This is a genomic window from Lutimaribacter saemankumensis (assembly GCF_900100005.1).
GTDB lineage: Bacteria > Pseudomonadota > Alphaproteobacteria > Rhodobacterales > Rhodobacteraceae > Lutimaribacter > Lutimaribacter saemankumensis.
Genome location: NZ_FNEB01000008.1, coordinates 1 through 55,571, shown reverse-complemented (window position 1 = coordinate 55,571; position 55,571 = coordinate 1). Strand labels below are relative to the sequence as shown.

Below are 55,571 nucleotides of genomic sequence, written 5' to 3'. Positions count from 1 at the left end.
TCGCCAAGGAATTCGGCGCCACCCACGGTGTTCTGGGGGATGGCAAACCCTGGGCCGAAGTGAAAAAGATCCTGGGCCGCGGCGCAGATGCCGTGCTGGTGACCGTGGGCGTGGCGGCCGTCTATGACAAGGCGCCGCGCTATCTGGCCAATGGCGGCAACGTGGTGATGGTCGGGATGCCGCATCTCGACCAGACGGCCAACTATTCGCCCATCATCATGGCCGATGCGGGACAGGGCATGATCGGCTCCAAGATGGGCGACATGGTGATCAAGCGCGACATCCCGTGGATTGTCGACCTTTACCAGCAGGGCCGGATCAAGCTGGACGAGCTGATCTCGGGGCGCTGGACGCTGGATCAGATCAACGAGGCGATCGCCGACACGCTCACCGGTGCGGCGCGGCGCAACGTGATCGTGTTCGACCGCTAGGCGCCCACCGAGGAACCCGGACGGATCAACCGTCTGTCCGGGGCCACAAGACAGCCGGAGACCGACAGATGAAACTGACCGATCTCGACATCATCGTAACCGCGCCGCCCGCGCCGGGTTGGGGCGGGCGATACTGGATCCTGGTAAAACTCACCACCGACACCGGGATAACCGGCTGGGGCGAGGTCTATGCCGCCTCGATAGGCCCCGAAGCGATGAAGCACGTCATCCGCGATGTGTTCGACCGCCACATGGCCGGCGAAAACCCCGAGAATGTGGAACTCATGTTCCGCCGCGCCTATTCCAGCGGTTTCACCCAGCGGCCCGACCTGACCGTTATGGGCGCGTTTTCGGGCCTGGAGATCGCCTGCTGGGACATACTCGGCAAGGATCGCGGGCGGCCGGTCTGGGCCCTTCTGGGTGGGCGGATGAACGAAAAGATCCGCGCCTACACCTATCTCTACCCCCTGCCCCAGCACGACATGAACGCGTTCTGGGTATCGCCCGAAATGGCGGCCGAGGCCGCGGCGGATTGCGTCGCGCGGGGCTGGACCGCCGTCAAGTTCGACCCGGCGGGCCCTTACACGATGCGCGGCGGGCACATGCCGGCGATGTCCGACATCACCCGCTCGGTCGCCTTCTGCAAGGCGATCCGCGAAGCCGTGGGCGACCGCGCCGACCTGCTTTTCGGCACGCATGGGCAATTCACGCCCGCCGGCGCGATACGCCTTGGCCAGGCGCTGGAACCCTACAGCCCGCTCTGGTTCGAAGAGCCCATTCCCCCGGACAACCTTCTCGATTTCCAGCGCGTTGCGCAGGCCGTGCGCATCCCCGTCGCCACCGGCGAACGCATGACCACCAAGGCAGAATTCGCGACGCTGCTGCGCACGGGCGGCGCCGAAATCCTGCAACCGGCACTGGGTCGCGCGGGCGGCATCTGGGAGATGAAGAAACTCGCCGGCATGGCCGAAGCGTTCGGCGCACAGATGGCCCCTCACCTGTATGCGGGGCCGGTCGAATGGGCGGCGAACCTGCATCTTGCCACCTCGATCCCCAACATTCTGATCGCGGAATGCATCGAAACCGATTTTCACGACAGCCTGATAAAGGGCGCAATCCGCGTCGAGGAAGGGTTCGTCAGACTGTCGGACGCTCCAGGCCTCGGCATCGAAATAGACGAAGATCTGGCCCGCGCTCACCCCTATACCGGCACCGGTTTGCACCTTGAAATGCAACAAGAGCCTTGCGATTACGCGAACGGGAACCATTTTGAAGGCGGAGCGCCCGCGGGCAAACGGTAACCTCGCTATTCAGGATGGGTCATGGTATGCAGATACAAAAGAACCGGATTGAAGACTTGACCACAATGGCTCCACCGGCACCGCCCTCGGAAATGGCGCGCAGCGCCCAGGCGGCGGCCGCTTACCTAAAGACGCTGGCCCATGAAGGGCGCTTGATGATCCTCTGCCATCTCGGCTCGGGCGAGAAATCCGTGGGCGAGCTGGAAGACCTGCTTGAAATCCGGCAGGCCGCCGTCAGCCAGATGCTGGCGCGTCTGCGCGAAGAAGGGCTGGTCGCCACACGCCGCGACGGCAAGACCATCTACTACAGTCTCGCCGATCAGAACACCTACGAGGTGATCGGCCTGCTCTATCGGCTGTTCTGCGGCCCCGCCGAGCAGGACGGCGGAAAGACCGCCTGCTAGCCGCCACCCATCGCCGGTTTGGTGGCCGTTTGCCACCATTCCCGGATTTCATCGCTTGAGATGCGCCCTTCCAGCCCGATCGCGACAAGGGTCGTCGACGCGGCCTCGGCCGGTTTGATATCGACCGTGCGGCCGACCACATGCAGCTCATGCGCGCCTTCGGAGGCAAGAACCTTTCCCTTGATCCGGTAGAGCCCGTCCGGCGCGGCCGCCAACGCGGCTTCCAGCGCGGCCCGGTCCAGAACCTCGCCGCCCTCATGCGCCCAGCCCACATATCCCGGATGCGGCCGCGCGGGCGAGTGCGGATCGCCCGGTGTCATGCCCAGCAGCAAGGGCGTGACCGCATCCACCGCAGACAGATCGATCACCGGCGCAGGTGACAAGGCGGCCAGCCGCGCCTCTAGCCCCCCGGGCATACCGCCACCGGCCTTCGACACCAGCAACAGATCGGCCACCGCCACCTGCCCCTGTATCTGCGCGCCGATCCTTGCGTCATCGACCAGCGCCGGCCAGTTCTGCGCGTCCACCACCACCGCAATGCCGCCATAGGCCATCTCGGGTTCCGCCCGCGCCGCCATGGCGATCTTGGCCGGATCGGCAATGCCCGACGCCTCGATCACCAGGTGGTCGGGGCGCGGACGCCGGTCCAGCGCATCGCCAAGCGCCATGAACAGGTCCGCCCCCATCGTGCAGCACACGCACCCGTTCGTCAGGGAAATCGTGTCGCCTTCGGCCTTTTCGATCAGGCTGGCGTCGATGTTGATCGCACCGAAATCGTTGACCATCACCATCACGCGCAGCCCGTGCGGTTCGGCCAGCAACCGGTTCAGAAGGGTGGTCTTGCCCGCGCCCAGGTACCCCCCGATCACGGTCAGCGGCAGCCGCGGCAGCGTCATGCCAGGGCGACCCGCCCGCCCAGGACCGTGCCCAGCACCGGCACGTCCTTGAGAGCGGCCGGATCGACCGCCAACGGATCTTCGCCCAGGATCGCGAAATCGGCGCGTTTGCCGGTTTCGATGCTGCCGATCTCATCGTCCATCTTCAGCGTATAGGCCGCGCCCATCGTGACGGCATAAAGCGCCTCGGGGACGGTGATCTTTTGGGCCTCACCCAGGGTGCGGCCCGACATCGTCTGCCGGTTGACGGCGCACCACGCGGTGAAAAGCGGGCCCAGCGGGGTCACCGGCGCGTCGGAATGCAACGCCACATGCACCCCTGCATCCAGGGCCGCGCGCGCCGCATCCATGCGTAGGGCGCGGTCCTCGCCGATGGTCAGCGCGGCGTGCTGGTCGCCGAAATACCAGATGTGATTGGAAAAGATGTTGCAGGCCACACCCAGTTCGACACAGCGTTCGAACTGGTCACGGCCCATCATCTGGCAATGCTGCAGCACGTGACGCGCTCCGGCCCAGGGATGCGAACGGGCGGCGGCCTCGATCGCGTCGATCGCGACCTCGCTGGCCTCGTCGCCGTTGACGTGGATATGCATCTGCACGCCGGCCTTCTGCATCTCCAGCACCATCCGGTGAATTTCGTCGGGCGCCATGTTCCAAATGCCGTTGGGTTGGCCGCCCACGTAATGCGGCCACTTCACCCGCGCGGTCCAGCCCTGGATCGATCCGTCCGTCATCAGCTTGACCGCACCCAGCCGTAGTTTTTCGGTCGATTTCGCGCGAAGGTTCACGGCCCGCGCCGCCGATTGCGCCGGATCGGTGCCCGCCACCCCCAGCACGCTGACCAGCCGTGCGGTGAACGCCTCGTCCGAGGTCACGGACAGCAACCCGTCCAGATCCTCGTCTTCCATCTGCGCGTAAAGATCGGTCACCGTCGTGACGCCCGCACGCATGCACACCTGCCCATAGGTGCGGATCGACTCGGGCTTTTGCGTCAGCCCCCGGAAATCCATGCCCACCCGGCGCATGACGGGGAACATCGCGGCCATTTCCTGCAACTCGCCCGTGGGTTCGCCCGATGCGTCCTTGACGACACCTTCGACATTGCTCGACCGGTCATAGCCCGCCAGCTCCAGCGCCTTCGAATTCACGCACATCAGGTGGAAATTCGAGAACATGATCGCCACCGGGCGATCCGCGCTGATCCGGTCAAGATGCTTGCGGCTCAAACGTTCGCCATCGAAAAAGATCGGGTCCAGACCCCAGCCGATCAGCGGCTCCCCCTCGGCCAGACCCTTTTCGTATTCCGAAAGGTCGCGCACGACGGCGGCAAGGTCGGGCTTGCCCGTCCACCACTTGCCCGCCGGGTCCATCCGGTCGTGGAACCCCGCATAGGCGAAATTCCACATCGCTCCAGCCATCATGTGGGCGTGGCCCTCGACCATGCCGGGCATCAGCACGGCATCTGCCAGGCTGTCGTCATGCGTGACCGCGCCCCACTGATCGGCGCAGGAGGCATCGCCCACCGCAAGGATGTGGCCGTCACGCACCGCGACATGGGTCGCCTCGGGGCGGTTCGGGTCCATCGTGATGATCTTCTTTGCCTTGAAAACGGTTATGCCCGACATCCCGCGCGCCCTTTCGTCGTTTGACCTTTGATCCAACGGTAGCGGCAGACACCCTGCCCTTCAACGCATTGAATCATCCCGCGTCCCGACATGAAAAGGCCGCCGGCGGGATGCCGGCGGCCTTCGGTCTGCTTGGGCGGGCGATCAGCCGCCGTGTTTCTTGATCAGCGCCTTGGCCTGTTCGATCAGCGCGGCACCGTCGATGCCCTTGCTGTCCATGTCTGCCACCCAGCGTTCGATCACCGGCTGGGCCTTGGCCTTCCAGCGCGCCACCTCGGCTTCGTCCAGCTGCACGATGGTGTTGCCTGCGGCTTCGGCGATGTCGCGCCCCGGCTTGTCGTAGTCATACATGACCTGGGCCGCGAACTCGGCCAGCTTCATGCCCGACTCCGCGTCGATCGCCGCGCGGACATCGTCCGGCAGGCTGTCGTACTTGTCACGGTTCATCACCATGATGATGGTTGCGGTATAAAGCGCCTCGTTGCCGCCGAACTCGGTGTGGTTGGTCACCAGTTCGCTCAGCTTGATCGCGGGCGTCACTTCCCACGGGATCACCGTGCCGTCGACCACGCCCTTGGACAGCGCCTCGGGGATCGCGGGCAGCGGCATGCCGACAGGCGTTGCGCCCAGCTCGCCCAGCAGGTCCGAGATCACGCGGGTCGGGCCGCGCAGCTTCTTGCCTTCGAGGTCTTCCAGCTTGGTCACACCGTCCTTGGTATGCACCACGCCGGGTCCGTGAACCCAGGCGCCCAACACCTTGACCGAGCTGTATTCACCGTCCTGCAGATCGGTTTCGACCAGTTCCTGGAACGCCTTTGCCGTCGCGACCGGATCGGTCATCATGAAGGGCAGTTCGAACACTTCGGTCTTGGGGAATCGGCCCGGCGTATAGCCCACGACCGTCATGATGATATCGGCGACACCGTCGATCGCCTGATCCATCAGGTCCGGCGGACGCCCGCCCAGGGCCATCGCGTCGTAATGTTCGATCTTCAACTTGCCACCGGCGGCCTCTTCCACCCGGGCAGCCCAGGGCTTCAGGATATGCTTGGGCACGGTTGCGGGTGGCGGCAGGAACTGGTGCAGGCGCAGTGTCACTTCCTGCGCGGCAGCCAGCCCGGGCATCAGACCCAGCGATAGCGCCGCGGCGGTCACCGTTTTCATCAGATTGCGTCGTTTCATGTTTCCTCCCTGGAGTTCCGGCCGGTTGGTCCGGCCTGCGAAAAAAATGTTATCCTGTATAACCGCTTTATCCACAGATCAGTTCAGCACTACCGGCAGGCTGCGCGGCCCGCGAAAGCCGAAGCCGGTAAACCGCACGGCATCGGCATCCGCCAACGCCATGTCTGGGAACCGGTCGAACAGCATCGGCAGCATGATGTTCGCCAGCATCCGCCGCGCCACATGGGTGCCCTGGCAGAAATGCGGACCGTTGCCAAAGGCCTGGTGCGGCTGCTTGGGGCGGAAGATGTTGTAGAGATGGCCATCTTCGTACAGGTCTTCGTCATGGCAGGCCGAGGCCTGGATCGTCATGACCGTATCGCCCTTGGGAATGTGAAAGCCGCGTATCTCGGTGTCTTCCGTCACCAGGCGCGACGACACCTGGATCGGCGCGACCCAGCGCACGCCTTCTTCGAAGGCTTCCATCCACAGCCCGTCCCGCTTGGCCGCCTCGAACTGATCGGGGTTCGACAGCAGCCCGTAGACGATGGTCAGCAGCGCATCTCGCGGTTCGTTGATGCCGCCGCCGATGGCGATCTTGATATTCGAATGAATCTGGCTTTGCGGGATCGGATCTTCGGCGTTCACCATCACCGACAGCGCGCTCTGGTTCGGCTCGGCCCGGTGCCGTTCGGCCGCCGCGATGAACAGGGCGTCCATCTCGTCATTGGCCTTGTCGCATTCCGCGAACAGCGCGTCCGTCCAGCCGAAATTCCCGGCCCCGTCGATCAGGATCTGCGACCAGCGCTGCATGTCCTCGTCCGACGCTTCGGGAATACCCAGAAGATGCGTCAGGCAGCGCGCGGCGAATGGCCCCGCCAGCGCGGTGAACAGGTCCACGGTTTCGCCGCGCGGCAGGCGGGCGACATATTCCTCGGCCACCTTGGTATAGATCGGCTCCCAGCATTGCTTGATGTTGCGGCCAGTGAATGCCGGCGCCATTGCGCCGCGTTCACGCGCGTGTTCTTCGCCATCCTTGCGCATCAGCGTATGCGCCCGAAACGCGCGCTTCATCGGCGTGTTCGGATCGTCCGACGAAAACAGGCCGGGGTTGTCCTTGACGTATTTGGTATCCTCGGCCTTGGTCAGCAGGGTCCGCCCCACCGATTTGACCCGCAACACCGGGGCCTCGCGGCGCAGGCGCGCATAAATCGGGTACGGATCGTCCGTCAGTTGGCGGATCGTGATCTGCTCGTCCAGCGGCGCCAGCCGCGTATCGGTCGTGATGGCCAATGCTCCCTCCCTCGATCATTGGACACGCTAGGCTACGCAGCGGGCTTGCCATTTGGCAATCCGATGGATTTGATAAGCCGCATCGAATTTCTCGATGGAGAGTGGAATGGACGCCTATTCGGTCGACTTCGCGGCGCTGCGCGTGCTGCGGCTGGTTCATGCGCACGGCTCGTTCACCCGCGCCGCCGAAACGCTGGGCACGACGCAAAGCGCGGTCAGCTACACGATCGACAGGCTGCGCCGCGCCTTTGGTGACCCGCTTTTCGTGCGGCAGGGTGCCGGCATCGTCGCGACCGACCGCTGCAACGAGATCGTCGAGGAATCCGGCCGGATGCTCGACCGTTTCGCCGCTCTCAGCGCGCCGCGCGGGTTCGACCCGGCCCGCGCCGACGCGGCCGTCACGGTCAGTTGCAACCATTACGAACGTGTCACCGTGGTGCCCTGGCTGATGCGGCGGCTGCGACGCGACGCGCCGGGGCTGCGGCTGCATATCATTTCCTCTACCGTGCGGGGAAAGGAACAGCTGAGCCGTGGCGAAAGCGATCTGCTGATCGGTCCGATCCGCATAGAGGAAAGCGGCTTTTTCGGCCGGCGCCTGATGGACGATCACTATGTCTGCGTCATGGACCCGGATAACCCGCTGACGCGCGCGCCTCTCGATACCGGTCGCTTTGTGGCCGCACCGCAGGCGGTGGTGACCTATGGCGGCAACTGGCGCTCGGCCTATCTGCTGGAAATGGAACGTGCCGGCGTCGCCCCGAACATGGTGGCCGAGGTGCCCAGCCCCGCAAACCTGCCGCAACTGCTGGCCGGGACCGACCTGATCGCTACAGTGCCGGCCCGCGTTGCGCAGGCGTTCGGCCCCGGCCTGACGATCCGCGACTGCCCGTTTCCCGCGCCGTTCGGGATCGACCTTTATTGGACGGGGCGCACCCATCACGCACCGATGCACAAATGGCTGCGCGGCCTGATCGCGCAGGCCGCGGCCGAGCTTTAACGGCCCTCGACCTTCAATCCGCGCGCGCCCGAATAAAGCAGCTCGACCGCCTCCGGCCTGTGCCGGATCACCGCGCGCTGGTTGATCGACCCTTTGTCCGTGACCTCACCCCGGTCCAGATCGGGCGGGTCGCGCAACAGAACGGCCCGCGCGATGCGGGTCGAACTGCCCGTCGCGGTGGCGGCGAAATCGTCCAGCATTGCCGACAACGCGGCCGCATCGGGATCGGCCCCGTCGGCGGGGAAAAGCAGCGCGCCCAGCTCGTCACGCCCTTCGCCCACGATGACGGCATCGCGCAGAAGCCCACCGAAATGATCGACCAGCCGCGCGCGCAGCGCACCGACGGCAACCCATGTCCCGGTGCCCAGCTTGAAATTCTCGGCCACGCGGCCATCGAAGAAGAACCCTTTCGACAGGTCGCCCGGATCGGCGGGGCGCAGCGCATCGCCCAGGCAATAGAACCCCTCGTCATCCAGCATTGCGGCACTGGCCTCGGGCGCGCCCAGATATCCCGGCGTGATCGACGGCGATTTCAATCGCGCCTCGAGCTTGCCTTCGTTCGGCACCAACTTGAGCGTCACGCCCTTCGCCGGCACGCCGATATTGCCGGGGCTTTTCTGCGGTGTGGTGCACATCAACGCGAACGGGCCGGTTTCGGTGGCACCCAGCGCGGTCGTCAGAAGCACCTCGTGCCCCGTCACCTCGCGCGCAAGACCGGTCAGCCCGTCCCACAGGTGCTGCGCCATGCCGGCGCCCGCATACATCATCATGTCCAGGTTGCCGAAGAACCGTTCGGCAAGTGCCCGGTCGGCCCGGAAAGCGGCCAGCAGCATCTCCCACCCGGCGGGCACGTTGAAATACCAGGTCGGGGCGACCTCGCGCAGGTTGCGCAGGGTTTCGTCGATGGCGCCCGGCGCAGGCTTGCCCGCGTCGATATGGAAGGTGCCACCGTTGTAGAGCACCATGTGGAACACCTTGTTGCCGCTGGCGGTGTGGCTCCAAGGCGCCCAGTCGACCACGACGGGCGGGCGGCGGGCAAGGAAACGAAAGCAATCGGCCACCATGTCCTGGTTGCGCGCGATCATGTCATGGGTGTTGATCACCGCCTTGGGGCTGCCGGTCGATCCGCTGGTGAACAGGTATTTCGCCACCATGTCGCCGCGCAGCCCGGCAAAGGCGGTGTCGGCGGCTGAGGTGTCCTCCTGCGCGAGAGCCTCGAAAGGCTGCGCGCCATCGGTGGGGTTGCACGAGGTGACGACGATCACATCGCCCCCGATCGCCGCAAGCGCCCGCGCATAGCGCGCACCGTCCCCGGCATAGATCAGCCCGGGCTGCAACAGCCCGGCGACGCCGCTTAGCTTGTCGTGGGTCTGCGACACCAGCGAAAACGCCGTGGAAACCGCCGCTGTCGGCACGCCCGCATATTGCCCGGCAAGGGCAAGAAGCGCGTGGTCGATGCTGTTTTCCGACAGGATCAGCACAGGCCGCCCCTGCCCCAGACCCCGCGCAAGGAGCCCGGCGCCGATCCGCCGCATCTGCTGCCACAGCGCGCCGTAGCTGACCCGCCGCCAGCCCGCGCCATCGCGTTCGGCAAGGGCGATCCGGTCGGGGGCACGATCCGCCCAATACCCGATCCGCGCGGCAATGGTGTCGGCCAGGCGCGGCGCGGTGCCCTTGTGCGTCATGAAGGTGGTGCCGTCGGACCGACGAACGATGTCGAATTCCGGCGACCAGAAGCTTGCATTTTCCACGACGGCGTCCTCCCCTACGCGTCACCGGCAGGCTGGACGGCCGGTAGAAATTTAGTTATCTGGTATAACAAATATCTGACAGGAGCAATCCTGCAAGGGAGGGACCGTGACCGATCAGCCAAAACTGCCTGCGCCGGAACTGGCGCATGTGTGCGACCTCTATGTCGATCTGGACCCGATCCGCGAATTGGGCACGGGCCGCGCCGGGCAGCGACGGATCATTCCGATCGTCGGCGGCCGCGTTGTCGGGCCCCGTTTGAACGGGCGCATTCTGAACCTCGGCGCGGATTGGCAGACGATCTGGAACAACGGCGTGGCCGAACTGGACACGCGCTACGCGATCGAAACCGCGGACGGCGCGACGATAGAAATCCTGAACTACGGCTACAGGCACGGCCCCAGGGACGTGCTGGACGCCATCGCCCGCGGCGAGGACGTCGATCCCGGCAGCTATTACATGCGCACCCATGCGCGGCTGGAAACGGGCGATGCACGGTATGACTGGGTGAACCGCACCCTGTTCGTGGGCCGCGGCGCACGGTTGCAGCAACAGGTGGTCGTGTCGCTGTTCGCGCTGGAGTAAGCGGTTTCGGACCGGCTGCGCCGGTCCGACCGCGCGGGGGGCGCTGCCCCCCGTCGCCGCAGGCGGCGACTCCCCCCGGGATATTTCCAGAAAGAGAAAACAGCCAGGCGCGCTAGTGCTGACGCGTTTCGTACGACACCGCCCCTTCGAGCCCGGTCGACCCGTAGAGCCAGTCGATCTGGTCATACCATTCCTCGGGACCGCGGGCGCGCATGACGGCGTTGCGTAGTTCGGCGTGCGCACCGGCGGGGTGATAGACGTGCTGCCCGATCTCGCGCGATTGGAGCTGCACGCGGGCGGTGCGCAGGCGGCGCATGTCCTGGTAGCGGGTCAGCACATCGTTGCCCAGCCCGCCCTTTTCGACGCAATGGGCCAGGGCGACCGCGTCCTCCATCGCCATGCAGGCGCCTTGGGCGAAATACTGCAGCATCGGGTGCGCCGCGTCGCCCAGAAGCGCCACGCGCCCATCGACCCATGTCATCACCGGGTCACGGTCGCAGAGCACCCACAGCTTCCAGTCCTTGCCCTTGTCGATCACCTGGCGCGCGACCGGCGCGACATGTTCGAAGCCGCGGCGGACCTCGTCATGGGTGACGGGCTTGCCGGCCACGGGCTCGGGCGCGTCGTTGTGGTAGGTGACCACGAGATTGAAGCTTTTCCAGCCCTGAAGCGGGTAATGCACGATGTGGCATTTGGGCCCGGCCCAGAGCGTGGCGGCATTCCAGCGCAGATCTTCGGGCATGTCGTCGACCGAAATCACGCTGCGGTAGGTGGTATGGCCCGACACCCGGGGCGCGCCGTCGCCCAGCATCTGCTTGCGGATATTCGACCAAAGCCCATCCGCACCGATCAGGAGCGTGCCGTCGATCCGTTCGCCATCTGCGAGGATCGCCGTGACCTTGTCGCCCGCCTGGTCGTATTCGGCGACCGCCGCGCTGGTGCGAAGCTCGATCAGGTCGTGATCGCGGCAGGCCTGCAGAAAGACACCGTGCAGATCGCCTCGATGCACGACGGCATAGGGGTTGCCAAAACGCGCGCGGAACGCGTCATCGAGCGGAATACGGGTGATTTCCCGGCCTTCGATCGCATCCATCAGGCGCAGGCTGTCGACATAGACCGCCATCTTGCGCGCGGCATCGCCGACACCGAGGTAGTCGAAGGCGTGAAAGGCATTGGGCCCCAGCTGGATACCCGCCCCGATTTCGCCCAGCTGGGCCGCCTTTTCCAGCACGAGACTGCGCACACCCTTTTGCGCCAGACCCAAAGCCGTGGCCAGCCCGCCAATGCCGCCCCCCGCGATCAGAACCCGATCTGCCATTGCATCCTCCCCGTGATCAGATTTTGATACGTATACTTATTATTAGTATGCATGTAAACCCCTTCCGCGAAGCCGCCGGAGCGGCTATAGAAAAAGGATGAGCGAGATTTACCAGATGGCCGGACACCTGATCCGGCGGCTTCAACAGATTTCGGTTTCCATCTTCACCGAGCACATGCGCGATGCGGGATACGACCTGACGCCGGTGCAGTTCGCGGCGCTTTCCGCGATCGAGGCCAATCCCGAGGTCGACCAGGTGACGCTGGCAGGGCTGATCGCCTATGACCCCGTGACGCTGAGCGGCGTCATCGACCGGTTGCAGAAAAAGGGGCTGGTCAGCCGCGCGGTCAGCCCGCGCGACAGGCGCGCGCGGGTCATCGCGCTGACGCCGAGGGGGGAAAAGCTGCTTGCCGCCTGCAAGCCGGTCGTCTGGGCGCTGCAGGACGACATCCTGTCAGGGCTGGACGATGCCGAGCGCAGCACGTTCCTGTCGCTGCTGGACAAGGCGGCCAGCGCCGGGAACGCGCAAAGCCGCGCACCGCTGCGCCCGCGCGACGCGGGCTGATCCGGGCGATCAGCCCTTTTTTTCAAGCGCGTCGAGCCGCGCCTTGAGCGCCTCGTTTTCCTCGCGCGCCTTTTGGGCCATGGCGCGCACGGCGTCGAATTCTTCGCGGGTGACGAAATCGCGATCGGCCAGCCAGCGGTCGATCATGCTTTTCATCGCGGTTTCCGCCTCGGTCCGGGCGCCTTGCGCCACGCCCATGGCGTTGGTCATCAACTGCGACAGGTCGTCGAAAATCTTGTTGCGGGTTTGCATTGCGCTCTCCACCTTCTGCTTGATCCCTTATATGGGCCACGGGGGCTTCGGCCACAAGGTTGACTTGCGCCCGGCAACAGAGGCAGGAAGACGCACATGCAGGCCGCGATCCCTTTTCCCGATATATCACCCGAGCTGTTCACCATCACCGTTTTCGGGATGGAATTCGCGCTGCGCTGGTATGCGCTGGCCTATATCGTGGGCATCCTGGTGGCGTGGCGTATATCGCTGCATGCGCTGGCGCGGCCCGCGCTTTGGCATGGCGACGCGCCGCCGATGACGAAACAACAGGTCGAAGACCTGCTGACATGGATCATCATCGGCATTGTCCTGGGCGGGCGGCTGGGGTTCGTCCTGTTCTACCAGCCGGCCTATTACCTGCAGAACCCGGCCGACATCCTGAAGATCTGGCAGGGCGGGATGGCGTTTCATGGCGGGTTCCTGGGCGTTGTGGTGGCCGGCTGGCTTTACACCCGGTCGCAGGGCATCCCGAAACTGGCGGCCGGCGATGCGATTGCGCTGGGTGTGCCGGTGGGGCTGATGCTGGGCCGGATCGCCAATTTCATCAATGGCGAGCTGTGGGGGCGCCAGACCGACCTGCCCTGGGGGGTGATCTTTCCGCATCCGCTGGCGCAGGAATGTCCGGGCATCGAGGGGCTGTGCGCGCGCCATCCCTCGCAGCTTTACGAGGCATTTCTGGAGGGGGTGATCCTGCTGGGCCTGATGCTGTGGCTTGCCTATCGGCGCGGCGCGCTGAAGGTGCCAGGGCAGATCACCGGCGTGTTCATCGCGGGATATGGCGCGGCGCGTTTCGTGGTCGAGTATTTCCGGCAGGCGGATGCGCAGTTCATCACGGATGGCAACCCGCTGGGTTTCGTGATCGGGTCTGCCCAGTTCGGCCTAACAATGGGTCAGCTTTTGTCCCTGCCGATGCTGGCGGCCGGCATCGCACTGATCCTGATGGCACGGGCGCGGGTGCGGGCATGAGCCTGCGCGACCACCTGCTGGCCCGGATCGCGTCGGACGGCCCGATGAGCCTGGCCGATTTCATGGCCGAGGCGCTGCTGCACCCGACGATGGGGTATTACACCACCCGCGATCCGCTTGGCGCGGCGGGCGATTTCACCACGGCGCCCGAGATCAGCCAGATGTTCGGCGAATTGCTGGGCCTGTGCCTGGCGCAGGCCTGGCTGGACCAGGGGGCGCCCACGCCTTTCACACTGGCCGAACCCGGCCCTGGGCGGGGAACGCTGATGGCGGATGCGCTGCGGGCCACGCGGACCGTGCCGGGATTTCACGCCGCGATGCGCGTTCATCTGATCGAGGCATCGCCCGCCCTGCGTGCGCGGCAGATCGCGGCTTTGGATGGGATCGGGATCACCCATCACGACCGGATCGAAACCCTGCCCGAGGCCCCGCTGTTTCTGGTGGCGAACGAGTTTTTCGACGCCCTGCCGATCCGTCAGTACCAGCGCACCGCGACCGGCTGGGCAGAGCGGTTGATCGGCGCGCGGAACGGTGCGCTTGCCTTGGGCTTGGGCGCGGACGCAGAGCAACCGGCGCTGGCGCACCGGATGGCCGACACAAGGCCCGGCGATATCGTGGAACACTGTCCGGGCGCCGCCCCGGCCGCGCAGGAAATCGGGCGACGGATCGCCCAACACGGCGGCGCGGCGCTGATCGTGGACTATGGCGACTGGCGCAGCCTGGGCGACACGCTCCAGGCGTTGCGCGGCCATGAACGCGTCGATCCTCTGGACGCCCCCGGCACCGCCGACCTGACAGCCCATGTGGATTTCGAGGTGCTCGCCCAGGCCAGCGCGCCGGCCGCGCATACCCGACTTACGCCACAGGGCGTATTCCTCGAACGGCTGGGCATCACGCAACGAGCGCAGAGCCTGGCCAAGGGATTGACCGGCGCCGCGCTCGAGACGCATGTCGCAGCGCATCGCCGCTTGACGCACCCCGAGGAAATGGGTTCGCTGTTCAAGGTGCTGGGGCTTTACCCGGCAGGATCGACACCACCGCCCGGATTGGAGCCATGACGCTGGACATCATCACCTCGGACGCACTGCGCGGCGTGACGCACGGGTTCTTCACCCGGCGCGGCGGTGCGTCCTCGGGGGTGTTCGCCGGGCTGAATTGCGGGCAAGGCAGTTCGGACCAGACCGAGATCGTGGCGATCAACCGCGCGCGGGTGGCCGCGGCAATGGATGCCCCGCACGACCGGCTTGTCACCGTGCACCAGGTGCATTCGGCAACGGCCGTTGCTCTCGATGCCGCACCCGAGCCACGCCCCAAGGCCGATGCGATGGTGACGGCAACGCCGGGCCTTGTGCTGGGCGTTCTGACCGCCGATTGCCAGCCTGTGCTGTTTGCGGACCGCAAGGCCGGGGTCGTCGGCGCTGCACATGCGGGATGGCGTGGCGCGCTGGACGGCGTTCTGGAGGCGACGCTGGACACGATGGAAAACCTGGGCGCCGACCGCGCCGACACGGTGGCCGTGATCGGCCCCACGATCAGCCAGCGCGCCTACGAGGTCGGCCCGGAATTTCTGGAGGATTTTCTGGCCGAAGACCCCGGCAACCAAAGATTCTTCGCCAACGGAGAAGGCGACAGGTATCTTTTCGACCTGCCGGCATATGGGTTGCACCGCTTGCGCAACGCGGGAGTGGGCCAGGCGGATTGGACACGTCATTGCACCTATTCCGACCCCGAGCGATTCTTTTCCTACCGCCGGGCGACCCATGCGGGCGAGGTGGATTACGGACGCTTGATTTCAACGATCCGTTTATAATTTGGGCAAGAGTTGGGCCACAGACCGCCCAGAAATGGCCACAAACCCGGAAACAATCCGGTTCATTTTGCGGGATTGGATGGCGATCCTCATATAAATGCACTGTTTTCAGTCACTTGAACAATCATGCCGGCAACGCCCAGATTGGCCACAAGCCGCGCGGGCCAAAGTGCGTTTTTCTTTCGATCCGTCAAAACAATGCCCGAATGCGCAGGCACATTGTTTCACAACCAAGAAACAAGTCCCGAAACGGGGACGCGCGGCAGGAGACCCGAGCATGACAAAGAACAAACGCTGGATCAAAAGCGTGATCGAAACCGCCAAGTCGGAAGAGGCCCCGGCCCTTCCCTGGCAACGCGGCAGCCGCAGGGCCGAGATGATCGCCCGCCGCGACGAAAAGAAGGCAGTGACGCCCGCGCGGCGTCACGCCTGACGTTTCCTCCCAAGGGGGTTGTTCCTCCCCCTCCTCGTGTGTGCCGCTTTTGGGCACGAGTGAAAACCGCCCTCTCCCTCAGGGCGGTTTTCGCACGAATCGAATTGGGGCGCGGTTGTCGGCCCTGCGGAAACAGCGCCCGCCGTCGCCCGGAATTGGCCAAATCCATCCGACAGTCGTTGCCGATTTTTGACAGGTAACCGGGAAACGCGGCATATTTTGCGCGTATCTGCATCTGCGTGCTGCATTCGGTGGGGGCCGGCGGCACGCCACAAAACCGGTTCAGGCATCGCATGAGCACATATAGCCCCCAAAGCACGTCCTCCGTGCCCGCTGCACGGCACGACGCATATCAGCCACCACAAGCCGAAACACCGCGCCGCCGCGTCGAAATCGCCTGGCAGCGCCGCAACGGCGATGTCGAGATATCCGCCCACGCGATACCGGCCGAGCCCGTTTTCGAAGAGTGCTTTGCGGCCTTCGCGCATGGAACACCGATCCAGACCCCGAACGGCCCCGTCGCGATCGAGGACATTCTTCCGGGCGACGAGGTGTCGACGATGGAACACGGAACCCTTCCCGTGCTGTGGCGCGGCAGCCTGACCTGCTATGCCTCGCCGCAGGATCGGTGCCGGCGCCTGACCCGGATCATGGCCGACGGCTTTGGCATCGGCCGCCCGGTGCGCGACCTGCTGATCGGGCCGGCGGCACGGGTCATCCATCGGCCGCGCAACCATCCGACCGGCGGGCCCAGATCACAGGCCCTGGTGCCGGTTGCCGCACTGCAGGACGGCGCGACACTGATCCCGGTCACGCCGCCCAGCGCCGTGCAGCTTTATCACCTTGCGCTGCCGGTGCATTCGACGCTGCAGGTCGGCGGGCTGGAAATGGAAAGCTATCACCCGGGCATCAGTCTGCGCAGCACTCTGGCGCAGCGCCAGTTGGCTTTGTTCCTGTCGCTTTTCCCGCATATCGAACAGCCCGGCGATTTCGGACCGCTGACTTATGCGCGGCTGACCGCGCGGGACATCGACGAGGCCCCGGCCGCCTGACGCGGATCAGGCGTTGCGGGCCAGCCTGTCTTCGAGCACGTCGAAGGGAACGCCCGGTTCGTCCTTTGCGCCGCGGATCACAAGGCTGGTTTTAACGCTCGCCACGTTTTCGGCGGCGGTCAGCTCTTCGGTCAGGAAGTTCTGGAACGTGCTGAGATCGGGGGCCACGCATTTCAGGATGAAATCGACCTCGCCGTTCAGCATGTGGCATTCGCGCACAAGCGGCCAGTCGCGGCAGCGCTGTTCGAATTTCGACAGGTCGGCCTCGGCCTGGCTTTGCAGACCGACCATGGCGAAAACCTGCACCTCGAAGCCCAACTCGCGCGCGTCCACCTTGGCATGGTAGCCGCGGATATAACCCGCCTCTTCCAGCGTACGAACCCGGCGCAGACAGGGCGGCGCCGAGATCCCGACGCGCTTGGCCAGTTCGACATTGGTCATGCGGCCATCCGCCTGCAGTTCGGCAAGTATTTTGCGATCTATCTGGTCAAGACGGGTCGCTGCCATGATTCGCTCCATACAGAAAGGTTGGGAAAGTTATAACAAGCCCGCAGTCGCGCGCAATAATATTTCAATAAACGGTAATTTTGTTAGGTCGCTATGTGGACCTGCACCTTCCGGCACAACATGTAGTTGTCACTCAATTGTCGAAAGGTGTGGGTCACAACTTTGTTAACAAGAAGCCATACTTTTGCTATGATTTGTTTGTGCGCGGGAGAGTCGCGGACCGCGGAGTTAAGATTTTTTAATTCACCGAAGCGGTGTGCTTCTCACGCTGATCGAATAGTTAAGGAGAATGGAATGTTTATAAGAAACTCAATATTGGCATTTTCGCTGGCCACAGGAATAACTGCAGCAACTTCTGCACAAGCTGCAACTGTCGATACGCTTCTGTCTTTGGTGATTGATGTTTCCGGCAGCATCGACGCAAACGAATACAATCTTCAGATGCAGGGCTATATCAACGCATTCAAAGACACTGACATTCAGAATTCGATCGTTGATAAGTCGAATGGTCGAGAAGGCGCTATCGCAGTAAATGTGGTGCAATTCGGATCAACTGCAGCGGAGATGCTCGCATTTACGGTTTTGGACACCATTCAAGCCGTGAGTGACTTTGCCGACTCCATCGCTGGCATCACTCGAAAAGAAAGCGGGCTAACAAATATTGCCGATGGCGTAAACGTTGCCTCTAGCACAATAAGCACTTGGCTTAACGACCCGAACAATTCAGCCGGACGTGTTGTAATGGACGTCTCGGGTGACGGTACTGCGAATACTGGCGGCAGCGTGACAACTGCTCGCGATGCGGCATTGGCCGGTGACGTAGATGTGATTAATGCAATCGCAATTCAGAGCACTTCGTTGCAATCCTATTTCGATAACAACTTGGTAGGCGGGACTGGAAGCTTCAGTCTTTTCGCATCGGATTTCGATACCTTTGATGATGCAATCAAGAGAAAGCTGAAAACAGAAATCACCGGTGGTCAAATTCCTTTGCCCGCAGGTGCATGGCTGATGCTGACCGGCATTGCCGGCCTTGGGGTTGCACGTCGTCGCAAGACGAAGTCGTAACAAACCCGGCCTGAATGACAAAATTGGCCCGCGCCCACCGGCGCGGGCCTTTTTCTTGCGCACATGCCTGACGGCACCGCCGGGTCTTGCGGCCCTACCCTGCCCGCTATATCCGTGGCCTGACATCCAAGGAGAGTTTCGATCATGGCAGAGGCACGTCACACCAAGGTTCTCATCATCGGTTCGGGCCCCGCGGGCTATACCGCCGGCGTCTATGCAAGCCGCGCCATGCTGGAGCCGATCCTGGTGCAGGGGATCGAACCCGGCGGGCAGCTGACCACCACGACCGAGGTCGAGAACTGGCCCGGCGATACCGAGGTGCAGGGCCCCGACCTGATGGTGCGGATGGAGGCCCATGCCAAGGCGATGGGATGCGAGATCGTGGGCGACATCATCGCCTCGCTCGACCTGTCCAAGCGCCCGTTCACGGCCAAGGGCGACAGCGGCACGACCTATACCGCCGACGCGGTGATCCTGGCGACGGGCGCGCGCGCCAAGTGGCTGGGCCTGGACAGCGAAGAGGCATTCAAGGGCTTCGGCGTGTCGGCCTGCGCCACATGCGACGGGTTCTTCTATCGCGGGCAGGACATCGTCGTTGTCGGCGGCGGCAACACGGCCGTGGAAGAGGCGCTGTTCCTGACAAACTTCGCCTCGAAGGTGACGCTGATCCATCGCCGCGACGAGCTGCGCGCGGAAAAGATCCTGCAGGACCGCCTGCTTAAGCACCCCAAGATCGAACCGCTGTGGTTCCACACGCTGGAAGAAGTCGTCGGCACCGACAACCCTAAAGGGGTCGAGGCCGTGCGCGTCAAGAATGTGGACACCGGCGAAATCACCGAAATCCCCTGCAAGGGGGTGTTCATCGCAATCGGGCACGCACCGGCCAGCGAATTGGTCAAGGACCAGCTCGAGCTGCATCATGGCGGCTACGTCAAGGTCGAGCCGGGCAGCACACGCACATCTACCCCCGGTGTTTTCGCGGCGGGCGACCTGACCGACCATATTTACCGGCAGGCCGTCACCAGTGCGGGGATGGGGTGCATGGCCGCGCTGGACGCCGAACGCTGGCTGGCCGAACACGACGAGTGAGTGAAGACAGGTAAAGCCTGGGAAGCAGTGCGCTGCTTCCCGTTCGCAACAGAACTCCCCGAAAATGTCCTCGTTTTGACTTTTTGAAACCCGATCCCTTGCTAAAGACCTTTTGACAGGACTAAGCCCTGCCGCACCCGCAACCCGGTAGTGCCGTCCGAGTGCATATTGAGAGAGACACGATGAATATTCCCAACCTCGCCCCGATCCCCGAGCTTTACGTTTCCTACGAGAGCGCTCAAAAGCTCAAGACCGAGGCCGGCGACCTGACAAGCCTTGACCTGACTCCGCGCCAGATCTGCGACCTCGAACTGTTGATGAACGGCGGTTTCAACCCGCTCAAGGGCTTCCTGAGCGAAGAGGATTACAACGGCGTGGTCGAAAACATGCGGCTGGCCGACGGGCACCTGTGGCCGATCCCGATCACTCTGGACGTTTCCGAAGAGGTGGCAGCAGGCCTGGAGCTGGGGCAGGATATCGCGTTGCGTGACCAGGAAGGGGTGATCCTGGCGACCATGACCGTGACCGACCGCTGGACACCGGACAAGTCGCGCGAGGCCGAAAAGGTGTTCGGTGCGGATGACCTGGCGCATCCGGCCGTGAATTACCTGCACCACACCGCCGGCAAGGTTTATCTGGGCGGCCCGATCACCGGCATTCAGCAGCCCGTGCACTACGATTTCCGCGCGCGCCGCGACACGCCGAACGAACTGCGCGCCTATTTCCGCAAGCTGGGTTGGCGCAAGGTCGTGGCATTCCAGACACGCAACCCGCTGCACCGCGCGCACCAGGAACTTACCTTCCGCGCCGCGAAGGAATCCCAGGCCAACTTGCTGATCCACCCTGTCGTCGGCATGACCAAGCCGGGCGACGTCGATCACTTTACCCGCGTGCGCTGTTATGAGGCGGTTCTGGACAAGTACCCGCAAGCCACGACAACGATGAGCCTGCTGAACCTTGCCATGCGCATGGCCGGCCCGCGTGAGGCCGTCTGGCACGGGATCATCCGCCGCAACCACGGCTGCACACACATGATCGTCGGCCGCGACCACGCAGGCCCCGGCAAGAACAGCGCCGGCGAGGATTTCTACGGCCCGTATGACGCGCAAGACCTGTTCCGCGAGCACCAGGAAGAGATCGGCATCGAAATGGTCGATTTCAAACACATGGTCTATGTGCAGGAACGCGCGCAATACGAACCGGCCGACGAAATCGCGGACAAGGACAATGTGACGATCCTGAACATCTCGGGGACGGAACTGCGCCGCCGTCTGCGCGAGGGTCTGGAAATCCCCGAATGGTTCTCGTTCCCCGAAGTGGTCAAGGAACTGCGCCGCACGTCGCCGCCGCGTTCCAAGCAGGGCTTTACGGTCTTCTTCACCGGGCTATCCGGTTCGGGCAAGTCGACCATCGCCAACGCGCTTATGGTCAAGCTGATGGAAATGGGCGGGCGCCCCGTCACGCTGCTGGACGGCGATGTCGTGCGCAAGCATCTGAGTTCGGAGCTCGGGTTCTCGAAAGAGCACCGCGACCTGAACATCAAGCGGATCGGCTATGTCGCGTCCGAGATCACCAAGAACGGCGGCATCGCCATCTGTGCCCCGATCGCCCCCTACACCGCAACCCGCCGCGCCGTGCGCGAGATGATCGAGCAATACGGTGCCTTCGTCGAGGTGCATGTCGCGACCTCGCTCGAGGAATGCGAACGCCGCGACCGCAAGGGCCTGTACAAGCTGGCCCGCGAGGGAAAGATCAAGGAATTCACCGGTATCTCCGACCCCTACGAGGCACCGACCGAGCCTGAACTGCGGGTCGAGACTGAAAATGTGGACGTCGACAACTGCGCCCACCAGGTGATCCTGACGCTTGAATCGATGGGCCTGATCGCAGCCCACTGATCGCAGACAAGGCAAACGAAAAAGCCCGGTCTTTCGACCGGGCTTTCTTTTTTGGATACCTGTGTCAGCGGCGGGCCGGCCGGATCCTGTCCATCAACCCGTCTTTCAGAACGAAATGGTGATAGATCGCCGCGGCGGCATGTCCGACGATGACCAGAACGGCCAGGTTCACGAGCACTTCGTGCACTTCACCGGCGTCACGGATGCCCAGGCCCCACGCCGCGATCCCGGACAGGGGCACCGCGACAAGCAGCAGGTACAGCGCGAGATGGCCCAGCTTTGCCACCTGGTTCATGAGCGGCTTGGCTGGCGGCAACTCAGGCGCCCCCTGGCGTAGGCGCACGAAGATACGGATCACGGCAAGGGCCAGGATCGCCAACCCGACAGGGGGATGGATCAAGGCGGCGAACTGGTCCGGCTCACCACCTTCAAGCTTGGTGCGCAACGCGCGCCCCATCCCGTCGGAAACCACATAGTTTACTGCGAATAGCAGGAAGATTCCCCAGTGAAGAGCGATCTGGAGGGATGAGTAACGTACGGAGTCCTGTGACATGGCGATCTCATATGCTGACGTCTATATTGATTTTTACGTTGAACGGCGGCGCTTCCGTCGCCTGATTTCACACTGGTGGCACCTGCCCCTGCAGAACGGTCGAGAACCACGCGGTGTCGATGTTGCCGCCGGAAAGGATCACGCCGACTTTCAGACCGGCATTTTGCTCCTTTTCCTTCATTGCAAGGGCCAGGGGCGCGGCCCCTGCCCCTTCGGCCAGATTGTGCGTCGCCCTGAAATAAAGGCGGATCGCCTCGGCTATTTCCTCTTCGGTGACGGTGCCGATGTGATCCGCGCCTTCGGAATAGATTTCAAGGGCCGCCGCCACAGGCACCCGCACGGCCATTCCGTCAGCAAAGGTTCGGGCGCTATCGGTTTCCACCATTGCACCGGATTCGACCGACAGCTTGGCGGTTTGCGCATGTTCCGACACCACGCCCACGATCCTTGCCCTGGCGCCCAGCGCATCGCGCGCGGCGATCGTGCCGCAAATCCCTGAACCGCAACCGATCGGGACATAAACGACATCCAGGTCGGGATGTTCGGAAAACAGCTCATAGCCGTAGGTGGAAACGCCCCTTACCAGCTCCTTGTGAAAGGGCGGCACGGGATAAAGCGGCTGCGTTTCGGCCATTTCCATGGCCAGTTCACGGGCCGTGTCGAAATCATCGCCATGTTCGATCAGGTTTGCGCCATAGGCCCGCATGGCCGCGTTCTTTTCGACCGAATTGCCATGCGGCACGACAATATGCGCCTCAAGCCCCGCCGCCACGGCCGCGCGGGCCTGGCTTTGGCCGTGATTGCCGCGCGTGGCTGTGACGACCCCCCGCATTTCGGGATGGGCGCGCTTCAACCAGTCGATGAATGTGATGCCGCCGCGAACCTTGAACGCCCCCGTGGGCGCGTGGTTCTCATGCTTGACGACAACATCCGTACCCAGGGCCTGCGCCAGCAGCGGCCAGTCATGTGCGGGTGTCGCGGACATTTGCCGCGCAACAAGCGCCTGCGCCTCGGACAATTCTTTTTCGGTGAACATCGGCCTGACCTTTCCCGCGCCTCGGGCGCAAGATTGGCAGGCCTTTGACGCGGCGGCAAGTCCGCCGCGCAAGCCTTAGTGCACCGTAACCGGCGAAAGATCGTGCTGGCGGGCCAGCACAAAGGCCAGGCGGCGATCCTTGACCAGCGCAAGTTGCTGGCCGTTCGCGTCATGCACGGCGTAAAGCGTCTTGGCGCTGCCGACCTGGGCCTGCACCTCGTCGGGAAGATCGGCCACCTTCACGGGCCGCACATAAACGATGCGGTTTTCAACGCCGTCGCCGAAATCGTATTTCACATCCATTTTCGCTTACCCCCTTTTGATCTTGATCGTCTGCACCACGGTTTCGGGCTGCGCGCGGGTCAGGTCGATATGCAGCAGGCCGTTTTCCATGATCGCATCGCCCACTTCGACACCGTCGGCCAGCACGAAACTGCGCTGGAACTGTCGCGCGGCAATACCGCGATGCAGGAACACGCGGTCCGGGCCGTCATCGCCCTGGCGGCCGCGGATCACCAACTGCCTGTCTTCGACGGTAATGCTCAGATCCTGTTCGGCAAATCCGGCCACCGCCAGCGTGATGCGGTAGGAATGGTCCGACGTCTGTTCGATGTTGAAAGGTGGGTAACCTTCGTTGCCGGATTTCGCATTGCGTTCCAGCAACCGCTCGAGCTGTTCGAAGCCCAGAAGATACGGGTGCGACCCGAGTGTAAGCTTTGTCATCGACACGTCCTTATCAAAGCGACAGTCCTGTCCGGCCACCCCTGTTTCGGCGATGGTCCGTCGCAAAAATATGGGCACTTGCCCGCGCCCGCGCAAGGCCTTTGCGAAAATCCGCAATTTCAGTATGTTAAGGGACGCCATCCAAGCACGGAATCAGCCATCATGAACGCACAATCGGATTTCGCCCGCGACCTTGCGATGAAAACCGACGAGGTGCTGCGCGTGGAATTGGAAGTATTCCGCCGCGAACATCGCGATCTGGACGATGCGATCCGCGCCCTGCAGGAGCGTGGCACGGCGGATCAACTGACGCTCCAGCGGCTGAAAAAGAAGAAACTGCTGCTCAAAGACCGCATTGCCCTGATCGAGGATCGGCTGACGCCGGATATCATTGCCTAAGCGCGCGCCTTTCGTATAGTGCGCCACTCAGACAGGCGAAGAGGCGGAAACATGGCTGAAACAAAGGTCGGGATCATCATGGGCAGTCAGTCGGACTGGCCCACAATGAAGGAAGCCGCCGATGTTCTGGATGAACTTGGCGTCCCTTACGAGGCGCGGATCGTGTCCGCACACCGCACCCCCGACCGTCTGTGGGACTATGGCAAGACCGCGGTCGACCGCGGGCTGCAGGTGATCATCGCAGGCGCGGGCGGCGCGGCGCATCTGCCGGGCATGATGGCGTCGAAGACGCGTGTTCCGGTGATCGGCGTACCTGTGCAGACCAAGGCGTTGTCGGGTGTCGACAGCCTGTATTCCATCTTGCAGATGCCGCGTGGCTATCCCGTGGCCACGATGGCCATCGGCGGCGCAGGGGCCAAGAACGCGGGCCTTCTGGCCGCGCAGATGCTGGCCATGCATGACACGGCGCTTGCCGAAAGGCTCGACGCATGGCGCGCAGCATTGTCCGCATCTATCCCCGAGGTGCCGACCGATGACTGATCCGCTGACCACCGGCGCGACGATCGGTATATTGGGCGGCGGCCAGCTCGGGCGCATGCTGTCGGTCGCGGCGAGCCGGCTTGGATTCAAGACATGCGTGTTCGAACCCGGCGGGGATTGCCCGGGAAGCCATGTGTCGAACTACCACTTCAAGGCCGATTACGACGATGAAGACGCCCTGCGCGCCTTTGCCAAAGCCGTTGATGTCGTCACCTACGAATTCGAAAATATCCCGACCTCGGCCCTTGATATCCTTGAAACCATCCGCCCGATCCGCCCAGGCCGCGAGGCCCTGCGCGTGAGCCAGGACAGGATGACGGAAAAGGATTTCCTGTCGGGCCTGGGGCTGGCAACCGCACCCTATGCCGCCGTGGATACGGCCGATGACCTGACCGGTGCAATCGGCCGGATCGGAACGCCCGCGATCCTGAAAACCCGCCGTTTCGGGTACGACGGCAAGGGACAGGCCCGCATAATGACGCCTGCGGATGCCGAACAGGCCATCGCCGACATGGCGGGCGCGCCCGCGATCCTGGAAGGGTTCGTCGATTTCAGCCACGAGGTATCCGTGATCGCGGCGCGTGGCACCGACGGGGCCGTTGCCTGTTTCGATCCGGGCGAAAACGTGCATCGCGAGGGCATCCTCCGCACGACGACCGTGCCTGCCCGGCTGACCGCGGCCCAGCGCACCGATGCGGTTCTTCTTGCGGCAAGAATCCTCAACGCTCTCGATTACGTGGGCGTGATGGGGGTGGAGCTTTTCGTCACGCCGGGTGGCCTGATCGTCAACGAGATCGCGCCCCGTGTTCACAATTCCGGCCACTGGACGCAGAACGGCTGCGCCGTCGATCAGTTCGAGCAGCATATTCGCGCCGTCGCGGGCTGGCCGCTCGGCGATGGCACGCGCCATTCTGACGTGATCATGGAGAATCTGATCGGCGACGACATCGACCGTGTGCCGCAGATCGCGCGCGAACCGCACGCGGCGCTGCACCTTTACGGAAAGGCAGATTGCAAACCCGGCCGCAAGATGGGCCATGTCAACCGCGTCAAGCCGAGGGAGGCATAATGCGGGCCTTGCTGCAAAGGGTGTCGCACGCCAGCGTGACCGTCGACGGTGAAACGATCGGCCAAACCGGCCCCGGGCTTTTGATACTGATCTGCGCGATGGAGGGCGACACCCAGGCGCAGGCCGACACGCTGGCCGCCAAGATCGCAAAGCTGCGCATCTTCAAGGACGAGGCCGCCAAGATGAACCTGTCCGTGCGTGACATCGGCGGTTCGGCCCTAGTCGTCAGCCAGTTCACGCTGGCAGCGGATACCTCGCGCGGGAACAGGCCGGGCTTTTCCGCCGCCGCCAGCCCGGACGAGGGCGAGCGGCTCTACGAATATTTCGCCGACCGCCTGTCAGCCGAAGGCGTACCCGTCCAGAAAGGACGGTTTGGCGCGGACATGAAGGTCGAGTTGCTGAACGATGGCCCCGTGACCATCTGGATGGAATATTGAGCGGCGACTAGCCGCCCAGTTCGACCAGCCCGCCCGGGCAGAAATACTGCGTGAACGCGCCGTAGCAGGTTGCCGACTTTCCAAGCCCCTGAACCGAATAGACGCTATAGATCACATGGTGCTCGTAACGCGTTTCGATCTGTTCACGTACCACCTCATAGCATGCGTCGGGATCAAGCTTGCAGGCCGCCAAGGCCACCTTGCCCAAAGGCGCATCGACCTGCGACAGACCGGTCGTGGTCAGTTGCTGCTCCAAAGCGGCGCGCAGCTTGAGTTCGCCAGCCCCCTGCCCCGGCGCGGTGACCATGGCGACAGCCCCAAGCAGAACGATGGAAACCAGTAAGAACCGTATCCTTGCGAACATCGGAGTCCCCCTTTCGTCAGGGTTCGCGTAGTGCCCCAAGGGCGTTATTAAGCGGTTTCACCGGATAGTGCAGCATGGTTTTCCGCCCCTTCCGCAGATTGTCCATGACCTTGCCATCGCGGCAAAGATCGTTGCCTTGCACCTGGCCCGGACATCCGCGGTGACCAAACCTGCGGCCGATCACCCCAGAAACGGCTTGGCCTGCATGGTGCCGGGAATGGGCGCGCCCAGCAAACGCAGGATCGTCGGCGCAAGCTGCAACTGGTCCAGCACCGCATCCGCCGGAGGCCCTTCGGCATCACCAAAGTAATACAGCGCAAAATCCTGCTGCAAAGGATCCTGCCCGCCGTGATGGCCGCGCGCATCCTGTCCGTGATCCGCGGTGACGATCACCTCGTATCCCATCGCCCGCCATTTCGGAATGAACGGGGCCAGCATCTCGTCCATCACGGCGCAGGCATGATCCATTTCCTGGCTTTCGTGAAAAAAGCGGTGCCCCATGCTGTCCAGCGTGCAGGTGTGCAGCAGCCCGTAATCCAGCCCGAACCGCGCACACAGGCTGGTCAGTGTGGCAAACAGATCGACATCGCTGGGCGTCATCTGGTTGATCAACCCATATCCCGTCATCGTGTGGAACCGGCCGTGATTGATCGTGGCGCTGTCGGGCTCGTCATATTCGATATCGCGCACGAAATCGAACGGTGCGCGGTTGAAGAACTCGGACCAGAAGGAATGGGCAACCGCCCCCGTCACGCCGCCTGCCGCGCGGACCTGTGAAAAGATATCCGGTTTGTCCAGAAAGTACACGTTGCCGTTGCCCGTGCAGCCATGGTCCTGCGGGGTAAGGCCCGTGTGGATCGAGGCATAGCAAGAGGCCGAGATCGACGGCAAGACCGACCGCATCGTCCAGCGGCGCGCCTCACCCGATTGCACCCAGCCTTCAAGGTTGCCGAAAAGCCGGGTCCAGTTGCGCAGCGGCACACCGTCGAGAATGATCAGAAGAAGCTTGCGTTTCATTCCGCAAACCTGCGTCACCGCGCCGGTCTGTGCAAGCCGTGAAACTGGACGCGGCGCGGTATTGCGTCATGTTTTCGTCGGACCGACAAGAAAAGGAGGTTCCGATGAAACGCGCAATCCTTGCCCTATCGATCCTGATGGCCCAGCCCGCGCTGGCACAGGATGTGCCTTACGAAGTGGACGGACAGTCGTTCACCGGCTACTTCGCCGCCGCGGACGCCCCCAAGGGGCTGGTCCTGATCGTGCACGATTGGGACGGGCTGACCGATTATGAAAAACGGCGCGCCGACATGTTGGCCGACATGGGCTATGACGCGTTCGCAATCGACATGTTCGGCAACGGCACACCCACCCAGACAGTCGAACACCGCCGCGCGGCGACAGGCGCGCTGTATGGTGACCGGGCCCGGATGCGTGCGCTTGCCGCGGCCGGGCTGGAACAGGCGCGCGGGCAATCCACGGCAACGGACGTGGTGGTGATGGGCTATTGCTTTGGCGGTGCCGTGACACTGGAAATGGCCCGCGGCGACATGGGCCCGCAGGCAGCCGGCTATGCCACCTTCCACGGCGGGCTTTCGACACCCGAAGGACAATCATGGAGCGGCGACGAACCGCCCGTTCTGGTGCTGCATGGCGGTGCCGACACGTCGATCACGATGCAGGACGTGGCGGACCTGTCGTCCGAGCTCGAGGCCGCCGGCGTAACATACCGGATCGAGGTCTATTCGGGCGCGCCGCATGCCTTTACCGTCTTCGGCTCGCAGCGCTACCAGGAACGCGCCGACACGCAAAGCTGGCAGAGCTTCGCAAGTTTTCTGTCCGAACGGCTGGACGGCTGAAGCCGGGCGCGGGGGTCAGTTCCCCGCGCTTTCCATTTTGCGGTTGGCGATCACGTCTTCCAGCCAACCCAGGCGCATCTCGGGAACCGAGCTCAGCAGCAGGTCGGTGTAGTCGTCGAACGGCGGGCTCAGAACCTGGCTTTTCGGCCCGTAGCGGACGACCTGTCCCTGATACATCACCGCGATACTGTCCGCGATGGCCCGCACCGTGGCCAGGTCATGCGTGATGAACAGGTAGGCCACGTTCTCGATTTTCTGAAGCTGCAGCAGCAGCTTCAGGATACCGTCCGCTACCAGCGGATCGAGCGCCGAAGTCACTTCGTCGCAGATGATCAGCTTGGGTTTGGCGGCCAGCGCACGGGCGATGCAGACGCGCTGCTTTTGCCCGCCCGACAACTCGGCGGGATAGCGGTCGATGAACCCATCGCCCATTTCGATCTCGTCCAGCAATTCCTGAACGCGGCGGCGTTTCTCGGCACCTTTCAGGCCGAAATAGAATTCCAGCGGCCGCCCGATGATCGTGCCCACGGTCTGGCGCGGGTTCATCGCGACATCCGCCATCTGATATATCATCTGAAGTTCGCGCAGATCCTCTCGCGGGCGCGTCGCCAGGTTAGGCGTCAACACATGCCCGTCGAATGTGATCTGCCCCGCGCTTGGCGGCAGCAACCCAGTGATCGCACGGGCCAGCGTGGATTTCCCCGACCCGCTTTCACCAACCACGGCCAAGGTCTGCCCGGGATGCAATTCGACGTTCACGTCCTTGAGCACGTCGAATTTCGTCCCCTTGTAGCGTGCGGTGACGCCCTCGACCGTCAGCAACGGATCGTCTGTCGGTTTCTTTTCCTCGTGCCGGATCGACCGGACAGAGACCAGCGCCTTGGTGTAGTCTTCCTGCGGATTGTTGATGATCTGGTCGGTGGTGCCATATTCGACCATGTCGCCCAGCTTCAGCACCATGATGTCGTCGCTGACCTGTGCCACCACCGCCAGATCGTGCGTGATATAGATCGCGGCGACACCGGTATCGCGGATCGCTTCCTTGATCGCCTTCAACACGTCGATCTGCGTCGTCACGTCCAGCGCCGTGGTCGGTTCGTCGAACACCACCAGATCGGGTTCCGGGCACAGGGCCAACGCCGTCATGCAGCGCTGCAACTGCCCGCCCGACACCTGGTGCGGATACCGCCGCCCGATGGTTTCGGGGTTGGGCAGGCCCAGCTTGCCGAACAGCGCGATGGCGCGTTCCTCGGCCTGCTTGCGGGTGAACTTGCCGTGGCGCACTGCGGCCTCGGTCACCTGTTCCATGATCGGTTTGGCCGGGTTGAACGAGGCGGCGGCGGATTGGCTGACATAGGTCACCTCGCCCCCGCGCAGGCTGCGCAGATCGGAAAGCGAGGTTTTCAGGATGTCGCGGCCGTTGACCCAGACCTCACCTCCGGTGATGCGCACACCGCCACGGCCATAGGCCATCGATGCCAGCCCGATGGTGGACTTGCCCGCACCGGATTCACCGATCAGGCCCAGCACGCGGCCCGGCTCCAGGTCGAAACTGACGCCATGCACGATCTCGATATCGTGCGGGCGTTCACCCGGCGGATAGACCGTCGCCCCGATCTTGAGATCGCGCACTTTCAGAAGGATATCGCGCGGTTCGCTCATCCCCGGCCCCCTTTCAGGCTGGTGGTGCGGTTAAGCACCCAGTCCGCGACAAGGTTCACGCTGATCGCCAGCGTCGCGATGGCCACCGCCGGCCAAAGCGCAGCACCGATGCCATAGACGATACCGTCCTTGTTCTCCTTCACGATCCCGCCCCAGTCGGCAGCGGGCGGCTGCACGCCCAGACCGAGGAACGACAGGGTCGACACGAACAGCACCATGAAGATGAAGCGCAGCCCCATCTCGGCCACCAGCGGGCTGAGAGCGTTTGGCAGGATTTCCCGAAAGATGATCCAGGCCCGCCCTTCGCCACGCAGCTTGGCCGCTTCGACATAGTCCATCACATTGATATCCACCGCCACCGCACGGGCCAGGCGATAAACGCGGGTGCTGTCGAGCAGCCCCATCACGACGATCAGAACCGGAATGGTCACCGGCGTCACGGACAGCACGACAAGCGCAAAGATCAGCGACGGGATCGACATCAGCAGATCGACGAAGCGGCTCATCGCCTGATCGACCCAGCCCCCCACGACCGCCGCAAGGAAACCCAGCACGGACCCGGTGGTGAATGACAGGATCGTCGCAGCGGTCGCGATGAAGATTGTCGTGCGCCCGCCATAGATCATGCGCGTCAGCAGATCGCGGCCGATATTGTCGGTGCCGATCAGGTGTTCTGGGCTGGGTGGCTCCCAGACGCCGCCCACCACTTCGGCCATACCGTAGGGCGCGATCAGCGGCGCGAAGATCGCCATGAGGAAATAGAGCGCGGTGAAAAACAGGCCGATCACGGCCGCTATGGGCATGTTCTTGATCATTTCGGATGCCTCAGCCTGGGGTTCGACAGGATCGACACGATATCGGCCACCATGTTCAGCCCGATATAGACGGCAGCAAAGACCAGCCCGCAGGCCTGCACCACGGGGACATCACGTTTCGACACATGGTCGACCAGGTACTGGCCCATGCCCGGATAGGTGAACACCACCTCGACAACGACGACACCGACGACGAGATAGGCAAGGTTCAGCATCACGACGTTCACGATAGGCGCGATCGAATTGGGAAAGGCATGCCGCCAGATGATCGTGAACATCGACAGACCCTTGAGCTCGGCCGTCTCGATATAGGCGGATTGCATCACGTTCAGGATCGCGGCGCGCGTCATGCGCATCATGTGCGCCAGAACCACGAGCGTCAGAACCGCAACGGGCAAGGCAATGGCATGCAGTTTCTGCCCAAGGCTCATCGAGTCGTTCATCATCGCAACCGACGGTGCCCAACCCAGCTTGACGCCGATAAAGTACATCAGCACGTACCCGATCAGGAATTCGGGGATAGAGATGGATGCCAGCGTGACGCCGGAAATCAGCTTGTCGGGCCAGCGGTCACGATAGCGCACGGCCAGAAGCCCCAGGAAAATCGCAAGCGGCACCGCGATGATCGCGGCCCAGAACGCCAGGAAAAGCGTGTTGCCCAGCCTCCGGCCCAGGCTTTCGGCGATGTCCTGACCGCTTGTCAGCGCCGTGCCCAGATCACCGTGGAACACCCCGGCCAGCCAGCTGACATAGCGCGTCAACGCGGGTTCGTTTAGCCCAAGTTCCTTGCGCAGGTTGGCCAGCGCTTCGGGGGTGGCCGATTGTCCGAGGATCGACTGCGCCACATCGCCCGGCAGGATCAGCGTTCCGACGAAGATCAGGATCGAAACGAGAAAAAGAAGCAGCAGGCCCAGCGCGACGCGCTGGGCCACCAGTTTCACGGCCGCGTTCATATTACGCGGTTACCCAGGTCTTCACCGGAGCGTAAAGGTTCATGAGCCCGAACCCGATGGTTTCCTGCCAGCCGCCGATCTTGTCGGACACGCCGTCGATGAAATCGTTGAACATCGGGCAGATCAGGCCGCCTTCGTTGCGCAGGATGTCCGACATGTCGGCATACATCTGCTTGCGCTTGGTTTCGTCCAGCTCGGCACGTGCGGCGACCAGAAGCTGGTCGAACTTTTCGTTGTTGAACCGGGTGTCGTTCCAGTCGGCCGAGCTGAGATACGCGGTCGAGAACATCTGGTCCTGCACGGGCCGTCCGCTCCAGTAGCTGGTGCAGAAGGGCTGCTTGTTCCAGACCTCGGACCAGTAACCGTCATTCGGCTCGCGCTTGATTTCCAGGTTGATGCCCGCCTGCGCCAGCGACTGCTGGAACAGTGCCGATGCGTCCGGTGCGCCGGGGAACGAGTTGTCCGAGGTGCGCAGAAGGATCGCGCCGTCATAGCCCGATTTCTGCATATGGAACTTGGCCTTGTCCGGGTCGTATTCACGCTGCTCGGCAGGGGTGAACAGCGGATACGAGGCGTTGATCGGCGTGTCGTTCCCGATCGAGCCATAGCCGAACAGCACCTTGTCGACCATTTCCTGACGGTTGATCCCGTATTTCAACGCCATGCGCACATCGTTGTTGTCGAAGGGCGCGGTGTCGCAATGCATGATGAACACGTAATGGCCCGGACCGCTTTTCGAATAGACATTGATGTTCGGTGCGCGGCTGACCAGTCCGGCCGTGCGCGGCGGCACACGGGTGATCATGTCGACCTGCCCCGATTGCAGCGCCGCGACGCGGGCGGTGTCGTCGTTGATGACGATCATCTCGATCGTTTCGGCGTGACCGTGGCTCGAATCCCAGTGGTTGGGGTTCTTTTCGGCGACGAAGCGAACGCCTTGCTCGGCCGATTTCAGGATGTAGGGTCCGGTGCCGATCGCGGCGTTCGGATCGTCCTTGCCGCCATTGGGCTGGATCACGAGGTGGTAATCCGTCAGCAGGTACGGCAGGTCGGCATTGGGTTCGGACAGTTCGACAACGAACATGTCGCCCTCGGCGCGCATGGCCTTGATGCCACGCATGATGCCCAAAGCGCCCGATTTGGTGTCTTCGCCCGAATGGCGCTCCATCGTTGCAAGCACGTCCTCGGCGGTGACGGTCTTGCCGTTCGAGAAGGTCACGCCCTGGCGGATCTTGAAGGTCCAGACGCTGGCATCTGCCGAACCTTCCCAGCTTTCGGCGATACGTCCTTCCAGGCCGCCGCTCAGCGCCAGTTCGATCAGCGGTTCGCCCCAAAGACGAAGCAGCATGGTCCCGGTCGAGTTCGTCACCAGCGCCGGATCGAGCGTATCGGACGAACTGCCGCCATCAATACCGACCTTGATCGTCCCGCCCTTTTGCGGACCAGCCGCGCGCACCGCGTCTGCCAGCAAAGTATTCGCAAGCGCGGCCGAAACGCCCAGTGCGCCCATGCGGCCCATGAACTCGCGACGCGAGATGTGGCCCAGCGCCGCGCGCAGTTTGAGATAGTCGATCTGGTCCTTCATGAGGAAATCTCCCTGTGATTACCCCGATCCTGATGGTCGGGCGTTTCTTGACTTTGGAGTCAAGAATGCCGATTGCGCCGCGCGCTTCAAGTCAAATTTTTGATGATTTCCGACATCATCCACCCGTTTGCGACATCGTTCGTTTACATATGGTCGCGCGGAACCGAGTCCGTCACATCCCGCTCCAGCACAAGACGGTCGTTTTCATAGGCTTCAAGCCGGCCTTTCAGATGAAAATTCTCTGCGTCCGACCACATCTCGGCAAAGGTTTCGGTGCGTATGCGGATGTCGTCGCGCTCGACCTCTTCGGTCCAGTGCGACCTTGCGCTGGCGCTCAGCGGATCGTCGGGATGAACCTGCCACCATTCACGCGCGATCCCACCCGACACGAGCCCGTGGCCGAGATCGCGACGTTTGCCGGAGTCGCGTTCGATGAAATGGCTAACAACGCCAGTGACCATATCGGTGGTGGCCTCGCGCCGCTCGGATGCCGGGCGGAGAATCTCGACCTCCTGAGGGGGGGCGGATTCCGGCGGCGGAAAGGTCCATTCGTCGCCTTCGGCACGGTCGCGTATGGAGACATGCAGCGCGCCATCGTGAACAGTGACGCAGGCAGCCTCTGGCGCGGGCCAGATCATCGGCCAGTACGCGGTGCTGATGGCCACGCGCATCTTGTGACCAGCCGGGACACGGTACGCCATATGGTCCAGCACGATCTCGACCTCCTCCGCTGTGCCGGGCTGCATCGGTGCAGGGGTGGCCGACCCATGGCGGTGCGACAGGTTCAGCAGGCCCCAGGTGATCCGCGTACTGGCGCCGTCGGGTTGCACATGACACAGCCGCACCGCGATCTGCGCCTGCGGCTTGTCGGCGCTGAGCTTTAGCCGAAGAACGGGCGCACCCACGATATCCGTATCCGCCTCAAGCGGCGCGGTGTCGAAACAGGCCGACATCGCATCGTCGCCACGCTGGTCGCCGGGCCATTCCGGCCCCGCGGACCCGCCGTAATATTCACCGCATTCCATGCCGCATGTCTGCGGCGATGCGACCCTGACATCCACCGTTGCCGCCTTGCCGCCCAGCCTGCCCGGCGACAACGCCCAGATGGTTTGCGGCCAATCCACGCCGCCATCGGCAAGCCAGCGCCCCGGCCTGACGGCATAGGATCGGTCAGGCCGCGCGCCATCCATCAGGTAGTGGCGATAGGCGGGGTCGCTTTCGACCCCCGTATCAATGTCCTTGAGCCAGCGATCCCACCAGCGCAGTGCTTCTTGCAAAAAGCCGATCCGCGGCTCGGGAACGGCGAAATGGGGATACTTGTGAATCCAGGGACCGTTGATTCCCTTGGTTCCCGGCACGTTGCGCACAAGATGGGGAACCGTGTTCAGATACCCATCCCCCCAACCGCTGACTGCCAGAACCTTTGCCTTGATCCGGCTAAAATCCTCGCAGATCGAACCGTGTTGCCAATAGCCATCCCGCCGCTGGTGGCGCAGCCATTTCGAGATCAGGAAAGGTTCGTTCTCCAACCTTTTCAGCCACATCTCACGCCAGTCCGAGCGCAGCGCGGGATCGGGCGGGCGCGAGGAATAGGCCCACATGACCGAAGACCAGCCAAAGTTTTCGTTCAGCAGGCAACCGCCCTTGTAGTGGATGTCGTCGGCGAAGCGGTCCACTGTCGAGCAAAGGGAAATCACCGCCTTCAACGGCTCTGGCTGCAAATAGGCCACCTGCAATCCGTTGAACCCGCCCCAACTGATGCCCATCATGCCAACCCGGCCCGAACACCAGGATTGCGCTGCGATCCAACCGATTACCTCGACCGCATCCGCCAGTTCCTGCGGTGAATATTCGTCATCCATCAAACCGTCGCTGTCGCCGTTCCCGCGCATGTCGACCCGGATGCACGCATAGCCGCGCGCCGCGAACCATGGATGGGTAAGTGCGTCGCGCGCGGCGGTGCCGTCACGTTTGCGATAGGGCAGATATTCGAGGATCGCGGGAACGGGATCCTCTGCGTCCTCGGGCATCCAGACCCGCGCGGACAGCTGACATCCATCGGACAGCGTAATCCGCATATCGGGTATTTCGATAACGGTGCGAAGGGCGTTGCGCGTATCTGACATTGCGGCAGCTTCCGCCGGGGTCCGGCCCAGGTCAAGCAGTCTGATGGCCGGGACGCCGTGACCGGTCAGCCTTGCGGGATCTTGGCGGTTGCCTCGATTTCCAGAAGCGCCTCGTCCTCGACCAGGGCAGAAACCACCACCATCGTCATCGCCGGGAAATTACGTCCGAGAACAGAACGGTAGACACGGCCCACTTCGGCCTGATGGGCGAGATATTCCTGCTTGTCGGTCACGTACCATGTCAGCCGCGTCAAATGCTCGGGCCCGCCGCCTGCGGCCTCGATCACGGCGAGGATGTTCTTCAACGCCTGCTCCATCTGGCCGATGAAATCATGCGCCTCGAATCTCTGCTCGGCGGTCCAGCCGATCTGCCCACCCACGTAAAGGGTTCCGTCCTCGGTCAGAACACCATTTGCATAGCCCTTCGCGGGCGCCCAATCGGCGGGATGAATAATGCGGTTTGTCATGCGATTTCTTCCTCTTGATGCACGAGCAGCGCCTCTTTCGCCGCCTCGGTCCATGGTGCTGGCCGCAGATCGGGGCCCACATGCACAAGCACCGACCGCGCCGTAAGCCGTACTTCGCCGTCGCAGGTGCACACGAAACGCGTCGATGCGCTGCTGCGTCCGACACGCGTGAATGCCAGCGTGAACTCCAACCAGTCGCCATGCCGGCTAGGGGCGGAAAATTCGGTCTCGATCCTGGCCGTCGGCACGCCCTGGTCCGGGTGGATTTCGTGAAACGCCTCACCGGGGATCGTGGCAAAGAACGCCTCGACCACGTCGTTCAGCATCTCGAAATAGCGCGGAAAGAAGACGATCCGCGCAGGATCGCAATGCCGGAACAGAACCTGTTGCCGATAGGTAAACGCCATCCGACCGCTCAGAACGCCTTGAACGTCAGGGTCGTCAGGCTGCGTTCGACGCCGGCGACATCGACCAGCATTTCGTTGATGAACTTGCCGATATCCTGGTCTTCGGGGATGTAGAGCTTGATCAGCAGATCCCAGTCGCCACTGGTCGAATACAGCTCGGAATGCAGCTCTTTGAGCATGATCTGCTCGGCCACCTTGTAGGTCTGGCCCGGCTTGCAGCGCAGTTGAACGAAGGTCGCGCGCATCTTTTCACTCCTCTTTCAGGCGGAACCGCTGGATTTTGCCGCTTTCGGTTTTCGGCAGCGCGTCGGTAAAGACCACTGATCGGGGATATTTGTAAGGGGCAATCGTCGCCTTTACGTGGTCCTGAAGCAGTTTTGCCATGGCCGGTCCTGCATCGCCGGCATCGCGCAAAACGACGTGGGCCTGAACGATCTGGCCCCGTGCATCGTCCGGTATGCCGACGACCGCGCATTCCGCAACGTCCGGGTGGGCCAGCAGAGCCGCCTCGACCTCGGGACCGGCGATGTTGTAGCCGGAGCTGACGATCATGTCGTCGTTGCGCGCCGCGAAATGCAGGTAGCCGTCCTCGTCCATCGAAAACGCATCGCCGGTGACGTTCCAGCCATCCATCACGTAATGGGCCTGCCTCGGATCGGCCATGTAGCGGCATCCGGTCGGCCCGCGCACCGCCAGCCGGCCAACCTGGCCGCGCGGCATTTCTTTGCCATCCTCGCCTATCACCTTGGCCTCGTAGCCCCGCACGGGTTTTCCCGTGCAGGCGGGCCGGTGGTCGTCGAACCGGTTCGAAATGAAGATATGCAGCATCTCGGTCGCGCCGATCCCGTCCAGCATCGGCTTGCCCGTCTTCTCCATCCATTCCTCGTAAACCGGCGCGGGCAGCGTTTCACCCGCGCTGACCGCTGCACGCAGCGAAGAAAGGTCGGCACCTTCGTCGATTGCCTGCAACATGACGCGATAGGCGGTTGGCGCCGTGAAACACACCGTCGCGCGGAATTTCTGAATGATCTCGATCAGGTTGGGCGGCGAGGCGTTTTCCAGAAGCGCCGCCGCCGCGCCGAACCGCAGCGGAAATACCGCCAGCCCGCCCAACCCGAAGGTGAAGGCAAGAGGCGGCGAGCCGACGAACACGTCCTCGGGCTGCACGTTCAGAACCTCGCGGGCGTAACCGTCTGCGATGATCAGGATATCGCGGTGGAAATGCATCGTCGCCTTGGGCGAGCCGGTCGTGCCGCTGGTAAAGCCCAGCAGCGCCACGTCGTCGCGGCCCGTTTTTACCGCATCGAACTGGACCGGCTTTTCCAGTGCCAGGCGGTCCAACTCGGCATCGTGGTTGGACGTGCCGTCGAAGCCGACGACCGTCTGGAGAAACTCCGAGGTCTTCGCGCAGGAAATCATCTCATCCATCAGGCGCGTGTCGCACAGCGCATGGGTGATTTCGGCCTTGTCCACGATCTTGGACAACTCACCCGCGCGCAGCATCGGCATCGTGTTGACCGCAACCGCGCCCACCTTGGTCACCGCAAGCCACGCCGCCACCATCGCCGGGTTGTTGGCCGACCGGATCAGGACGCGGTTGCCCGGCTTGACCTTGAGATCGTCCACCAGCGCATGGGCCAGCCTGTTGGTCCAGTCCGACAACTCCTTGTAGGTGCGGCGGCGTCCGTTTCCAATCAGCGCGGTTCGGTCGCCATGCCCCTTTGCCACCATGGCATCGGTCAACTCGACCCCGACATTGAGGAATTCAGGATAGTCGAACCCATCCAGCAGGAAATCCGGCCACTGATCCCGCGGCGGCAGGTTGTCCCGCGTGAAGGTATCGGTATGTGCTGTCGGTCCCAGCATGTCAGCCCCCATGATGCATTCCCAGTGCCTGGCGCGCGATCACGACGCGCTGCACGTCGGACGCGCCTTCGTAGATGCGCAAGGCCCGGATATCGCGATAGAGCTCCTCGACCTTCTGACCCTTGCGCACGCCATCACCGCCATGCAGCTGCACGGCCCGGTCGATCACCTGCTGGGCCTGGTCTGTGGCGAACAGCTTGGCCATAGCAGCCTCGCGCGTCACGCGGGGGGCGCCGCTGTCCTTAGTCCAGGCCGCGCGATAAACCAGCAGCGCGGCGGCATCGACATCCAGCGCCATGTCCGCGATATGTCCCTGCACCATCTGCAGGTCGAAAAGCGGCGCACCCTGCACCTGCCGGCTTGTCACGCGATCCAGCGCCTCGTCCAGCGCGCGGCGGGCAAATCCCAATGCGGCCGCCGCCACGGTCGAACGGAACACGTCCAGCACCGACATCGCGATCTTGAACCCCTGCCCGCGTTCGCCAAGCAACGCATCCCTGGGAACCCGGCAATCGGTGAACTTCAACCGCCCCAGGGGGTGCGGCGCGATCACCTCGAGCCTCTCGACCACCTCGAAGCCTGGCAATCCCGCCGGCACGATGAAAGCAGACAGCCCCTTTGCGCCCGGCCCCTCGCCCGTGCGGGCAAACAGCGTGTAGACATCGGCGATGCCGCCGTTGGAAATCCAGGTCTTCTCACCGTTCAGGATGAAGTCGTCACCGTCTTCCTCGGCGGTAAGAGTCGAAGCCGCGACATCCGATCCCGATTGCGGTTCGGTCAGGGCGAAGGCGGAAATCGCAGCCCCGGCACGGGTTTGCGTCAGCCAGCGGCGCTTTTGTTCTTCGGTTCCGAAAAGCGATATCGCTCCGGTGCCAAGGCCCTGCATCGCAAAAGCGAAATCGGCCAACCCGTCATGGCGCGCCAGCATTTCCCGGATCAGGCAGAGCGAGCGCACATCAAGCCCCGTCCCACCATCGGGATCAACGGCGGAATGGCGCAGGAAACCGGCCTCGCCAAGGCCCGCCACCAGGGCGCGGCACGCCGCATCAGTGTCGGAATGGTCGATGGCACCCAGATGCGCCTTGCACCACGCCTCGAGATCCTCGGACAGCGCCCTGTGGCTTTCGTCGAAAAACGGCCAGTTCAGGAATGTCTTATCCGCCATTGCGCGCTCCCTTGTCTTATCTTGCCCGAAATGTTCCCGCCGGAGGCATCCTTCCTCCGGCGCGCGATCAGTCGCCTTCGAACACCGGTTTTTCCTTGTTCACGAACGCATGGTAGGCACGTTCGAAATCGCCGGTCTGCATGCAGATCGCCTGGGCCTGCGCCTCGGCCTCGATCGCCTGTTCGATCGACATCGACCATTCCTGCGCCAGCATGGTCTTGGTCATCATGTGCCCGAAATTCGGCCCTTCGGCGATTTTCCTTGCCCAGGCGACGGCCTCGGCCTCGAGGGTGTCCGCCTCGACGATACGGTTGAAGAACCCCCAACGTTCGCCTTCCTCGGCCGTCATCACGCGACCGGTGTAAAGCAAATCGGCCGCGCGCCCCTGGCCGATGATGCGCGGAAGGATCGCGCAGGCGCCCATGTCACAACCGGCAAGGCCCACACGGGTGAACAGGAACGCAGTCTTCGCATTCGCCGTGCCCATCCGCAGATCCGATGCCATCGCGATGATCGCCCCGGCGCCGACGCAGATGCCGTCGACCGCCGCAATGACCGGCTTGCCGCAATTGACGATGGCCTTGACCAGATCGCCCGTCATCCGGGTGAAGGCGAGCAGCTCTTTCATGTTCATGCGGGTCAGCGGGCCGATGATGTCGTGCACATCGCCGCCCGAGCTGAAATTGCCGCCATTCGAGGCAAAGACCACCGCCTTGACGTCATCGGCGTAATGCAGGTCGCGGAACCAGTCGCGCAGTTCTGCATAGCTGTCGAATGTCAGCGGGTTCTTGCGCTCGGGGCGGTCCAGCCGGACGGTCGCGATGCCGTCCTCGATACTCAGCAGAAAATGTTTCACGTCGGTGCGCATCGGCGTCATTCCTTGTCTTCCCTCGTCTCCAGCGCCTCGGCCAATTCCTTGAGCCGGACGGCAAATCCCTGCGCCTCGTCGGCGCCCATGTCGGCAAAAAGCGCGTCGATCCATGCCTCGTGCTCGGCCGCCTGACCGGCAAACACGTCCTGTCCCCGCGGGGTCAGCCGCGCCATCATGGCACGGCGGTCCCCCGGAACGGGCACGCGTTCGACAAGCCCTTCTTCGGCCAGCCGGTCGACGATGCCTGTCACGTTTCCGTTCGAAACCTTCAGCACCCCCGACAGTTCGGACATCCGCAGCCCGTCACGATGCCGGTTCAGCGCCGACATGACATCGAACCGCGGCAGCGTGGTGTTATGGTCGCGGCGCAGCTTGTCGCGCAATTCGTTCTCGATCTTGCGGGTAACCCCAAGCAAGCGAAGCCATAGCCGCAGCCGCGCTTTCGACTCTTCCGTGCTCCGGTTCAGTTCCACCTGCTCACTCATATCTCACCCCCCGTCAGGCCCAAAGCGTGACCGTTCACCGAACGGGCAGCCTCGGAACACAGCCACAGAGCGGCACCCGCGACCTCATCGGTCTGAATGAACCGCCCCTGCGGATTGCCCGCGCGCAACGATTTCGCGGCCTGTTCTTCGCTCATGCCGGTCTTTTCGACGATATTCGCAATCGAACGCTCGAGCAAAGGTGTCTCGATGAAACCAGGGCACAGCGCGTTGACCGTCACGCCTGTCCGCGCCAGTTCGACCGCCAGCGCCCGGACCAGGCCAAGAACCCCATGCTTGGCCGCGACATAGCCCGCAACGTAAGGATAGCCCTTTAGCGACGCCGTCGAGGCGACGGCAATCATGCGCCCCCAGCCCTGGGCCTTCATGTCTGGCAGCGCCGCCTGGAAGGTGTGAAAGACGCCCGTCAGATTAACGCGCAGCATCGCATCCAGGTCATCCGTCGTCATGGACTCGAACGGTTTGCTTTCCGCTGCACCGGCATTGGCGACGACGACATCGACCGGCCCGTTCAACCCGCGCGCCTGCCGGAACGCATCACGCACCGCCGCAGCATCGGTGACATCGCAGGTAATCCAGCCGATGAACTTGTGCTGTTTCGCAACCTCGCGCAGCGGCGCCTCGCGGCGCCCCATGATCGTGACCTTGGCACCCGCATGGGCAAAGGTCTCGGCCATGTCGGCACCAACGCCGGTGCCGCCGCCGGTTACGATGACATGCTTGCCATCCATCAGACGCGCACCTGCTGCATTTCCGCCTCGCGGTCGGCCAGCCGCCATGCCTGGTCCCGGCCCGCAAGATAGGGCAGCGGCCATTCTTCGAGCCGGTCACCGATCTTTGCACCTTCGTGCAGCGTCCAGTACGGATCGGCCAGATGCGGGCGCGCGACGGCCACGAGGTCGGCACGTCCCGCCATCAGGATCGAGTTCGCGTGGTCCGCCTCGTAGATATTGCCGACCGCCATGGTGGAAATGCCCGCCTCGTTGCGGATGCGGTCCGAGAACGGGGTCTGGAACATGCGGCCATACACCGGCTTGGCATCGATGCTGGTCTGGCCTGCCGACACGTCGATGATGTCGGCCCCGGCCTCCCAGAACCTGCGGGCGATTTCGACCGCTTCTTCGGGGGTCACGCCCTCGTCACCGACCCAGTCGTTCGCCGAGATGCGTACCGACATCGGCTTGGCCTCTGGCCACACGGCCCGCATCGCTGCGAACACCTCGAGCGGATAGCGCATGCGGTTTTCAAGGCTGCCGCCATATTCGTCCTGCCGGATATTCGACTTGGGCGAGATGAAGGAAGACAGAAGATACCCGTGCGCGGCATGCAATTCGATCATGTCGAACCCGGACCGTTCGGCCATCTCGGCCGCCGCCACGAACTGGTCGCGCACCTCGTCCATCTCGGCGCGGGTGATTTCGCGTGGGGTTGCGTTTTCCGGCGACCAGGGAATGGGCGAGGCCGACACCAGATCCCAGTTGTCCGACTTCAGCGGCGCATCCATCTTTTCCCAACCAAGCTGGGTCGAGCCCTTGCGCCCGGAATGGCCGATCTGGCAACACAGCTTTGCCTGCGTTTCGGCATGCACGAAATCATTCAGGCGCGTCCACGCCGCCTCGTGTTCAGGGGCGTAAAGGCCCGGACAACCCGGCGTGATCCGGCCTTCGGGGGAGACACAGGTCATTTCCGTATAAACAAGCCCCGCCCCGCCCTTGGCGCGTTCCGAATAGTGGACGAAGTGCCAGTCGGTCGGGCATCCGTCGACGGCCTTGTACTGCGCCATGGGGCTGACGACGACACGGTTCTTCAACTCCATGTCCCGCAACTTGTAGGGTGCGAACATCGGTGGGCGGACGGGCGCGTTTTCCGAGACGCCTGCCTGCATCTGGAACCATTTTTCCGCCGATTGCAGCCATTGGGGATCGCGCAGGCGCAGGTTTTCATGCGAAATGCGCTGCGACCGGGTCAGCAGCGAATAGTTGAACTGCACCGGATCCAGATCGAGATACCTTTCGACCTCTTCGAACCATTCCAGGCTGTTGCGCGCCGCCGATTGCAGGCGCAGCACGTCGAGGCGGCGTTCGTCCTGATACTTTCGGAACGCATCTTCCAGCGTCGGCTCGGTATCGACGAATTCGGCCAGGGCGATCGCACTGTCAAAGGCCAGCCGCGACCCCGACCCGATCGAGAAATGCGCCGTCGCCGAGGCATCCCCCATCAGGACCACGTTCTTGTGATGCCATTTCTCGCAGTTCACGCGAGGGAAGTTGATCCAGACGGCCGATCCGCGCAGGTGCTTGGCGTTGGACATCAACTCGTGCCCGTCCAGGTGATCCTCGAATATCTTGCGGCAGGTTTCGACGATCTCTTCCTTCGACATGCCTTCGAAACCCCAGTTGTTCCAGGTCTCTTGCGTGCATTCCACGATGAACGTCGCCGTGTTGTCGTCGAACTGGTAGGCATGCGCCCAGACCCAGCCATGTTCGGTCTTTTCGAAGATGAACGTGAACGCATCGTCGAATTTCTGATGCGTACCGAGCCAGATGAACTTGCACAGGCGCGTATCGATATCGGGCTTGAAATGCTCGGCCCACGCGTCGCGGACCCGCGAATTCAGACCGTCGGCGGCCACGACAAGGTCGTAGTCTTCGGAATATTGCTCGACAGGGCCGACCTCGGTTTCGAACTGCAGGTTCACACCCAGTTCGCGCGCACGCTCCTGCAGCAAGAGCAGCAGCTTCATCCGCCCGATACCGGCAAACCCGTGGCCGCCCGACACCGTGCGATGCCCGTCATGCACCACGGCGATGTCGTCCCAATACGCGAAATTCTCGCGGATCGCCTCGGCACTCTTGGGATCGTTCTCCGCCAGGTTTTCCAACGCGTCATCCGACAGAACCACGCCCCAGCCGAACGTATCATCTGCCTTGTTTCGTTCGAACACGGTAATATCCGCATCCGGCTGACGCAGCTTCATCGAAATGGCAAAATAGAGCCCTGCGGGCCCACCGCCCAAACATGCGATCTTCATGGCATCGCCTCCCCGAATCCATCACTTTTACCAAGCGTAACCCAGGCGAAAACTATTTCAAAGGCAAATATTTTAAGATTGAAGTATGCAAATGCATTTTTATTGCATATCAGCTCCAAGGCCCGGCAAAGCCGCCGGGCCCAAGACACGGACCGCGTTCACACGTCGATGGAGCGGGCGATCAGTTCCTTCATGATCTCGTTTGTGCCACCATAGATCATCTGCACACGCGCGTCCGCATAAAGCCGCGCGATCGGATATTCCATCATGAAGCCGTAGCCACCAAACAGTTGCAGGCATTCGTGCATGACCTCGTTCTGGGTTTCGCTGCCCCAGTATTTCGCCATGGACGCAGTAGCGGCATCCAGCGTGCCGGCCTCGGCGCGGCCGATGCAATCATTGACGAAGGCACGCAACACTTCGGCCTTGGTCTTCATCTCGGCCAGCTTGAAGCGGGTGTTCTGGAAATCCATCAACCGCTGGCCGAACGCCTTGCGTTCCTGCACATACTTGATCGTTTCGGACAGGGCGAAATCGATACTGCCCAGCGCGGTGATCGCGATAACCAGACGCTCCCAGGGCAATTGCCGCATCAACTGGTAGAAGCCCTGCCCCTCTTCTGCGCCCAGCAGGTTCGTCTGCGGCACTTTCACGTCCTCGAAAAACAGTTCCGACGTGTCGTTGGCCTTCATGCCCAGCTTTTTCAGGTTGCGTCCCCGCCGGAACCCTTCGACCTGGTCGGCTTCGACAACGATCAGCGAAACCCCCTTCGCGCCCGCCGCCTTGTCGGTCTTGGCGACGACGACGATCAGGTCGGCAGTCTGACCGTTCGTGATGAACGTCTTCGAGCCGTTGATACGATATTGGTTGCCGTCTTTCTCGGCAGTCGTCTTGACCGCCTGCAAGTCCGAGCCGCAGCCGGGTTCCGTCATGGCGATCGCAGCCACGCGCTTGCCCGCCACGAGGTCGGGCACCCAGCGCTGCTTCTGCTCTTCCGAGCCATAGGTAAGCAGGTAGTGCAGGACGATCGACTGGATCGAATACCCCCAGCCGCAATCGCCGACCGCCCCCTGTTCGTAAACCGCGATCGCGTCGAACCCCATGCCGCCGCCCGCGCCGCCATAGGCCTCGGGAACGGACCCGCCAATGATGCCCTGCGCGCCGGCAAGCTCCCAGAATTCGCGGTCGACCCGACCCTGGTCGACCCATTTTTCGATATTGGGAACAAGCGCGTCGTCGAATACGCGCGAAACGGCATCGGCGAACATCCTGTGTTCATCCATGACCCAGCTTGCCGTTGGCGTGAACAGACCCATAATGACCTCCCATGATCCGGTTTTGCCCGGATCATGCCGACAGTCCCGCTGCGGCGTCCAGACTGCCGTTGCGTCGCAAGCGCGCGGGGCCTTTCTTCCGCATTGCGGTTGAAATTTCCGCAACGTCACTTTATCACCAGATGTTGACCCGTGACGCATTTTGTGGACGGATCGTGCCACTTGCCTGAGGAGGGCAAGTGTGTCCGAAAATGCCGGGCACGGCGGGACCGCAGCAATCAAGATTGCGGGCCGCAACATATAGGGAGGATCGCGGTGGAAGTTCTTCAGCTTCTCATCAGCGGCATGGCCAACGGCTGTGTCTACGGGCTCGTCGCTTTGGGCTTCGTGCTCATCTACAAGGCGACAGAAGCCGTGAATTTCGCGCAAGGCGACTTCATGATGCTGGGTGCGTTCGTCACGCTCGGCCTTGTGAACCCCGAATTCATGGGGCTGAACTTCTGGGTCGCGCTTCCGATCGTTTTCGTGATCATGGGCATATTCGGCTATCTGCTGGATCTTTTCGTTCTGCGCGCAGTATTCGGGCAGAACCAGGTCGCGATCATCATCCTGACCATCGCCCTCGGCTTCATCCTGCGGTTCGTGGCGGGGCTGATCTGGGGCCACGAGCCGCTTTCGCTCCACTCGCCGCTGGCGCTGGGCGATCTGCGGATGGGGGAACTTGTCCTGGGGATGGCCGATGTCGCGATCATCATCGTGACCTTCCTGCTGACGCTGCTTTTGTGGCAGTTCTTCCAGCGCACCAAGGTCGGGCTGGCCATGCAGGCCGCAAGCCAGAACCAGATGGCGGCCTATTACATGGGCATCCCCGTAAAGCGCATCCAGGGCCTTGTCTGGGCATTGGCGGGCATCGTCGCCGCAGTGGCCGGCATCCTATACGCATCAAAAGGGGCAATCGACCCGAATGCCGGGTTCATCGGGATCAAGGCATTCGCCGCGGCCGTCATCGGCGGGTTCGGCAGCCTTCCCGGCGCGCTGATGGGCGGGTTGATCGTGGGCATCATCGAACCCTTCGCCGCGCGTTACCTGCCGGCCGGCTGGTCGCAGATCGCGCCCTACGCTCTGCTGATCGGCGTGCTTCTGTTCCGTCCTCACGGCCTGTTCGCGCAGGTCCGCGTCAAGAAGGTCTGAGGCCATGCGTATCCATTTCAAGACCAGCTACGACCATGACATCCGGCTGTTCCAGGACGGCTGGCAGGCCTTTCTTTACGCCGCCCTGCTGGCGCTGATGATCGCCCTGCCCTGGTTGATCGACGATTTCTTTCTGGGCGAGGCGACCAACGTCCTGATCTGGTCGACCTGCGGGCTGGGCCTGATGCTGCTGACCGGCCAGACCGGGCAAGCCAGCCTTGGGCACTCGGCCTTCATGGCGATGGGGTGTTATGCCTGCGTCCTTCTGATGGAAGCCGGCCTGCCCTTCATTCTGGCGTTTCCGCTTGGCGGCATCATCACGGGCCTGATCGGTGCGCTGATCGCCATTCCGGCGCTCAAGCTGCACGGCGTCTACCTTGCCATCGCAACCTTGGCGCTGGCGATCCTGACCGACGACCTGATCGTGATGCTGGAACCCTGGACGGGGGGCGTGGCAGGCAAGTTCGCGCCGCCCATCTACGTCTTCGGGATCGAGATCAACCGCTGGTCCAACCCGACGGCGTGGTACTACATGGCGCTGGTCGTCGTGCTGGTGGTGACCCTGTTTTACCGCAATCTCCTGCGCGCACCGATGGGTCGCGCCTTCGCTGCCGTGCGCGACAGCGAAATCTCGGCACAGGCCATGGGCGTCAACATCGCGCGGACCAAGACGATCGCCTTTGGCATCTCGGCCGGCATCACCGGGCTTGGCGGGGCGCTGATGGGCCTGTTCGCCGAAGTCTTCAACAACGAGACCTTCACTTTCATCCTGTCGATCCAATTGCTGATGATGATCGTCGTGGGCGGGCTTGGCTTTATCCATGGCGCGTTCCTGGGGGCCATCGTCATCGCGTTCCTGCCGCAGGTTCTGTCGATTGCGACCGACAGCCTTGGCAGCACCGTCGCGATCCCCGGCCTGGAAACCGGCGTGTTCGGCCTGATCATGATCCTGTTCATCCTGTTCGAACCGATGGGGCTCTATGGGCGGTGGCTGAAGATCCGCACCTTCCTTGAACTGTTCCCCTTCGCGCGCAAGGACATGTTCCGCCGCCAGAAATCCTACCTCAAGACGGAGCGCCTGAGATGAGTCTGCTGACGCTCGACAACGTGACGCTGAAATTCGGCGGCCTGACCGCCGTGAACAAGCTGAGCATGACGGTCAACGAGGGCGAAGTCTTTGCCCTTGTCGGCCCGAACGGCGCCGGCAAATCGACGGTCTTCAACTTGATTTCGCGTTTCTACACGCCCGTGGAAGGCAAGATCACCTTTGACGGCAAAGACCTGCTGAAACTTGCACCCGACGAAGTGCCAAGCCTGGGCATCGCGCGCACGTTCCAGAACATCGAGCTGTTCGATCAGGCGACCGTTCTCGACAACCTGCTGGTCGGTCGTCACCGTCACCGCAAGACAACGCTGGTTGAGCAGATGCTGCATCTTCCCAGCGTCCGGCGCGAAGAACGCGAACACCGCGAGGCCGTCGAAGAGGTTATCGATTTCCTGGATCTGCAGCCCTACCGGAACAAGCGCATCGCGGGCCTGCCCTACGGTGTGCGCAAGGTCGTCGAGATGGGCCGCGCGCTGGCGTCCAAGCCACGGCTGTTGCTGCTCGACGAACCCGCATCGGGCCTGTCGGTCGAGGAAACGCAGAACATGCGCTGGTGGATCGACGATATCCGCCGCCAGATGGGGATTACGGTTCTGATGGTTGAACATGACATGGGGCTGGTCAGCAAGGTCTGCGACCGGGTTCTTGCGCTTGCCGACGGTGCGAAGCTTGCCGAAGGCACGCCGCAAGAAGTGCAGAACCATCCTGCCGTGATCGAGGCCTATCTTGGCACGGGGGACGCGGCATGAGCGACAAACCCCTGCTGGAGGTCCGCAACCTCGAAACCTTTTACGGACCGATCATGGCGATCCGGGGCGTCAGCCTCGAGGTGCACAAGGGCTCGGTCGTGACGGTGCTCGGCGCGAACGGTGCCGGCAAGACGACGCTGCTGAAAACGATTTCGGGCATCATGGACCCGGAAAAGGGCGAAATCCTGTTCCAGGGCAAGCACATCGAAGGGTGGGAGCCGCACAAAGTCGTGCGCGCAGGCATCGTGCACGTGCCCGAAGGGCGCGAGGTTTTCCCCCTCTTGACGGTCGAGGAAAACCTGAACCTCGGCGCCTACACACGCAGCGACAAGTCCTCGATCGCAAAAGACAAGGAGCTGGTCTTCGAATACTTCCCGATCCTGGCCGAACGCCGCAACCAGGAGGCTGGCACCCTGTCAGGGGGGCAGCAACAGATGCTTGCCATCGGCCGCGGCCTGATGCTGAGCCCGGAAATCATGCTGCTCGACGAACCCAGCCTGGGCTTGTCGCCTTTGCTGGTTCAGGAAATTTTCGACATCCTGAAACGCCTGAACAAGGACGAAGGCGTGACGATGATGCTGGTCGAACAGAACGCCAGCGCCGCGCTGAACCTCGCCGATCAGGGTTATGTGATGGAACTGGGCCGTATCGTGATGAACGGCTCTTCCGCGCGCCTGAAGGAAAGCGAGGACATCAAGAGCTTCTACCTGGGCCATACCGAAGAAGGCGCTCGCGGCGAAAAACGCTGGAAGCGCAAGAAGACCTGGAGGTGACACGATGAACGCCAATGCCGCATCGGACAAGATCACCATCAACGGCGTCGTGTTCAACGCGATCCCCGACGCCCGGCCCGTCACGGTCGACGGGCAGGATACCATCGTCAAACTGTTCGCCGCGCGCTGCAAGGAACTGGGCAGCCGGACCGCGCATCGCGAAAAGGATTTCGGGATCTGGAAAGCCTACACATGGGGCGATTACTGGACACATGCAAAATGGATCGGCATGGCGCTGCGGAAACTTGGCCTGCAGCGTGGTGAATGTGTGTCGATCCTGTCGGAAGACCGCAAGGAATGGGCCTATTTCGACCTCGGGATTCAGGCCGTGGGCGGCATTGCCTCGGGGGTCTATACCACCGACAGCGCGGCGCAGCTTGCCTATTTGTTGAAAGACAGCGACTCGCGGTTCCTGATCGTCGAGAACGAAGAGCAGCTCGACAAGTTCCTGGAAATCGAAGGCGAGGTTCCCGGCGTTCTCAAGGTGATCATCCTGGAAGACGAAGGCCTGCACGATCTCGATCATGATCGCTGCATCTTCATCGAGGAACTCTATGATATCGGCAGACAGGCCGATGCCGCCGAGCCCGGAACCTTCGACGCGGAGGTCGAAAAATCCCGCCCCGAAGATACGGCCCTGCTGATCTACACTTCGGGCACCACCGGAATGCCCAAGGGCGCCATGCTGTCGAACGAAAACATCATGGCCGCCATCACCGCGGGCGCGCATGGCCTACCCGCCAAACCCGAGGACGAGCAGCTTTGCTTCCTGCCGCTATGCCACATCCTCGAACGCGACGTGTCGATCTACTTCCCACTCGCTGCGAAATGCACGGTGAACTTTGCCGAAAGCCCGGAAACGGTTTTCGACAACCTGCAGGAAGTCAGCCCAATGACATTCACCGCCGTGCCGCGGGTCTGGGAAAAGATCTATTCCCGCGTTCTGATCCTCGCGCAGGAGGCGACGTGGTTCGGACGCGCGTCGTTTCACCTCGCGCTGAAGGCCGGGCAGAAACGCACCAAGGCGCTGATGGAGAAAGGCAGCGTTCCTGCAGGAACCGCGCTGAACTATTGGGTCTGGGATCAACTGGTGCTGAAGAACCTGCGCCGCATGCTGGGCTTTGACCGGATGCGTCGGGGCGGCACCGGGGCGGCGCCGATCTCGCCCGAACTGTTGAAATGGTACTGGTCGATCGGCGTGCCCCTCGTCGAAGGCTACGGCATGACCGAAACCGCCGGTATCGCAACGATCAACACGCCCGACGAAAACAAGGTCGGCACGATCGGCAAACCGGTGCCGGGTGTGCATGTACGGATCGCGGACGACGGCGAAATCCAGACCAAGGGCCTGAACAATTTCCAGGGCTACTGGCGCAACAACGAAAAGACCGCCGAAACCTTCACCGATGACGGCTGGCTGCGCACGGGCGATGTGGGACGGGTCGACGATGACGGCTATGTGACCATCACCGGCCGCCTCAAGGACATCATCATCACCGCGGGCGGCAAGAACATCACGCCGGCCGAAATCGAAAGCCGCCTGAAGTTCAGCCACTACATCAACGACGCGGTCATCATAGGCGACAAGCGGAAATACCTGACCGCGCTGATCATGATCGACCAGGAGAACGTCGAGAAATACGCACAGGAAAAGAAAGTGCCGTTCTCTGACTTCGCCTCTCTGTGCCGCGCGGCGCAGGTTCAGGATCTGATCCGCCAGGAAGTCGAACAGGTGAACAAGGAATTCGCCCGCGTCGAACAGATCAAGGATTTCCGCCTGATCGACGTGCTGCTGACAGCCGAAGACGAAGAGCTGACACCGACCATGAAATTGAAACGTGGCTTTGTGGAAAAACGCCACAAGCCGTTGATTGATGATATGTATTGACCAAGCCCCGCATAAACGGGGCGAGACCTAGGGAGGAAAGACCACAATGAAGACCCTCATGAAATCCGTGCTGGGCGGTGCGCTTGCGCTGGGGATGACCCAGGCGGCATTCGCCGAAACCCAGGGCGTCACCGACAGCGAAATCGTGATCGGCTCGGCCAATGACCTGTCCGGCATCTTTGCTGCGGTGGGCGTTCCGGCGATCAACGGCGCGAACCTCAAGATCAAGGAAGTGAACGAAGCAGGCGGCGTGCATGGCCGTCAGATCCGCTTTGTCGTCGAGGATCACACCTACCAGTTGCCCAAGGCTGCGCAGGCTTTCAACAAGCTGGTGAACCGCGACAAGGTGTTCGCGATGATGCTGACGCTTGGCACACCGCACAACCTGGCCGGTTTCAAGATCCTCGATCCCAAGGGCATCCCGAACCTGAACCCGCTGTCGGCGGCCCGCGAAATGCTGTCCGAGCCGATCGACAACAAATACACCGGCTTCGCCAGCTACTATGACCAGACCGTCGCGGGTATCAAATATCTGAACGAACAGTTCGGTCACACCAATGTCTGCGCGATGTACCTGCCGACCGACTTCGGTATCGAGATCGCGACCGCCGCCAAGGAAAGCACCGAAAGCCTGGGCACGACCTTCGTTTCCGAAACCACCCACAAGCCGGACGAACAGGACTTCGTTGGCGCCGTTCAGAAACTCCGCAGCGAAAACTGCGAAGTCATCGTGATGGCGCTGGGTGTGCGCGCCGGCATCACGGTCGTTGGCACGGCCAAGCAGCTTGGCTGGACCGAAGCCAAGTTTCTCAACACCTCCGCAGGCTTCCTCGAACCCGTGGCAGCGGTCCCGAACGGCGTGACCGAAGGTCTCTATGCCGCGGCCGGCTGGGTCGATCTTGCCGCACGCGCGGCAGACCCCGTGCCCGCCGCCTTCATCAAAGCCTACGAAGAGGAATACGGCCAGCCGGCAAGCGGCTTTGCCATGCTGGGCTACAACGCGGCGGAAACGCTTGTGATGGCGCTCGAGGCCGCTGGTCCCGATCTGACCCATGAAAGCTTCCAGAAGGGCATGGAGACGGTCGATTACTATTCCGAGCTTCTCGACACCCGTATCGCCTATGGTCCGGGCGACCACCAGGGTGCGGACGAGATCACCATCTCGATCGTCGAAGGCGGCAAGTGGAAACTGCTCGCCCGTCAGTAAGACCGGAACCCGCATGAACAGAAAAGGGGCGCATCAGCGCCCCTTTTTTTCGCCCGCAATAGACATGCCTGCGCAATCGGCAGGTTGGAACCTTACCGTGGCTTACCCGGCTTACCCGGCTTGCCCCCGAACTTGCCGCCCGGCTTGCCGGCGCCGCCCCTGGTCTTGCGCAAACTTTGCGACGGATCGTTTGCTCCTGCCCGCGCGGCGGCGCGGGCTTTGTTCTTCTTGCTGTTTGGCTTGCCTTTCGGCGGCGGCGGGCCTTTGGGCTTGTCCTTCACACGATGTGGCTTGGCCTTGGTTCCGCTTTCAGACCGGCGCGGCGGGCGATCGCCGCCCGATGCGCCTTCCTTGCGCCGCACTTCACGGTCTGGCCCGGCAGGTATATCCGGCGTCTTGGCCGCCGGTTTTCGGGGCTTGCTTTGGACCGGTTCGGGTTTTCTGACAGGCTTCGGCGCTTCAGTCCGCTCCGGTCTTGCCTCTCTTTGCGGTCCTTCGTTCTGCCGTTCGCGGGGCGCTCGGTCCCCCTGCGGCCTGGGGCCCGGGCCTTGGCGGTCGCTTTTCGTTCCGCGCTTGTTGCTGGGCCGTGGCATCCCTTCGAACTCGGGCGCCGCATCGAGCTGTTTCAGGGTCACACCCTTCTCCAACTCCATCGTCGGCCCAACCGCATTCAGAAAACGCTCGACCGACGCCGCCTTGATCTGCACCAGCGAATGATCCTGCTGTATGCGGATCGCTCCGACATCTTCCTTGCTGAGATCGCCGGAACCGCAGATCATCGGCAGGATGCGGCGCGGCTCGGCATCCGCCGCCCGGCCACCGGACACAGCGAACCAGACGCTTGGACCAAACTCCACGCGCGGCGGGCGCTTTTCGTTCGGATCGGACAACTCTTCAGGAGCGGTATGGTTCTCGCGGAAAAGGCGCAGATAAGCGGCCGCGATCTGTTCCGGCGATTGCTCGGCAACGATACGCGCCACCACCGGGGCTTCGGATTCCGCCACTGGCGTCTGCCAAGTCGGATCGGTGAACATGCGTTCTTCGTCGCGCGCCAAAACCTCTTCGGCCGCCGGGGCCGGTCCCCAGTCAGCTTTCAACTTTGCCATTGCAAGAATGCGCTCTGCCTTCTTGCGAACCTTCGGTGTCACAATCAGGGCGGACACCCCCTTGCGCCCGGCACGCCCTGTGCGGCCAGACCGGTGAAGCAGGGTTTCAAAGTTCGATGGCAGCTCTGCGTGCACGACAAGATCGAGGTTCGGCAAGTCGATCCCCCGCGCGGCCACGTCCGTCGCCACGCATACCTGCGCACGCCCATCGCGCATCGCCTGAAGCGCATGGGTCCGCTCGGACTGCGACAATTCCCCGGACAATGCCACGACCTGAAAGCCACGGTTCGACAGACGCGTGGTCAGACGGTTCACCATCGCCCGCGTATTGGCGAAGACGATCGCATTCGGGGCCTCGTAATACCGCAGCGCGTTGATCACAGCGTTCTCGGTGTCACGCTCTGCAACCGACATCGCGCGATAGGCGATGTCGGCATGCTGGCTGGCTTCGGATTTGGTAACGACCCGGATCGCGTCCCGCTGATAGCTCTGAGCCAGCCTGGCGATCTGCGGCGGCACCGTGGCCGAGAAAAGAAGCGTCTGGCGATCCGCGGGCGCCGTTCCCAGGATGAACTCCAGATCCTCGCGAAAGCCGAGATCCAGCATTTCATCCGCCTCGTCCAGCACGACGGCACGGCAATGGGACAGATCGATGGAATCCCGCATGATGTGGTCCCGCAGGCGGCCCGGCGTGGCCACGACAATATGCGCGCCGCGTTCAAGCGCGCGGCGTTCGTCGCGCATGTCCATGCCGCCCACGGTCGAGGCCATGACCACGCCCGCTGGCGCATAGAGCCACGCCAACTCTCGCTTGACCTGCATGGCAAGCTCACGCGTCGGTGCGATCACCAGCGCGAGCGGTGCTGCCGCCGGCCCGAATACATCATCGTTTCCAAGAATGGTCGGCGCGATCGCAAGACCGAAGCCCAGCGTCTTTCCCGATCCGGTCTGCGCAGAAACCAGAAGGTCGGCACCAACATGGGCAGGATCGAGAACCGCCTCCTGGACAGGGGTCAGCGTTGTGTAGCCACGCGCATCGAGGGCGTCTTGCAGAGTTTTCTTCAAGGGAGTTGTCTTCTTCGAATAAGGGCGCCCGTCGACGGGCAATCGTGTGCGGATAGAGGTTCCACGCCGCAATGTATAGTGCCATCTTCCTGCAGCCAAACGAACGTGTCGAAATAACCGCCTGCTGAACGATAGCCAAAGGGCTGGCCGCACACGTCAGGGCGATCGGGAAAGGCCGTATTGAACGCATCACACGTGGCACAGCAAAACGACGTCACCAAGCAGGTGACCGGACTTCGATGCTAGAAGCCGCGCGATCAGCAGGGCAAGACGCTCCAGCCGACATGCTGGCCAAGAAAACCCTAAGCCGTTGAAATTATGGCGATCCCACGAGGACTCGAACCCCGAACCTGCTGATTAGAAGTCTGTTAAAAAGTGAATGATTTCAGTGGGTCGCGGATCAAAACTGGACGGTTGGACCGACGAAAAACAGTGGGGCGTTGTGTTATCGCCCCACGCCACAATAAAACTGCATGGTTACGGTCTCGAAGCGGACGCCAACATGATCGAAGTCTTGTCAGAGAATTACCAGTTTCACAGCGCTTTCCCTAAAGGTCGTATCCAGCCCAAGATCTTATTCCCAACCTCTGCAGCAATCGCACGGCCGGACTTCTCAACACAGCCCTCGCAGTCGGGTTCCTTCCTTTGCGCCCAATCCCGCTCCGCTCTCCAACCGTGATGCTGTTGCCGGTCATCAAGTGTCTCACCCAGCCCACATCTCTTCTCCAATTGCTTCAGATGCTGGGTCACGTCTCGCGGTCCGTCATAAAGGCTCATCTCGTTTCTCCTCGATTCTGAAGGTTGCTGGCTTTAGTTTTGAGATGAGCGCGTCAGCTAAGGCGGGAGGTGACCGTCAAAGAAATGCAAAATCGTGAGAATTCGGACGAATTTTTGTATTTTTTCCGATTGATCGGTGCGTTTTCCGTGACCGATGCATCTGGCAAAAGTCTTGGTTTGTCAGGCTGCAAAGATCGCGCGGTTCTTGCTTTTCTGGCCGCACATCCAGGCCATCCAGTTGCGCGGGACAGGCTGGTCGAGCTGGTATGGCCAGGATCTCTCGAAGGCGCTGGACGCGCCAGTCTGCGCCAATCGCTGAGCACGATACGCAAAGCGCTCACAAATGAGAGCATACTGACGGTCGATCGTGACACGATAACGCTGAATGCCGGGCCTATTAGAACCGATATAGCCCAGCTAGGGTCAGGACCCATTGATTTCCGCGTTGGAGCATGATTCACGCTTCGAAAACCGAGCGGTGAGCATGTCTGGTCTTTTCTGGCTGACGGATGCGCAGATGGCGCGTCTTGAGCCCTTCTTCCCCAAGTCACACGGCAAGCCACGCGTTGATGATCGACGTGTGTTGA

At 62.6% G+C, this 55,571-nt stretch carries 56 protein-coding genes and 1 pseudogene (1 of these 57 running past the window's edge); 27 read left to right on the top strand and 30 right to left on the bottom strand.

Annotated features, from left to right (window positions below; all coding sequences use genetic code 11):
* From BLT50_RS14635 to BLT50_RS14625, 3 genes are all read left to right on the top strand, one after another.
* A protein-coding gene (locus tag BLT50_RS14635; protein ID WP_090029452.1) for a Zn-dependent alcohol dehydrogenase crosses the window boundary here: on the top strand, positions 1-431 show its 3' portion. Its footprint begins 655 nt before the window's first position; only the last 431 of its 1,086 coding nucleotides appear in the window; its start codon lies beyond the left edge, outside the window; it ends in the stop codon at positions 429-431.
* 68 nt (positions 432-499) lie between these two features.
* A complete protein-coding gene (locus BLT50_RS14630; protein WP_090029451.1) occupies positions 500-1,732 on the top strand; it encodes a mandelate racemase/muconate lactonizing enzyme family protein in 1,233 nt (410 codons plus the stop codon).
* Between the two features lie 65 nt (positions 1,733-1,797).
* The gene (locus tag BLT50_RS14625) at positions 1,798-2,136 is read left to right on the top strand and encodes an ArsR/SmtB family transcription factor (RefSeq protein ID WP_245723403.1); all 339 of its coding nucleotides are present in this window, start codon (positions 1,798-1,800) and stop codon (positions 2,134-2,136) included.
* Here BLT50_RS14625 and BLT50_RS14620 read toward each other — a convergent pair.
* The 4 genes from BLT50_RS14620 to BLT50_RS14605 all read right to left on the bottom strand — a co-directional run bounded on the left by BLT50_RS14620 (position 2,133) and on the right by BLT50_RS14605 (position 7,111).
* Positions 2,133-3,032 carry a CobW family GTP-binding protein gene (locus BLT50_RS14620; RefSeq protein WP_245723402.1) on the bottom strand — a complete coding sequence of 300 codons (900 nt, stop codon included), beginning with the start codon at positions 3,030-3,032 and terminating at the stop codon, positions 2,133-2,135. The genes BLT50_RS14625 and BLT50_RS14620 overlap by 4 nt on opposite strands.
* Complete coding sequence (locus BLT50_RS14615) at positions 3,029-4,657, bottom strand: amidohydrolase (protein WP_090029449.1); 1,629 nt, start codon at positions 4,655-4,657, stop codon at positions 3,029-3,031. The genes BLT50_RS14620 and BLT50_RS14615 overlap by 4 nt, the downstream gene beginning before the upstream one ends.
* Positions 4,658-4,801: 144 nt before the next feature.
* The gene (locus BLT50_RS14610; protein WP_090029448.1) at positions 4,802-5,839 is read right to left on the bottom strand and encodes a TRAP transporter substrate-binding protein; all 1,038 of its coding nucleotides are present in this window, start codon (positions 5,837-5,839) and stop codon (positions 4,802-4,804) included.
* Between the two features lie 78 nt (positions 5,840-5,917).
* Entirely contained in the window at positions 5,918-7,111 is a 1,194-nt protein-coding gene (locus tag BLT50_RS14605) for a cytochrome P450 (protein WP_245723401.1), read from the bottom strand.
* Positions 7,112-7,217: 106 nt separating this feature from the next.
* Between BLT50_RS14605 and BLT50_RS14600 the strand changes: the two genes are divergently transcribed.
* A complete protein-coding gene (locus BLT50_RS14600; RefSeq protein WP_175491489.1) occupies positions 7,218-8,108 on the top strand; it encodes a LysR family transcriptional regulator in 891 nt (296 codons plus the stop codon).
* On the opposite strand, the gene BLT50_RS14595 is transcribed toward BLT50_RS14600, so the two are convergent.
* The gene (locus BLT50_RS14595) at positions 8,105-9,859 is read right to left on the bottom strand and encodes a feruloyl-CoA synthase (RefSeq protein WP_245723400.1); all 1,755 of its coding nucleotides are present in this window, start codon (positions 9,857-9,859) and stop codon (positions 8,105-8,107) included. The genes BLT50_RS14600 and BLT50_RS14595 overlap by 4 nt on opposite strands.
* A gap of 106 nt (positions 9,860-9,965) precedes the next feature.
* Between BLT50_RS14595 and BLT50_RS14590 the strand changes: the two genes are divergently transcribed.
* Positions 9,966-10,442 (top strand): DUF3237 domain-containing protein, encoded by a 477-nt coding sequence (locus BLT50_RS14590; RefSeq protein ID WP_245723399.1) that lies wholly within the window; start codon positions 9,966-9,968, stop codon positions 10,440-10,442.
* A gap of 112 nt (positions 10,443-10,554) precedes the next feature.
* Here BLT50_RS14590 and BLT50_RS14585 read toward each other — a convergent pair whose 3' ends face one another.
* Positions 10,555-11,760: a 3-hydroxybenzoate 6-monooxygenase gene (locus tag BLT50_RS14585; protein WP_090029446.1), complete on the bottom strand. Its 1,206-nt coding sequence runs from the start codon at positions 11,758-11,760 to the stop codon at positions 10,555-10,557.
* A gap of 97 nt (positions 11,761-11,857) precedes the next feature.
* Between BLT50_RS14585 and BLT50_RS14580 the strand changes: the two genes are divergently transcribed.
* A complete protein-coding gene (locus BLT50_RS14580) occupies positions 11,858-12,325 on the top strand; it encodes a MarR family winged helix-turn-helix transcriptional regulator (protein ID WP_217629239.1) in 468 nt (155 codons plus the stop codon).
* A gap of 9 nt (positions 12,326-12,334) precedes the next feature.
* Here BLT50_RS14580 and BLT50_RS14575 read toward each other — a convergent pair whose 3' ends face one another.
* A complete protein-coding gene (locus BLT50_RS14575; protein ID WP_090029445.1) occupies positions 12,335-12,577 on the bottom strand; it encodes an accessory factor UbiK family protein in 243 nt (80 codons plus the stop codon).
* A 96-nt stretch (positions 12,578-12,673) separates the two neighbouring features.
* On the opposite strand from BLT50_RS14575, the gene lgt reads away from it, so the two are divergent.
* From lgt to BLT50_RS14555, 5 genes are all read left to right on the top strand, one after another.
* Positions 12,674-13,564, top strand: a complete 891-nt coding sequence (lgt, locus tag BLT50_RS14570; RefSeq protein WP_090029444.1) for a prolipoprotein diacylglyceryl transferase — start codon at positions 12,674-12,676, stop codon at positions 13,562-13,564.
* Complete coding sequence (locus BLT50_RS14565) at positions 13,561-14,622, top strand: class I SAM-dependent methyltransferase (RefSeq protein WP_090029443.1); 1,062 nt, start codon at positions 13,561-13,563, stop codon at positions 14,620-14,622. The genes lgt and BLT50_RS14565 overlap by 4 nt, the downstream gene beginning before the upstream one ends.
* Positions 14,619-15,374 (top strand): peptidoglycan editing factor PgeF, encoded by a 756-nt coding sequence (gene pgeF / locus BLT50_RS14560; RefSeq protein ID WP_090029442.1) that lies wholly within the window; start codon positions 14,619-14,621, stop codon positions 15,372-15,374. Before BLT50_RS14565 ends, pgeF begins: the two co-directional genes overlap by 4 nt.
* Positions 15,375-15,651: 277 nt before the next feature.
* Positions 15,652-15,807, top strand: a complete 156-nt coding sequence (locus BLT50_RS19315) for a hypothetical protein (RefSeq protein ID WP_175491488.1) — start codon at positions 15,652-15,654, stop codon at positions 15,805-15,807.
* 293 nt (positions 15,808-16,100) lie between these two features.
* Positions 16,101-16,859: a Hint domain-containing protein gene (locus tag BLT50_RS14555; protein ID WP_139170535.1), complete on the top strand. Its 759-nt coding sequence runs from the start codon at positions 16,101-16,103 to the stop codon at positions 16,857-16,859.
* A gap of 6 nt (positions 16,860-16,865) precedes the next feature.
* Here the strand turns inward: BLT50_RS14555 and BLT50_RS14550 are convergent, their stop codons facing one another.
* Positions 16,866-17,366, bottom strand: a complete 501-nt coding sequence (locus BLT50_RS14550) for an Lrp/AsnC family transcriptional regulator (RefSeq protein ID WP_090029440.1) — start codon at positions 17,364-17,366, stop codon at positions 16,866-16,868.
* A gap of 294 nt (positions 17,367-17,660) precedes the next feature.
* On the opposite strand from BLT50_RS14550, the gene BLT50_RS14545 reads away from it, so the two are divergent.
* The 3 genes from BLT50_RS14545 (at position 17,661) to BLT50_RS14535 (ending at position 21,421) form a co-directional block, all read left to right on the top strand.
* Positions 17,661-18,434, top strand: coding sequence for a DUF1194 domain-containing protein (locus BLT50_RS14545; RefSeq protein ID WP_175491487.1), 774 nt, complete (start codon positions 17,661-17,663; stop codon positions 18,432-18,434).
* Between the two features lie 144 nt (positions 18,435-18,578).
* Positions 18,579-19,523, top strand: a complete 945-nt coding sequence (gene trxB, locus BLT50_RS14540) for a thioredoxin-disulfide reductase (RefSeq protein WP_090029439.1) — start codon at positions 18,579-18,581, stop codon at positions 19,521-19,523.
* A 182-nt stretch (positions 19,524-19,705) separates the two neighbouring features.
* Positions 19,706-21,421: a bifunctional sulfate adenylyltransferase/adenylylsulfate kinase gene (locus BLT50_RS14535; protein WP_090029438.1), complete on the top strand. Its 1,716-nt coding sequence runs from the start codon at positions 19,706-19,708 to the stop codon at positions 21,419-21,421.
* Between the two features lie 64 nt (positions 21,422-21,485).
* Here the strand turns inward: BLT50_RS14535 and BLT50_RS14530 are convergent, their stop codons facing one another.
* From BLT50_RS14530 to BLT50_RS14515, 4 genes are all read right to left on the bottom strand, one after another.
* Positions 21,486-21,974: a cytochrome b gene (locus BLT50_RS14530; RefSeq protein WP_090029437.1), complete on the bottom strand. Its 489-nt coding sequence runs from the start codon at positions 21,972-21,974 to the stop codon at positions 21,486-21,488.
* A 67-nt stretch (positions 21,975-22,041) separates the two neighbouring features.
* Entirely contained in the window at positions 22,042-23,010 is a 969-nt protein-coding gene (locus tag BLT50_RS14525) for a threonine dehydratase (RefSeq protein WP_090029436.1), read from the bottom strand.
* A 75-nt stretch (positions 23,011-23,085) separates the two neighbouring features.
* Positions 23,086-23,313: a DUF1150 family protein gene (locus BLT50_RS14520; protein WP_090029435.1), complete on the bottom strand. Its 228-nt coding sequence runs from the start codon at positions 23,311-23,313 to the stop codon at positions 23,086-23,088.
* A gap of 6 nt (positions 23,314-23,319) precedes the next feature.
* Positions 23,320-23,733 (bottom strand): Hsp20 family protein, encoded by a 414-nt coding sequence (locus tag BLT50_RS14515; protein WP_090029434.1) that lies wholly within the window; start codon positions 23,731-23,733, stop codon positions 23,320-23,322.
* 162 nt (positions 23,734-23,895) lie between these two features.
* Here BLT50_RS14515 and BLT50_RS14510 point away from each other — a divergent pair, with 162 nt between their 5' ends.
* From BLT50_RS14510 to dtd, 4 genes are read left to right on the top strand one after another with little or no spacing between them, the layout of a single operon-like run.
* Positions 23,896-24,132 carry a YdcH family protein gene (locus BLT50_RS14510; protein ID WP_090029433.1) on the top strand — a complete coding sequence of 79 codons (237 nt, stop codon included), beginning with the start codon at positions 23,896-23,898 and terminating at the stop codon, positions 24,130-24,132.
* 51 nt (positions 24,133-24,183) lie between these two features.
* Complete coding sequence (gene purE / locus BLT50_RS14505) at positions 24,184-24,672, top strand: 5-(carboxyamino)imidazole ribonucleotide mutase (RefSeq protein WP_090029432.1); 489 nt, start codon at positions 24,184-24,186, stop codon at positions 24,670-24,672.
* A complete protein-coding gene (locus tag BLT50_RS14500; protein WP_090029431.1) occupies positions 24,665-25,741 on the top strand; it encodes a 5-(carboxyamino)imidazole ribonucleotide synthase in 1,077 nt (358 codons plus the stop codon). The genes purE and BLT50_RS14500 overlap by 8 nt, the downstream gene beginning before the upstream one ends.
* Positions 25,741-26,178: a D-aminoacyl-tRNA deacylase gene (gene dtd / locus BLT50_RS14495; protein ID WP_090029430.1), complete on the top strand. Its 438-nt coding sequence runs from the start codon at positions 25,741-25,743 to the stop codon at positions 26,176-26,178. Before BLT50_RS14500 ends, dtd begins: the two co-directional genes overlap by 1 nt.
* A gap of 7 nt (positions 26,179-26,185) precedes the next feature.
* Here the strand turns inward: dtd and BLT50_RS14490 are convergent, their stop codons facing one another.
* Together BLT50_RS14490 and BLT50_RS14485 are read right to left on the bottom strand one after the other, a co-directional pair.
* The gene (locus BLT50_RS14490; RefSeq protein WP_139170533.1) at positions 26,186-26,542 is read right to left on the bottom strand and encodes a hypothetical protein; all 357 of its coding nucleotides are present in this window, start codon (positions 26,540-26,542) and stop codon (positions 26,186-26,188) included.
* A 180-nt stretch (positions 26,543-26,722) separates the two neighbouring features.
* Positions 26,723-27,559, bottom strand: a complete 837-nt coding sequence (locus tag BLT50_RS14485; RefSeq protein WP_090029428.1) for an alkaline phosphatase family protein — start codon at positions 27,557-27,559, stop codon at positions 26,723-26,725.
* Between the two features lie 104 nt (positions 27,560-27,663).
* Between BLT50_RS14485 and BLT50_RS14480 the strand changes: the two genes are divergently transcribed.
* Positions 27,664-28,398 carry a dienelactone hydrolase family protein gene (locus BLT50_RS14480; protein WP_090029564.1) on the top strand — a complete coding sequence of 245 codons (735 nt, stop codon included), beginning with the start codon at positions 27,664-27,666 and terminating at the stop codon, positions 28,396-28,398.
* A 15-nt stretch (positions 28,399-28,413) separates the two neighbouring features.
* Here BLT50_RS14480 and BLT50_RS14475 read toward each other — a convergent pair whose 3' ends face one another.
* The 15 genes from BLT50_RS14475 to BLT50_RS14405 form a co-directional block, all read right to left on the bottom strand.
* Positions 28,414-30,060, bottom strand: a complete 1,647-nt coding sequence (locus BLT50_RS14475) for an ABC transporter ATP-binding protein (protein ID WP_090029427.1) — start codon at positions 30,058-30,060, stop codon at positions 28,414-28,416.
* The gene (locus BLT50_RS14470; protein ID WP_090029563.1) at positions 30,057-30,872 is read right to left on the bottom strand and encodes an ABC transporter permease; all 816 of its coding nucleotides are present in this window, start codon (positions 30,870-30,872) and stop codon (positions 30,057-30,059) included. Before BLT50_RS14470 ends, BLT50_RS14475 begins: the two co-directional genes overlap by 4 nt.
* Complete coding sequence (locus tag BLT50_RS14465; RefSeq protein ID WP_090029426.1) at positions 30,872-31,828, bottom strand: ABC transporter permease; 957 nt, start codon at positions 31,826-31,828, stop codon at positions 30,872-30,874. The genes BLT50_RS14470 and BLT50_RS14465 overlap by 1 nt, the downstream gene beginning before the upstream one ends.
* A 1-nt stretch (position 31,829) precedes the next feature.
* A complete protein-coding gene (locus BLT50_RS14460) occupies positions 31,830-33,413 on the bottom strand; it encodes an ABC transporter substrate-binding protein (protein WP_090029425.1) in 1,584 nt (527 codons plus the stop codon).
* A 143-nt stretch (positions 33,414-33,556) separates the two neighbouring features.
* The gene (locus BLT50_RS14455) at positions 33,557-35,539 is read right to left on the bottom strand and encodes a CocE/NonD family hydrolase (protein ID WP_090029424.1); all 1,983 of its coding nucleotides are present in this window, start codon (positions 35,537-35,539) and stop codon (positions 33,557-33,559) included.
* A gap of 65 nt (positions 35,540-35,604) precedes the next feature.
* Positions 35,605-36,006: a RidA family protein gene (locus tag BLT50_RS14450; protein ID WP_090029423.1), complete on the bottom strand. Its 402-nt coding sequence runs from the start codon at positions 36,004-36,006 to the stop codon at positions 35,605-35,607.
* Positions 36,003-36,413 carry an acyl-CoA thioesterase gene (locus BLT50_RS14445; protein ID WP_090029422.1) on the bottom strand — a complete coding sequence of 137 codons (411 nt, stop codon included), beginning with the start codon at positions 36,411-36,413 and terminating at the stop codon, positions 36,003-36,005. Before BLT50_RS14445 ends, BLT50_RS14450 begins: the two co-directional genes overlap by 4 nt.
* An 8-nt stretch (positions 36,414-36,421) precedes the next feature.
* On the bottom strand, positions 36,422-36,658 hold the full coding sequence (locus tag BLT50_RS14440; RefSeq protein ID WP_090029421.1) for an Lrp/AsnC ligand binding domain-containing protein: 237 nt from the start codon (positions 36,656-36,658) through the stop codon (positions 36,422-36,424).
* 4 nt (positions 36,659-36,662) lie between these two features.
* Positions 36,663-38,279, bottom strand: coding sequence for an AMP-binding protein (locus BLT50_RS14435; RefSeq protein ID WP_090029420.1), 1,617 nt, complete (start codon positions 38,277-38,279; stop codon positions 36,663-36,665).
* A gap of 1 nt (position 38,280) precedes the next feature.
* Positions 38,281-39,444, bottom strand: a complete 1,164-nt coding sequence (locus BLT50_RS14430; RefSeq protein WP_090029419.1) for an acyl-CoA dehydrogenase family protein — start codon at positions 39,442-39,444, stop codon at positions 38,281-38,283.
* Positions 39,445-39,511: 67 nt separating this feature from the next.
* On the bottom strand, positions 39,512-40,312 hold the full coding sequence (locus BLT50_RS14425; RefSeq protein ID WP_090029562.1) for an enoyl-CoA hydratase family protein: 801 nt from the start codon (positions 40,310-40,312) through the stop codon (positions 39,512-39,514).
* 5 nt (positions 40,313-40,317) lie between these two features.
* Complete coding sequence (locus BLT50_RS14420; protein ID WP_090029418.1) at positions 40,318-40,800, bottom strand: MarR family winged helix-turn-helix transcriptional regulator; 483 nt, start codon at positions 40,798-40,800, stop codon at positions 40,318-40,320.
* Positions 40,797-41,549, bottom strand: coding sequence for an SDR family NAD(P)-dependent oxidoreductase (locus BLT50_RS14415; protein ID WP_090029417.1), 753 nt, complete (start codon positions 41,547-41,549; stop codon positions 40,797-40,799). The genes BLT50_RS14420 and BLT50_RS14415 overlap by 4 nt, the downstream gene beginning before the upstream one ends.
* Positions 41,549-43,849, bottom strand: a complete 2,301-nt coding sequence (locus BLT50_RS14410) for a bifunctional salicylyl-CoA 5-hydroxylase/oxidoreductase (RefSeq protein WP_090029416.1) — start codon at positions 43,847-43,849, stop codon at positions 41,549-41,551. Before BLT50_RS14410 ends, BLT50_RS14415 begins: the two co-directional genes overlap by 1 nt.
* Positions 43,850-44,007: 158 nt before the next feature.
* Entirely contained in the window at positions 44,008-45,165 is a 1,158-nt protein-coding gene (locus BLT50_RS14405) for an acyl-CoA dehydrogenase family protein (RefSeq protein WP_090029415.1), read from the bottom strand.
* 273 nt (positions 45,166-45,438) lie between these two features.
* On the opposite strand from BLT50_RS14405, the gene BLT50_RS14400 reads away from it, so the two are divergent.
* The 6 genes from BLT50_RS14400 to BLT50_RS14375 are packed head-to-tail and all read left to right on the top strand — an operon-like array spanning position 45,439 to position 52,036.
* The gene (locus BLT50_RS14400) at positions 45,439-46,314 is read left to right on the top strand and encodes a branched-chain amino acid ABC transporter permease (protein WP_090029414.1); all 876 of its coding nucleotides are present in this window, start codon (positions 45,439-45,441) and stop codon (positions 46,312-46,314) included.
* 4 nt (positions 46,315-46,318) lie between these two features.
* Positions 46,319-47,401 carry a branched-chain amino acid ABC transporter permease gene (locus BLT50_RS14395; RefSeq protein ID WP_090029413.1) on the top strand — a complete coding sequence of 361 codons (1,083 nt, stop codon included), beginning with the start codon at positions 46,319-46,321 and terminating at the stop codon, positions 47,399-47,401.
* The gene (locus tag BLT50_RS14390) at positions 47,398-48,168 is read left to right on the top strand and encodes an ABC transporter ATP-binding protein (protein WP_090029412.1); all 771 of its coding nucleotides are present in this window, start codon (positions 47,398-47,400) and stop codon (positions 48,166-48,168) included. Before BLT50_RS14395 ends, BLT50_RS14390 begins: the two co-directional genes overlap by 4 nt.
* Positions 48,165-48,941, top strand: coding sequence for an ABC transporter ATP-binding protein (locus BLT50_RS14385; RefSeq protein ID WP_090029411.1), 777 nt, complete (start codon positions 48,165-48,167; stop codon positions 48,939-48,941). Before BLT50_RS14390 ends, BLT50_RS14385 begins: the two co-directional genes overlap by 4 nt.
* 4 nt (positions 48,942-48,945) lie before the next feature.
* Entirely contained in the window at positions 48,946-50,829 is a 1,884-nt protein-coding gene (locus tag BLT50_RS14380; RefSeq protein WP_090029410.1) for an AMP-dependent synthetase/ligase, read from the top strand.
* Between the two features lie 46 nt (positions 50,830-50,875).
* A complete protein-coding gene (locus tag BLT50_RS14375; protein ID WP_090029409.1) occupies positions 50,876-52,036 on the top strand; it encodes an ABC transporter substrate-binding protein in 1,161 nt (386 codons plus the stop codon).
* A gap of 92 nt (positions 52,037-52,128) precedes the next feature.
* On the opposite strand, the gene BLT50_RS14370 is transcribed toward BLT50_RS14375, so the two are convergent.
* Positions 52,129-54,207 carry a DEAD/DEAH box helicase gene (locus BLT50_RS14370; RefSeq protein WP_090029408.1) on the bottom strand — a complete coding sequence of 693 codons (2,079 nt, stop codon included), beginning with the start codon at positions 54,205-54,207 and terminating at the stop codon, positions 52,129-52,131.
* Positions 54,208-55,053: 846 nt separating this feature from the next.
* On the opposite strand from BLT50_RS14370, the gene BLT50_RS14365 reads away from it, so the two are divergent.
* Positions 55,054-55,440, top strand: coding sequence for an AfsR/SARP family transcriptional regulator (locus BLT50_RS14365; protein WP_090029407.1), 387 nt, complete (start codon positions 55,054-55,056; stop codon positions 55,438-55,440).
* A 28-nt stretch (positions 55,441-55,468) separates the two neighbouring features.
* A pseudogene (locus tag BLT50_RS19050) lies at positions 55,469-55,571 on the top strand (IS5/IS1182 family transposase); the annotation flags it as partial.

What these genes read in the sequence shown, in the direction of transcription:
- BLT50_RS14630 (WP_090029451.1), top strand. Translation starts at nt 500, where the DNA reads ATGAAACTGACCGATCTCGACATCATCGTAACCGCGCCGCCCGCGCCG.
- BLT50_RS14625 (WP_245723403.1), top strand. Translation starts at nt 1,798, where the DNA reads ATGGCTCCACCGGCACCGCCCTCGGAAATGGCGCGCAGCGCCCAGGCG.
- BLT50_RS14620 (WP_245723402.1), bottom strand. Translation starts at nt 3,032, where the DNA reads ATGACGCTGCCGCGGCTGCCGCTGACCGTGATCGGGGGGTACCTGGGC.
- BLT50_RS14615 (WP_090029449.1), bottom strand. Translation starts at nt 4,657, where the DNA reads ATGTCGGGCATAACCGTTTTCAAGGCAAAGAAGATCATCACGATGGAC.
- BLT50_RS14610 (WP_090029448.1), bottom strand. Translation starts at nt 5,839, where the DNA reads ATGAAACGACGCAATCTGATGAAAACGGTGACCGCCGCGGCGCTATCG.
- BLT50_RS14600 (WP_175491489.1), top strand. Translation starts at nt 7,218, where the DNA reads ATGGACGCCTATTCGGTCGACTTCGCGGCGCTGCGCGTGCTGCGGCTG.
- BLT50_RS14585 (WP_090029446.1), bottom strand. Translation starts at nt 11,760, where the DNA reads ATGGCAGATCGGGTTCTGATCGCGGGGGGCGGCATTGGCGGGCTGGCC.
- BLT50_RS14580 (WP_217629239.1), top strand. Translation starts at nt 11,858, where the DNA reads ATGAGCGAGATTTACCAGATGGCCGGACACCTGATCCGGCGGCTTCAA.
- BLT50_RS14575 (WP_090029445.1), bottom strand. Translation starts at nt 12,577, where the DNA reads ATGCAAACCCGCAACAAGATTTTCGACGACCTGTCGCAGTTGATGACC.
- lgt (WP_090029444.1), top strand. Translation starts at nt 12,674, where the DNA reads ATGCAGGCCGCGATCCCTTTTCCCGATATATCACCCGAGCTGTTCACC.
- BLT50_RS14565 (WP_090029443.1), top strand. Translation starts at nt 13,561, where the DNA reads ATGAGCCTGCGCGACCACCTGCTGGCCCGGATCGCGTCGGACGGCCCG.
- pgeF (WP_090029442.1), top strand. Translation starts at nt 14,619, where the DNA reads ATGACGCTGGACATCATCACCTCGGACGCACTGCGCGGCGTGACGCAC.
- BLT50_RS19315 (WP_175491488.1), top strand. Translation starts at nt 15,652, where the DNA reads ATGACAAAGAACAAACGCTGGATCAAAAGCGTGATCGAAACCGCCAAG.
- BLT50_RS14555 (WP_139170535.1), top strand. Translation starts at nt 16,101, where the DNA reads ATGAGCACATATAGCCCCCAAAGCACGTCCTCCGTGCCCGCTGCACGG.
- BLT50_RS14550 (WP_090029440.1), bottom strand. Translation starts at nt 17,366, where the DNA reads ATGGCAGCGACCCGTCTTGACCAGATAGATCGCAAAATACTTGCCGAA.
- BLT50_RS14545 (WP_175491487.1), top strand. Translation starts at nt 17,661, where the DNA reads ATGTTTATAAGAAACTCAATATTGGCATTTTCGCTGGCCACAGGAATA.
- trxB (WP_090029439.1), top strand. Translation starts at nt 18,579, where the DNA reads ATGGCAGAGGCACGTCACACCAAGGTTCTCATCATCGGTTCGGGCCCC.
- BLT50_RS14535 (WP_090029438.1), top strand. Translation starts at nt 19,706, where the DNA reads ATGAATATTCCCAACCTCGCCCCGATCCCCGAGCTTTACGTTTCCTAC.
- BLT50_RS14530 (WP_090029437.1), bottom strand. Translation starts at nt 21,974, where the DNA reads ATGTCACAGGACTCCGTACGTTACTCATCCCTCCAGATCGCTCTTCAC.
- BLT50_RS14525 (WP_090029436.1), bottom strand. Translation starts at nt 23,010, where the DNA reads ATGTTCACCGAAAAAGAATTGTCCGAGGCGCAGGCGCTTGTTGCGCGG.
- BLT50_RS14520 (WP_090029435.1), bottom strand. Translation starts at nt 23,313, where the DNA reads ATGGATGTGAAATACGATTTCGGCGACGGCGTTGAAAACCGCATCGTT.
- BLT50_RS14515 (WP_090029434.1), bottom strand. Translation starts at nt 23,733, where the DNA reads ATGACAAAGCTTACACTCGGGTCGCACCCGTATCTTCTGGGCTTCGAA.
- BLT50_RS14510 (WP_090029433.1), top strand. Translation starts at nt 23,896, where the DNA reads ATGAACGCACAATCGGATTTCGCCCGCGACCTTGCGATGAAAACCGAC.
- purE (WP_090029432.1), top strand. Translation starts at nt 24,184, where the DNA reads ATGGCTGAAACAAAGGTCGGGATCATCATGGGCAGTCAGTCGGACTGG.
- BLT50_RS14500 (WP_090029431.1), top strand. Translation starts at nt 24,665, where the DNA reads ATGACTGATCCGCTGACCACCGGCGCGACGATCGGTATATTGGGCGGC.
- dtd (WP_090029430.1), top strand. Translation starts at nt 25,741, where the DNA reads ATGCGGGCCTTGCTGCAAAGGGTGTCGCACGCCAGCGTGACCGTCGAC.
- BLT50_RS14490 (WP_139170533.1), bottom strand. Translation starts at nt 26,542, where the DNA reads ATGTTCGCAAGGATACGGTTCTTACTGGTTTCCATCGTTCTGCTTGGG.
- BLT50_RS14485 (WP_090029428.1), bottom strand. Translation starts at nt 27,559, where the DNA reads ATGAAACGCAAGCTTCTTCTGATCATTCTCGACGGTGTGCCGCTGCGC.
- BLT50_RS14480 (WP_090029564.1), top strand. Translation starts at nt 27,664, where the DNA reads ATGAAACGCGCAATCCTTGCCCTATCGATCCTGATGGCCCAGCCCGCG.
- BLT50_RS14475 (WP_090029427.1), bottom strand. Translation starts at nt 30,060, where the DNA reads ATGAGCGAACCGCGCGATATCCTTCTGAAAGTGCGCGATCTCAAGATC.
- BLT50_RS14465 (WP_090029426.1), bottom strand. Translation starts at nt 31,828, where the DNA reads ATGAACGCGGCCGTGAAACTGGTGGCCCAGCGCGTCGCGCTGGGCCTG.
- BLT50_RS14460 (WP_090029425.1), bottom strand. Translation starts at nt 33,413, where the DNA reads ATGAAGGACCAGATCGACTATCTCAAACTGCGCGCGGCGCTGGGCCAC.
- BLT50_RS14455 (WP_090029424.1), bottom strand. Translation starts at nt 35,539, where the DNA reads ATGTCAGATACGCGCAACGCCCTTCGCACCGTTATCGAAATACCCGAT.
- BLT50_RS14450 (WP_090029423.1), bottom strand. Translation starts at nt 36,006, where the DNA reads ATGACAAACCGCATTATTCATCCCGCCGATTGGGCGCCCGCGAAGGGC.
- BLT50_RS14445 (WP_090029422.1), bottom strand. Translation starts at nt 36,413, where the DNA reads ATGGCGTTTACCTATCGGCAACAGGTTCTGTTCCGGCATTGCGATCCT.
- BLT50_RS14440 (WP_090029421.1), bottom strand. Translation starts at nt 36,658, where the DNA reads ATGCGCGCGACCTTCGTTCAACTGCGCTGCAAGCCGGGCCAGACCTAC.
- BLT50_RS14435 (WP_090029420.1), bottom strand. Translation starts at nt 38,279, where the DNA reads ATGCTGGGACCGACAGCACATACCGATACCTTCACGCGGGACAACCTG.
- BLT50_RS14430 (WP_090029419.1), bottom strand. Translation starts at nt 39,444, where the DNA reads ATGGCGGATAAGACATTCCTGAACTGGCCGTTTTTCGACGAAAGCCAC.
- BLT50_RS14425 (WP_090029562.1), bottom strand. Translation starts at nt 40,312, where the DNA reads ATGCGCACCGACGTGAAACATTTTCTGCTGAGTATCGAGGACGGCATC.
- BLT50_RS14420 (WP_090029418.1), bottom strand. Translation starts at nt 40,800, where the DNA reads ATGAGTGAGCAGGTGGAACTGAACCGGAGCACGGAAGAGTCGAAAGCG.
- BLT50_RS14415 (WP_090029417.1), bottom strand. Translation starts at nt 41,549, where the DNA reads ATGGATGGCAAGCATGTCATCGTAACCGGCGGCGGCACCGGCGTTGGT.
- BLT50_RS14410 (WP_090029416.1), bottom strand. Translation starts at nt 43,849, where the DNA reads ATGAAGATCGCATGTTTGGGCGGTGGGCCCGCAGGGCTCTATTTTGCC.
- BLT50_RS14405 (WP_090029415.1), bottom strand. Translation starts at nt 45,165, where the DNA reads ATGGGTCTGTTCACGCCAACGGCAAGCTGGGTCATGGATGAACACAGG.
- BLT50_RS14395 (WP_090029413.1), top strand. Translation starts at nt 46,319, where the DNA reads ATGCGTATCCATTTCAAGACCAGCTACGACCATGACATCCGGCTGTTC.
- BLT50_RS14390 (WP_090029412.1), top strand. Translation starts at nt 47,398, where the DNA reads ATGAGTCTGCTGACGCTCGACAACGTGACGCTGAAATTCGGCGGCCTG.
- BLT50_RS14385 (WP_090029411.1), top strand. Translation starts at nt 48,165, where the DNA reads ATGAGCGACAAACCCCTGCTGGAGGTCCGCAACCTCGAAACCTTTTAC.
- BLT50_RS14380 (WP_090029410.1), top strand. Translation starts at nt 48,946, where the DNA reads ATGAACGCCAATGCCGCATCGGACAAGATCACCATCAACGGCGTCGTG.
- BLT50_RS14375 (WP_090029409.1), top strand. Translation starts at nt 50,876, where the DNA reads ATGAAGACCCTCATGAAATCCGTGCTGGGCGGTGCGCTTGCGCTGGGG.